Source organism: Krasilnikovia cinnamomea, from assembly GCF_004217545.1.
Taxonomy (GTDB): Bacteria; Actinomycetota; Actinomycetes; order Mycobacteriales; family Micromonosporaceae; genus Actinoplanes; species Actinoplanes cinnamomeus.
The window spans coordinates 1,839,328-1,895,403 of sequence record NZ_SHKY01000001.1 but is presented as its reverse complement, the minus strand read 5'-3'; the positions used below and the strand labels follow the sequence as shown (position 1 = coordinate 1,895,403).

The window sequence follows — 56,076 nt, the reverse complement described above, 5'->3', positions numbered from 1 at the left end:
GGCGGAGGTCCCGGGGCCCGCATGATCGTCGCACCGGACGACGCCGGGATCCGGCGCGCCGTGCAGTTGCTGCGCGCGGGTTCCGTGGTCGCCTTCCCCACCGAGACCGTGTACGGCCTGGGCGCGGACGCCACCTCGGCCGACGCGATCGCCGAGATCTACCGCCTCAAGCAGCGGCCCTCGTGGAACCCGCTGATCGTGCACGTCGCCGACGTGGCCCAGGCCCGGGCGCTGGCGCGGCGCTGGCCCGCGGTGGCGGACGAGCTGGCCGCCCGGTTCTGGCCGGGGCCGCTGACCGTGGTGGTCGAGCGGGCCGCCGGGCTGCCCGGTGACCTGGACACGGTCGCGGTGCGGATCCCCGCCCACCCGGTGGCGCTGCGCCTGCTGCGCGAGTCGGGGCTGGCCCTGGCCGCGCCCAGCGCGAACCGGTCGGAGAGCATCTCCCCGACCACCGCCCAGCACGTGCTCGGCAGCCTGCCGGAGGTGCCGCTGGTGCTGGACGGTGGCCCGTCCGCGTGCGGCATCGAGTCCACGGTCGTCGACCTGACCGTGTCCCCGGCCCGGCTGCTGCGCCCGGGTGCCCTGGGCCTGCGCTCCCTGCGCGAGGTGACCGGCGGACTCGCGCTGCCGGGCGGCGGGGTCGCGGACGGGGCCGCGCGGCCGTCGCCCGGGATGAGCCGGCGCCACTACGCGCCGCGCGCCCGGCTGATCCTGGCCGAGGACGTGGAAGCGGTGCCCCGCGCCGGGCTGGCCGGGCCGGTCGCGGTGCTCACGTACGAGGGGCGCGGTCCCGGCGACGAGGTGCTGTCGGCCGATCCCGGCGAGTACGCGGCGGACCTGTACGCCGCGCTGCACCGCCTCGACGACGCCCGGGCCGGGACGATCCTGGTGCAGGCCCCGCCGGACACCGAGGACTGGCTGGCGATCCGGGACCGGCTGGGGCGGGCCGCGGCCTGAGGGTGTTCGCCGGGCGGGTCAAAGCGTGCGGTGTCCGCTGGGCGGGCGGTGCCGTGAGGTGTCCGGTGTGGCGAGACGCCGCATGGCAGACTTCTCGGCGTGATGCACCCGTTCACCGTGCTGCATGTCTGCATGGGCAACATCTGCCGGTCGCCGATGGCGGAACGGCTGCTGGCGCGTAGCGTCCGCGACCGGGTGGCCGTACCCGCTGACGTCCCCGCCGTGGCGGGGGGCCGATCGATCGCCGACGATCCCGCCGCGCGGCTGGTGCGCAGCGTCAGCGCGGGCACGGGCGGCTGGCACGAGGGCGAGGGGATGAACCCGCCCGCCGCACGCCAGGTCCGCGCCCGGGGCGGCGTCGACACCGGATTCGCCGCCCGCAAGCTGCGCGGCGAGCACCTCGACGAGGCCGATCTGGTGCTGACCGCGACGGCCGACCAGGTGGACTACGTCGTGGCGCTGCGGCCCGATGTGGCCGATCGGACGTTCGTGCTGGGGGAGTTCGGCCGGTTGCTGGCCGGGCTGGACCCGGCCGCGCTGCCCCCGGCGGCGGCCGAGCCCGACGCGGTGTACGCCCGCGGCGTCGCCATCGTGGAGGCCGCGCACGCCCGGCGCGGGGGCCGTGCGCCGCTGCCCGGCGACGACCTGGACGACCCGTGGGGACGGGGTGACCAGACCTTCGCGCGCATCGGCGACGAGATCGAGGACGCCGTCGTGCCGTTCACCCGCCTGCTGTTGCCCTAGCCGCCCGCCCCTTCGCGGGCGTGCAGCTGCTCGGCGTCGCGCGCGATGTTGCGGGCCATGCCGCTGAACACGATGCCGTGGAACGGCAGCACCCCCGCCCAGTACGCGTGCCCGGCGAGCCCGCGCGGCAGGAACACCGCGCGCTGCCGGTAGACGCTGCGCCCCGGGTCCGCCGGGTCCGGTGCCGCGGTCATCTCCAGCCAGGCCCGGCCGGGCACCTTCAGTTCGGCGCGCAGCCGCAGCAGCCGTCCCGGTTCGATCTCCTCGACCCGCCACCAGTCCAGCGCCTCGCCGACGCGCAGCCGGTGCCGGTCGCGGCGACCCCGGTGCAGGCCGACACCGCCCGCCAGCCGGTCCAGCCAACCCCGCACCGACCAGGCCAGCGGGAACGAGTACCAGCCGTGTTCGCCGCCCACGCTCTCGATGACCCGCCACAGCGCGGCCACGGGCGCCCGCACCGAGCGGCGGCGCAGGTCGACGTAGTTGTCCCCGCCGGACCACTCGGGGTCGCTGGGTAGCGGCTCGGCGGCCGCGTCCCGGCCGGAGGCCCCGGACCACCGGGTCTCCACGTCCGCATCTTTGATCTTGGCGAGCGCCAGCCGGACGGCCTCGTCGAAGCCCAGCACCTCGCCGGGCACGTACCCGGTGATGTCGTGTTCGTGGCCGACCGCCTCGTGGATCAGGCTGGCCACCAGAGGCCGGGCGATGGCGTTGGGCACGGGCGTGACCAGCCCGACCCAGTACGCGGACAGCTTCGGCGTGAGCAACCTGACCGGGACGATGATTCGGCGGCGCAGCCCCGCCACCCGGGCGTAGCGCCGCATCATGTCGGCGTACGTGAGCACGTCCGCGCCACCGATGTCAAAGCCGCGGTTGACCTCGGCGGGCAGGTCCGCCGCCGCGACGAGGTAGCGAAGTACGTCGCGGACCGCGATGGGCTGCACCCGGTTGCCCACCCAGCGTGGGGTGATCATGGCCGGCAGCCGCTCCGTCAGGTAGCGCAGCATCTCGAACGACGCCGAGCCGGAGCCGATGATGACGGCCGCGCGCAGCACGACGGTCGGCACCTGGCTGGCCAGCAGGATGTCGGCCACCTCGGCGCGTGAGCGAAGGTGCGCGGAGGCGCCCTCGCGCCCGGCCGCCGACCGGTGCGTGGGGCGCCGATCGGCCGGACCGGGGAGGGCGTGCGGCTCGGGGCCGCCCAGGTAGACGATCCGCCGCACCCCCGCCGCGCGGGCCGCCGCCGCGAAGTTCGTGGCCGCCGCCCGGTCCCGGCGCTCGAAGTCACGGTGCCCCAGCGAATGCACCAGGAAGTACGCGACGTCGACGTCCGCGAATGCGGCGGCCAGCGTCCCGGGCTCACCCAGATCGCCCTGGACGATCTCCACCCGCCCTGCCCAGGGCGCGTCCCGCAGCCGTCGCGGATCCCGCGCGAGGCACCGTACGGTGTGCCCGGCCTCCACCAGCCGCGGCGCCAGGCGCCCCCCGATGTAACCCGTGGCTCCCGTGACCAGACAGCGCATGTCCCCACTGTGCCAACATGCGGGGTCAACAGGCCATATGCTCGGTTCGCGGGGGCAGCGTCGCCGACGTGAAGGAGCGCCATGACAGCGGTTCTTGGTCGGGGCCGGGTCACCTTCTGGGGCCCGGACTTCGACGCGCTCGAACGCGAGGACCCGGAGATCGCCGAGGTGGTGGTCGGGGAGCTGGAGCGGCTGCGGGGCGGCCTGCAGCTGATCGCCAGCGAGAATCTGACCTCGCCCGCGGTCCTCGCGGTGCTCGGCTCCACGCTGACCAACAAGTACGCCGAGGGCTATCCGGGGCGCCGCTACTACGGCGGGTGCGCCGAGGTGGACCGCGCCGAGCAGCTCGGCATCGAGCGCGCCCAGGACCTGTTCGGCGCCGCCCACGCGAACCTGCAGCCGCACTCCGGCGCGTCAGCCAACCTGGCGGCGTTCGCGGCGCTGGTGCAGCCCGGCGACACCGTGCTGGCGATGGGGCTGCCGCACGGCGGCCATCTGACGCACGGCAGCAAGGCGAACTTCAGCGGCAAGTGGTTCCACACGGTCGGCTACTCGGTACGGCGCGACACCGAGCTGATCGACTACGACGAGGTGCGCGACCTGGCCCGGGCCCACCAGCCCAAGATGATCATCTGCGGGGCGACGGCGTACCCACGGCTGATCGACTTCGCGGCGTTCCGGGAGATCGCCGACGAGGTGGGCGCGTACCTGCTGGTGGACGCCGCGCACTTCATCGGCCTGGTGGCCGGGCGGGCGGTGCCCTCGCCCGTGCCGTTCGCCGACGTGGTGACCTGCACGACCCACAAGGTGCTGCGCGGGCCCCGGGGCGGCATGATTCTCTGCCGTGAGGAACTCGCCCAGCGCATCGACAAGGCGGTCTTCCCGTTCACCCAGGGCGGGCCGATGATGCACGCCATCGCCGCGAAGGCGGTCGCCCTGCGGGAGGCGGCACTGCCGGAATTCCAGACGTACGCCCGGCAGGTGGTCACGAACAGCCAGGCGCTGGCGGCCGGGCTGACGGCCGAGGGCATGCGCGCGGTCTCCGGGGGCACCGACACCCACCTCGCCCTGGTCGACCTGCGCGACACCGGGGTGAGCGGGCGCGACGCCGAGGCGCGGTGCGAACTGGCCCGGATCACGCTGAACAAGAACGCCGTCCCGTACGATCCGGAGCCGCCGGCGGTGGCGTCCGGCATCCGGGTGGGCAGCCCGTGCGTGACCACCCAGGGCATGCGGGAGGGGCAGATGCGCCGGATCGCGGGCCTGATCGCCGCCGCGGTGACCACGGACCCGGCGACCGCCGGTGGCGCGGTGCGGCTGCGCGACCTGGGTGACGAGGTGGCGGATCTGGTGGGGGAGTTCCCGGCGTACCCGGAGACCGGCGGCGCCGCATGACCGAGCGCACCGCCGTGAAGCAGGGCCAGGAGGGCACCGGATGACAGAGGAACAGACGCGCGTGGCCGGGGTGCCCCGACAGGGTGCGGACCCGGACGACACGCCGTTGCCGGACCTGCCGCCGCTGCCCGCCGATCCGCGGTGGAAGGTGGAGCACCTCCCGCTGCTGACGGCGATCTCGGTGGCGCTGCTGCTGTGCGCGGCCTCGGTCGGCTTCGTGGTGGGCGGCCCCGTGGTGGCGTTGGGCGCGGCGGCCGGGGTGGCGATCGTGACGGTGAGCTACACGCTCACGACCCTGGCCCTGGCCTGGGCGGACACGGTGCGCCCCGCGCTGGTCATGCCGGTCGGCCTGGGCGCGTACGTGCTGAAGTACTCCCTGCTCGGCGTGATCCTGGCGGTTCTCGTCGGCTCGGGCTGGCGCGGCGGTGTCGCGCTGGGATGGGGGGTGGTGGCCGGGGTCGTGGTGTGGACGGCCGCGCAGGTGTGGTGGGTGCACAAGCTGGCCCGCCGGAAGTGATCTTCTCCACCGCACGGCGGCTTGACGGGTCGGCGATTCGGGGCGGTTTCCCCGATCCGGTGATCCGGGCCGCGCGGAGTTGTCCAGTTCTGGCGCGAGGGGAGTACCGTGTCCCTCCAGTTGCGAGACCCCTAACGCCTGGACAACCTCGGTTGTGCGGGGGGTCCCGCTTAGCCTGGCCTGAGCGGCTGATAAGGTTCGGCCGTCATGACCGGTCAAGGCCCTAAACACGATCCCCGCGGTGACGACGGTCCACCCCCACCCGACTCGGGTATGGGGATGACGGCGCTCAGTTATCTCCTTGCGGGCATGTTGGTGTGGGGCGGGATCGGTTGGCTGGTCGACCACTGGGTCGGGACCAGGGGCATATTCGCCGGCATCGGCTGTGTCGTTGGGATCGGCGGCGGTGTCTACCTCATCGTGCGCCGCCTGGGCGCCTGACAGGAAAGGGCTACGGTGATCGGTCAGTCGATCGTCCTCGCCGGGGAAGTTCCGTTCCCGCCGAGCGTGGAGGACTTCTATCCGCCGAGCATCCTGCCGTGGGGCGCGCACTCGGTCTGGTTTACGAAGATCACGTTCCTGGTGTGGCTCACCACCGCGGCGATCATCGTGTTCTTCCTGGCCTCCTACCGGAAGCCGAAGCTGGTTCCCACCAAGAAGCAGTGGCTCGCCGAGAGCGTTTACGGCTTCGTGCGGAACAACATCTCGGTGGAGATGATCGGCCCGGCGGGTGTGCGCTTCGCGCCGTACCTGACGACGCTTTTCTGCTTCATCCTGCTGAACAACTTCTGGGGCATCGTTCCCTTCGTCCAGATCTCCCCGAACTCGCACATCGCCTTCCCGGCTTTCCTCGCGGTGATCAGCTACGTGATGTTCATCGTGGTCGGCATCCGGCACCACGGCTTCGCGAAGTACTTCAAGACGGCTCTGATGCCGCCCGCGCCGTGGTTCATCCTGCCGTTGCTGATTCCGATCGAGTTCTTCTCGACGTTCCTGGTGCGCCCGTTCTCGCTGGCGGTCCGGCTCTTCGCGAACATGTTCGCGGGTCACATGCTGCTGCTGGTGTTCACGCTCGGCGGCTTCGCGATGATCAACGCGAACGCCTGGTTCGCGCCGTTCGCGGTCGTGTCCTGGACGATGACCATCGCCCTGACCTTCCTGGAATTCCTGGTCATCGTGCTCCAGGCCTATGTGTTCACGGTGCTGACCGCGAGCTATGTGCAGGGCGCACTCGCCGACGAGCACTGAGCTGTATCCCGCAACATCCCGTTGTCGTCCCGCGTGAGAGTCACGCGAGATCTCAGGAGGAACTGGAAAATGGTTCTCGCCGAAGTTGTTGGTAGCACCGCGGCCATCGGTTACGGCCTCGCGGCCATCGGCCCCGGCATCGGTGTCGGCCTGGTGTTCTCGGCCTACATCCAGTCGACCGCCCGCCAGCCGGAGTCGTCGCGTCTGACCCTGCCGTACGTCTGGATCGGCTTCGCCGTCGTCGAGGCGCTGGCGCTGCTGGGCATCGCGTTCGGCTTCATCTGGCAGGGCCAGCTCTGACCGCCGCCTCGACGGGAGGTGTCCTTTGATCACTTCGTTGAATCTGGCCGCTGCGGTCGAGCACAACCCGATCATCCCGTTCTGGCAGGAAGTCGTCATCGGGACGATCGCGTTCGGGCTGCTCTGCTTCGTGCTGATGAAGTTCGTCTTCCCGCAGATGGAGAAGACGTTCGCGGCGCGGGTGGACGCGATCGAGGGCGGGATCAAGCGCGCCGAATCCGCCCAGGCGGAGGCCAACGCGCTGCTCGAGCAGTACCGGGCGCAGCTCGGTGAGGCACGCACGGAGGCCGCTCGCATCCGCGACGAGGCACGGGCCGACGCCGAGGCGATCCGTCAGGACGTCCTGGCCAAGGCGCGGGAGGAGTCCGACCGGATCATCGCGACCGGCCACGAGCAGCTCGCGGCCCAGCGTGAGGCCATCGTGCGGGACCTGCGTTCCGAGGTCGGCACGCTGGCGGTCGATCTGGCCGGCCGGATTGTGGGCGAGTCCCTCGCCGACGAGGCCCGGGCGCGCGGCACGGTGGACCGGTTCATCGCCGAGCTCGACGCGGCCGGCTCCGCGGGCGGGCGCTGATGTCGAGCGTGACCCGCGAGTCGTACGCGGAGGCGACCGACAAGCTCGCCACCACCACGACCAAGGCCACGGCCGCGCAGCTCGCCACGGTCGCCGACGAGATCCTGTCGGTGGCCCGGCTGCTGCGGGCCGAGCCCCGGCTGCGGCGGGCCCTGACGGACCCGTCGCGCTCCGCGGGCGACCGGGCGGATCTGCTGGGCTCGCTGCTCGCGGGCAAGGTCGACGCCGTCACGGCGGACGTGCTCACCGCACTGGTCCGGGGCCGCTGGTCGGCGCCGAACGAGCTGTGGGACGCGACCGAGCGCCTCGGCGTGGACGCGCTGCTCAGCTCCGCGCAGCGCGCCGACGAGCTGGCCGAGGTGGAGGACGAGCTGTTCCGCTTCGGGCAGGTCGTGGCGGCCAACCCCGCCCTGGCGGTCACTCTCGGTGACCCCGGTGCCCCGCTCGAACGCCGGGTTAAGCTGGTCCAGGACCTGCTCAAGGGCAAGGTCCGGGTGGCCACGGGCAAGCTGGTCGAGGTGGCCCTCGAAGGATTCGGCGGCCGCAGCTTCGAAGCGTCACTGAGCCGGCTGGTCGAGCTGACCGCGGCGAAGCGGGACCACGAGGTCGCGTACGTGACGGTGGCGAAGGTCCTCAGCGACGCCGAGGAGCAGCGACTGGCCAGCACCCTGTCCGACAAGTACGGCCGGCAGGTCTCGCTGAAGGTCGAGGTGGATCCGTCCGTCATCGGCGGTGTCAGCGTGCGGGTCGGCTCCGACCTCTACGACGGCACGATCCTGCGGCGGCTCAACGCGGCGCGGCAGGCGTTCGCTAAATAGTTCTTCCCGCATCGCGCGCCGGGGACGGCCGCGAGCACAGGCCCCTCGGCGGCGGTGACGTCCCGAGCACGAACAGAGAAGGCAGAGGATGGCCGAGCTGACCATCTCCTCGGACGAGATCCGGGGGGCGCTTGAGCGCTACGTCTCGTCCTACACGCCCGAGGTCTCCCGTGAGGAGGTCGGCATCGTTTCGGATGCGGGCGACGGCATCGCGCACGTCGAGGGCCTGCCCTCGACCATGGCGAACGAACTGCTCGAATTCGAGGACGGCACGCTGGGTGTCGCCCTGAACCTCGATGTCCGCGAGATCGGCGCCGTGGTCCTGGGTGACTTCGCGGGCATCGAGGAGGGGCAGCAGGTCAAGCGGACCGGTCGCGTCCTCTCGGTCCCGGTCGGCGACGCGTTCCTGGGCCGCGTCGTCGACGCGCTGGGCAACCCGATCGACGACCGCGGCGAGATCGCCAACGAGAGCTTCCGCGAGCTGGAGCTGCAGGCACCGAACGTCATGGCCCGCCAGCCGGTGAAGGAGCCGATGCAGACCGGCATCAAGGCGATCGACGCCATGACGCCGATCGGCCGCGGCCAGCGCCAGCTGATCATCGGTGACCGTAAGACGGGCAAGACCACGGTCGCGCTCGACACGATCATCAACCAGCGCGCCAACTGGGAGTCCGGCGACCCGAAGAAGCAGGTCCGCTGCATCTACGTGGCGATCGGCCAGAAGGCCACCACCATCGCGTCCGTGAAGGGCACGCTGGAGGAGAACGGCGCGATGGAGTACACCACCATCGTCGCCGCCCCGGCCAGCGACCCGGCCGGCTTCAAGTACATCGCCCCGTACACCGGCTCGGCCATCGGCCAGCACTGGATGTACAACGGCAAGCACGTGCTGATCGTCTTCGACGACCTGACCAAGCAGGCCGAGGCGTACCGCGCGGTGTCGCTGCTGCTGCGCCGCCCGCCGGGCCGCGAGGCGTACCCGGGTGACGTCTTCTACCTGCACTCCCGGCTGCTGGAGCGCTGCGCGAAGCTCTCCGACGACCTGGGCGCGGGCTCGATGACCGGTCTGCCGATCATCGAGACGAAGGCCAACGACATCTCGGCCTACATCCCGACCAACGTCATCTCGATCACCGACGGCCAGATCTTCCTCGAGTCGGACCTGTTCGCCTCGGGTGTGCGCCCGGCCATCAACGTCGGCACCTCGGTCTCCCGGGTCGGCGGTTCCGCGCAGGTCAAGGGCATGAAGCGGGTCTCCGGCCGGCTCCGCCTCGACCTGGCCCAGTTCCGTGAGCTGGAGGCGTTCTCCGCCTTCGCGTCCGACCTGGACAAGGCGTCGCGGGCCCAGCTCGAAAAGGGCGTACGCCTGGTCGAGCTGCTCAAGCAGCCGCAGTACTCGCCGTACTCGGTCACCGACCAGACCATCGTCATCTGGGCCGGCACCACGGGCCAGCTCGACGACATCCCGGTCGGCGACGTGCGGCGCTTCGAGGGCGAGCTGCTGCAGTGGCTCAAGCGCCACCGCAAGGAGACGTACACGGCGATCGAGTCCTCGAACAACCTCACCGACGAGCAGGTCGAGAGCCTGCAGTCCGGGGTGGACGAGTTCAAGCCGCTGTTCAAGCAGGGTGACACGGGCCTGAAGCTGCACGAGGCTCCGGCCGAGGCGCTGGCCGAGGGTTCCGAGTCGCGCGAGACCGTGACCCGCGAGGTCCGCGGCAAGACGGACGCGAGCTAGTCATGGCCGGTCAGGTACAGGCCCTGCGGCGGCGCATCCGCACCGTCCGGTCGACCAAGAAGATCGCCAAGGCGCAGGAGCTGGTGGCGACCAGCCGCATCGCCCGGGCGCAGGAGCGGGTGGCCGCGGCCAAGCCGTACTCGGAGGCGATCACCCAGGTGCTGACGGCGCTGGCGTCCAACGCCAGCGTCGACAACCCGCTGCTCGTTCCGCGCGAGCGGGTGCGCCGGGCCGGTGTCCTGCTCATCACGAGCGACCGCGGCCTGGCCGGCGCGTACAACGCCAACGCGATCCGTACGTGTGAGCAGCTGATCTCGCGGCTGCGCGCGGACGGCAAGGACGTCGCGCTGTACGTGATCGGCCGCAAGGGTGTCGGCTACTACCGGTTCCGCAACCGGCCGATCGCCGCGAGCTGGACCGGCTTCTCGGAGCGGCCTAGCTTCGAGGACGCCCGGCGCGTCGGTGAGTCCCTGCTGGAGGCGTTCGTCGCCGGCGCGGACGACGGTGAGGGGCACCACGGGCCGGACGGCATCCAGGGCGTCGACGAGCTGCACATCGTCGGCACCCGGTTCCAGTCGCTCATGACCCAGGTCGCGGAGCCGCACTTCCTCGCGCCGATGCAGGTCGAGGACCGCGAGCGTGAGCCGGGCCTGCGGGCGGCGTACGAGTTCGAGCCCGAGGCCGAGGAACTGCTCGACGCGCTGCTGCCGAAGTACCTCAACACGCGGATCTACGCGGCGTTGCTGGACTCGGCGGCCAGCGAGTCGGCCTCGCGGCGGCGGGCGATGAAAAGCGCGTCCGACAACGCGGACGACCTGCTCAAGCGGTACACGCGCGAGATGAACTCCGCGCGGCAGGCTGCGATCACCCAGGAAATCAGTGAGATCGTCGGCGGCGCCAACGCGCTGGCCGCGGCGGGAAGTGATGTGTGATGACTGCTGTAGCTGAGCCCACTAAGGCGGAGACCGGCGTCGGCCGCGTCGTCCGGGTCATCGGCCCGGTCGTCGACGCCGAGTTCCCGCGCGACGCCATGCCGGAAATCTTCAACGCGCTGCACGTCGAGGTGACCCTCTCCGAGGGCACCAAGAAGCTGACCCTGGAGGTCGCCCAGCACCTGGGTGACAACGTGATCCGGGCGATCTCGATGCAGCCGACCGACGGCCTGATCCGTGGCGCCGAGGTGTCCGACACCGGTGCCCCGATCTCGGTGCCGGTCGGTGACGTGACCAAGGGCCACGTCTTCAACGCCCTCGGCGAGGTGCTCAACGCCGACCCGAAGACGCTGCAGGTCACCGAGCGCTGGCCGATCCACCGCAAGCCCCCGGCGTTCGCCGAGCTGGAGCCGAAGACCGAGATGCTGGAGACCGGCATCAAGGTGCTCGACCTGCTGGCGCCGTACGTGCGCGGTGGCAAGATCGGCCTGTTCGGCGGCGCGGGCGTGGGCAAGACGGTGCTCATCCAGGAGATGATCATCCGGGTCGCCCGGAACTTCGGCGGTACGTCGGTGTTCGCGGGCGTCGGTGAGCGCACCCGTGAGGGCAACGACCTCATCCTTGAGATGGGCGAGAGCAACGTTCTCGACAAGACCTCGCTGGTCTTCGGTCAGATGGACGAGCCGCCGGGCACCCGACTGCGCGTCGCCCTGTCCGCCCTGACCATGGCGGAGTACTTCCGGGACGTGCAGAACCAGGAGGTGCTGCTCTTCATCGACAACATCTTCCGGTTCACCCAGGCCGGTTCCGAGGTGTCCACGCTGCTCGGCCGTATGCCGTCCGCGGTGGGTTACCAGCCCACCCTGGCCGACGAGATGGGTGAGCTGCAGGAGCGCATCACCTCGGTCCGGGGCAAGGCGATCACCTCGCTGCAGGCGATCTACGTGCCCGCCGACGACTACACCGACCCGGCGCCGGCCACCACGTTCGCCCACCTGGACGCGACCACCAACCTGGAGCGGTCCATCTCCGACAAGGGCATCTACCCGGCCGTGGACCCGCTGGCCTCCAGCTCGCGGATCCTGGCCCCGGAGTACGTCGGTGCCGAGCACTACGCGGTCGCCCGTGAGGTGCAGCGGATCCTGCAGAAGTACAAGGACCTGCAGGACATCATCGCCATCCTCGGTATGGACGAGCTCAGCGAAGAGGACAAGGTCACGGTGCAGCGGGCCCGCCGCATCGAGCGCTTCCTGTCGCAGAACACGTACGCGGCCGAGCAGTTCACCGGCGTCGCGGGCTCGACGGTTCCGCTGAAGGAGACCATCGAGGCCTTCAAGAAGATCAGCGAGGGGGAGTACGACACCTTCCCCGAGCAGGCGTTCTTCATGTGCGGTGGCCTCGAGGACCTCGAGCGCAACGCGCACGAGCTGATGAAGGGCTGATCTTCCGGTATTCTCCGTGAGCCGCGCCGAAACTTCGGCGCGGCTCACGCGTTTCCCCGGCGGTACTGGCGCGTTTGACCAGGGGCTGGGCGGGAACCGGAGGCCAGCGAAGGCACCGGCGATCGGTACTCTGGATGTCAGCCTTGTGGCAGCCTGCGACCATGTCGGAGGTCGCGCGGATCGATCGGCACGGACGGGGATCGAGTGGCGAAGAGCGGCAACCTCGGCGCAACGCGCAAGCGTGGACGACGCGCTCCGTTGTGGGCGCGCCTGTGCGCGATCGTCGGGGCTGTTCTGATGGTGGTCAGCGGCGGTCTGCTGGTGAGCGGCCAGGTGCTCTACGCCCGGTACGCGGGGGCGGTGAACCAGCAGTCCCTCTTCGGCAACAAGCCGCCCGGCGCGGCGCCGAGGAAGGTCAACATCAAGGGCCCGCTGAACATCCTGCTCGTGGGCATCGACCCGCGCGACGCCAACACCGCCCCGCTCTCCGACTCGATCATCGTGGCGCACATCCCGGCGGGGCTGAAGGAGGCGTACCTCTTCTCCATCCCGCGCGACCTGCTGGTGGAGATCCCGCCGTTCGCCAAGACCGGCTTCAACGGCGGCACCGCCAAGATCAACTCCGCGATGTCGTACGGCAGCTCGGTGGGTAACGGCAAGCACGACGTGGCGCAGGGGTTCGAACTGCTGGCCAAGACGGTCGGCCGGCTCACCGGTATCCAGGAGTTCGACGCCGGGGCGATCATCAACTTCGGCGGCTTCAAGAAGATCGTCGAGGCCATGGGTGGCGTCACCATGACGATCGACCAGGACATCAAGTCCGAGCACCTGCAGCCCGACGGCAAGCCCCGCCCGCGCTACCCCAGCTGCGCCAACAACCAGTGCGCCCACCCGTACTACGGCCCACAGGCGCAGTACCCGAAGGGCACCCACCACCTGGAGGCCTGGCAGGCCCTCGACGTCGTCCGCCAGCGTTACGGCCTCAAGCGCGGCGACTACGACCGCCAGATAAACCAGCAGAAGTTCATCAAGGCGATGGCGAAGCAGGCGCTCAGCCAGAAGGTCGTGACGAACCCCGCCAAACTGGACGGCATCCTGCGCGCTGCCGGCGAGTCCCTGATCTTCGACGGCCAGGGCCACAACGTGGTCGACTGGGGGCTCGCGCTGCGCGGCGTCAACAGCGAGAACATGACGCTGGTCAGGCTGCCGGGGCACTCGGTCTTCAGTGGCACCGGCAAGAACCGGGACTACCAGGGTGAGGCGCTGGACCCGAGCGCGCAGGAGTTCTTCGCCGCGGTCCGGGACGACACGATCACGACGTTCATGGTCAACCATCCGGAATTCATCAACCGCAACTCCTGACCGCGAACGTGGCGGTCGCCACCCGGAGTTCTTCCGCGTCAACGCCGTGTTTAGAATTCACCCCATCGGTTCCAGTCGGCCCAACGAGGAGACAGCGTGGCCAACCAGCTGAACGTCCAGGTCGTCGCCGTCGAGGAGAAGATCTGGTCCGGCGAGGCGGAGATGCTTGTCGCCCGCACCACCGAGGGTGAGCTCGGTGTGCTGCCTGGCCACGCCCCGCTGCTGGGCCAGCTGAAGGAGCCCTCCCAGGTTCGCGTCAAGCTCGCGGGTGGTGAGCAGCTGACGTACGACGTGGCCGGCGGCTTCCTGTCGGTACGCGAGGACGGCGTGACCGTACTCGCCGAGAGCGCCACCGCCGCCCTCCCCGACGCGCGCTGAGCCCGGGATGCGGATTCTGGAATTCCTCGGAATCTGCGTCGTCACGCTGCTCGTCCTGCTGCTGGCCCTGTTCCTGCGCCGTCGCCTGCTGATGCGCGGCGGCGGCACCATCGCGCTTCAGGTCCGCGTCCACACGCTCGTCCCCGGACGGGGCTGGTCCGCCGGGATCGGCCAGTTCGTCGGTGACGAGCTGCGCTTCCACCGCATGTTCAGCTTCGCCATCCGCGCGAAGCGGGTCCTGAACCGCCGGGAGCTGATCGTGGACCGCCCGCGGCTGCCGGAAGGCCCGGAATGCCGCCCGATCCCCGGGCACTGGGTCGTGCTGAGCTGCGCGACACCGGAATCGCGGGTGGAGATCGCCATGGCGGAGTCCACGGTGACGGGCTTCCTGTCGTGGCTTGAGGCTGGCCCGCCCGGCAGCACCGCCCGGCGCCCGGTGGCCGCCCCGCGCCCGGCCGAGCACTGAGCCCGGGCCGAGCACTGAGCCCGCCGCGCATTGAGCCCGCCGAGCATCGAGCCGGCCGAGCACTGAGCAACGCCGAACGCTGAGCCCGCGCGGGTCAGGCCCGGGCGCCGCCGGGGACCCACCTCACGTCGCCGTCGGGGTTCGCGCTGCGCGCGAGGATGAACAGCAGGTCGGACAGGCGGTTCAGGTACTTGGCGGGCAGTTCGCCCGTCCGTTGCGCGTCCATGGCGATCAGGGCCCACGCCGAGCGCTCCGCGCGGCGGGCCACGGTACGGGCCACGTGCAGCAGGGCCGCCCCGGGGGTGCCGCCGGGCAGGATGAAGGAGTCGAGCGCGGGCAGCCGCTCGTTGTACTCGTCGCACCAGCCCTCGAGGCGGGTCACGTACGCCTCGGTGATCCGCAGCGGCGGGTACGGCGGGTCCTCGCTGAGCGGGTTGCACAGGTCCGCGCCGACGTCGAACAGGTCGTTCTGCACCGCGGTCAGCACCTCACGGATGTCCTCCGGGAGCCCACCGAGCGCGAGCGCGACGCCGAGGGCGGCGTTGCACTCGTCGGCGTCCGCGTACGCCGCGATCCGCGGATCGGTCTTGGCGGCGACCTCGTTGTTGCCCAGGCGGGTCTGCCCGGCGTCGCCGGTGCGGGTATAGATGCGGGTCAGGTGGACGGCCATGGGCCCACCCTACGGGCCGCCGTCCCAGGTCACGCCGAAGGCCCCGCTGTGGGGTCCGGCGGGCTCGCAAGCCCTACCATGGCCCGCGTGGATGTGATCAGGGTCAAGGGCGGGGCGCGCCTCGCCGGGGACGTCACGGTCGACGGCGCGAAGAACTCCGCGCTCAAGCTCATGGCGGTCACCCTGCTGGCCGAGGGGCGCAGCGTGGTGGAGAACGTGCCGCGCATCACCGACATCGCGATCATGGGCGAGGTGCTGCGCCGGCTGGGCTGCCAGGTGGAGCTCGCGGGCGGGATCGCCACGATCGACGTACCGGCCGTGCCGGGCGCCGAGGCGGACTACGACCTGGTGCGCCGGCTGCGCGCCTCGATCTGCGTACTCGGACCGCTGCTGGCCCGGCGCGGCGACGTCCGCGTCGCCCTGCCCGGCGGCGACATGATCGGCTCCCGCGGCCTGGACATGCACTTCTCGGGACTGGCCCGGATGGGTGCGGAGATCTCCGGCGAGCACGGCTTCGTCATCGCGTCGGCTCCCGGCGGGCTGCGCGGCGCGAAGATCTGGCTCGACTTCCCCAGCGTGGGCGCGACGGAGAACCTGCTCATGGCCGCGGTGCTGGCCCGCGGCGGCACGGAGATCGACAACGCGGCCCGGGAGCCGGAGATCGTCGACATCTGCGAGATGCTCAACGCGATGGGCGCGCGCATCTCGGGTGCGGGCACCTCCACCCTGCAGATCGAAGGCGTGCACGCGCTGAGCCCGGTGCGGCACACCACGATCGGCGACCGGATCGTCGGCGGCACCTGGGCGTTCGGGGCCGCGATGACGCGCGGCGACGTGACCGTGCACGGGGTGCGTCCGGAGTTCCTCGACATCGCGCTGGACAAGCTGGTCTCGGCGGGTGCGGTGGTGGATCCGGGGGAGAACAGCTTCCGGGTACGGATGGCCGACCGGCCCACGGCCGTTGACGTGGTGACGCTGCCGTTCCCCGGGTTCGCGACCGACCTGCTGCCCATGGCGCTCGGGCTGGGCGCGGTGAGCCAGGGCTCCTCGCTGATCACCGAGAACATCTTCGACGGCCGGTTCATGTTCGTGAACGAGATGGTGCGGCTCGGCGCCGACATCCGTACCGATGGCCATCACGCGGTCGTGCGGGGCCGGGAACGGCTGTCCGGGGCGCCGGTGCGGGCCACGGACATCCGCGCCGGTGCGGGGCTGGTCATCGCCGGACTGTGCGCCGAGGGCATGACCGAGGTGGGTGAGGTGCACCACATCGACCGGGGCTACCCCGACTTCGTGGCGGACCTCGCCAAGCTCGGGGTGGACGTGGAGCGGGCGCAGGTCGCCGAGCCTCGCTACGGGTTCTGAGGGCTCACAGGGCCGGGCTGCCGCCGACCAGGCGGCGGGCCTCCTCCAGCTCCTCGGCGAAGACCAGGATGAGGACCCGGCCGTCGCGGCGGTGCGCGTACGTGGCGCGGATGCCCGCGTCCGCCAGCAGTCCCCGGATGTCGTCGGCGAGCTCCGGGTCGTCCGCGATCGCGGCGGGGCCGAGCAGGCCGTAGTCGTCGCCTGTGTCGAGGATGGCGCGACCGCCCCGGCGGCCGCGCGGTCGTTCCGGGTCCTCGTCGCCGGTCCATTGCAGGCCCATCCGCCAGAAGACCGTGCCGAGGAAGCCGACCACGACGACGGCCACCAGCGGTCCGATGAGGTACCAGCCGTCGCTCGTGGCCATGAGCACAGTCTGGCACCGGCGATCGCCATTTTCCGGGGAAATGCCCCGATAGGGACAAAGACCCGGGCTGAGCCGCCGTTAAGGCGGGGCGGCTAGGGTGAGACTCGGAAACGCACTCACGAAGGAGGGTCACACATGGCGGGTCGACTCGCGGTCATCGGCTCCGGCCTGATGGGTTCGGGCATTGCCCAGGTGGCGGCGCAGGCCGGTTGGACGGTCACCATGCGGGACATCGACGACGCGTCGCTGACCCGCGGCGTGACAGCGATCCGGGAGTCGCTCGGGCGCTTCGCCGCCAAGGGCAAGATCTCCGAGGAGGACGCGGAGGCGACCGTCGGCCGGATCACCACCACGACCGACCTGGACGCGGCGGCCGAGGCCGATGTCGTGGTCGAGGCCATCTTCGAGCGCATCGAGGCCAAGCACGACGTCTTCCGTACCCTCGACAAGGTCTGCAAGCCGGGCGCCGTGCTGGGCACCAACACCTCGGCCATCCCGATCACCCAGATCGCGGCGGTCACGTCGCGTCCCGAGTCGGTGGTGGGCATCCACTTCTTCTCGCCCGTACCGATGATGAAGCTGGTCGAACTGGTGCGCGGCTACCAGACCTCCGACGAGACGCTGGCCAACGCCCGTAACTTCGCCGAGGAGGTCGGCAAGACCTGCGTCGAGGTCAAGCGGGACGTGGCTGGCTTCGTTTCCAACCGGCTCTTCTCGGCCCTGCTGGTCGAGGCGATCAAGCTGGTCGAGAGCGGCGTCGTCTCGGCCGCCGACCTGGACACCGTCATGAAGCTGGGCTTCGGGCACGCGATGGGCCCACTGGCCACCGTCGACCTGACCGGGCTCGACGTGATGCTGAACGCGGCCAGCAACATCTACCGCGACACCGCCGACGAGAAGTTCTTCCCGCCGGAGCTGCTGCAGCGAATGGTCACCGCGGGCGATCTGGGCCGCAAGACCGGCAAGGGCTTCTACTCGTACTGAGCGGCAACTGCACGCACGGCGCAAGCGCGGCGGGTCTCACCCGTCGCGCTTCGTCGTCCAGCGGAACGTCGTCAGGCACAGCACCAGCGCGACCACGCACCACGCCGCCAGCACCAGCGCCACCCGGCCCAGCTCGAACGAGCCCGCCGGCTCGGCGGCGCCGAACGAGGCCGGCAGGAACACCGCCCGCAGCCCCTGGCACATCCACTTGAGCGGGAACACCGCGGCCGTCTCCTGCATCCAGACCGGCAGTTGCGTGTAGACGAAGAACACTCCGGAGGTGAACTGCAGGATCAGCGCGACCGGGGTGACCACGGCGGGAGCGCTGCGCCCGGTCCTGGCCAGCGACGAGAACGCCACTCCGGACAGCGTGCAGGCGGTGATGCCGAGCACCGCCACCCAGCCGAACGTCAGCCACCGCCCGGCCGTGTCCGGCAGCCGCAGATCGAACAACAGGGTGGCCACGGCCAGCAGGATGACGGTCTCCAGCACCGCGACGAACGCCACCATCACCACCTTGCCCGCGAAGTAGACCCACTTCGGCATGGGCGTGCCGAGCAGTCGCTTGAGCACCCCACGGTCGCGCTCCTGCGGGATCTGGATGGCCAGCGCCTGGAAACCGACCGTCATCAGCCCGGAAGCGATCATCCCGGTCACGAAGTACTGGGTGAACTTCACCCCTTCGCTGATCGTGCCGCTGAAGACCGAGCCGAAGATGATGACGAGGATGGCCGGGAAGGCCAGCGTGAACATCACCTGCTCGCGGCTGCGCATGAACTGCCTGATCTCCAGGACCCCCTGGCTGAGGCCCAGCCGAACCGCGCCCATCACGCTCCGATCATCCGCAGATAGACATCTTCCAGGGTCGGCCGGGTGACCGTCAGCCCGGGCACCTCGCCGGAGAAACGCGCGGCCAGGTCGGCCACCACGGCCGTCGGCGTCGCGCTCTGCGTGCGTTCCCAGGACCCTTCCGGGGTACGCCAGGAGACGGTCGCCAGGGCCGAGTCCCGGTCGCCGAGCCGGTGTGGACTGTCCACCGCGATCAGCCGCCCGCGCGCGATCACCGCGACCCGGTCCGCAAGCGCCTCCGCCTCGTCCAGGTAATGCGTGGTCAGCACGATCGTCGTCCCGCCCGCCTGCAGGTCCCGGATCAGCGCCCAGAACTCGCGGCGCGCCTCCGGGTCGAAGCCGGTCGTCGGTTCGTCGAGGAAGAGCAGCTCGGGGCGGCCGATGATGCCCAGGGCCACGTCGAGGCGGCGCTTCTGCCCGCCGGACAGGGTGTGGGTGCGCGCCGCCACCTTCTCCGTCAGCCCGACCCGGGCGATGACCTGCGCCGGATCGTCCGGGTGCGGGTAGTAGCGGGCGAAGTGGCCGACGACCTCGCCGACCGTGAGGTCGTCGAACTCGCCCGTACCCTGCAGCACGATGCCGACCCGCTGCCGCCAGCGCCGCGCCTGCGCGCCCACGGCGGCGCCGCGGCCCCCGTTCGCCACGGCGGGGTCGACGCCGAGCACGGTGACCTCACCGGCGTCGCGCCGCCGGAAGCCCTCCAGGATCTCCACGATCGTCGTCTTGCCCGCGCCGTTCGGGCCGAGCAGCGCGAAGACCTCGCCGCGCGCCACGGTCAGGTCGATGCCGTCCACGGCGGGGGTACCCCCGTAGGCCTTGCGCAGGTCACGGACGCTGATCGCCGGTTCACCGTCTCCCATGGACGCCCACCATACGGGTGCTCAGGCCGCCACGATCGACCGCATCGCGGGAAGGCCGGGCCGCGGCGCGCTCAGTTCGCGGAGGCGACCTCAGTTCGCGGAGGCGAACGTCAGGGAGAGCAGCGCGGCGGCGACCATGCCGCCGAGCAGGGTGAGCCCGATGCCGCCGATCTCCAGCCGGTGGCCGTGCCGGTGCGCGTACGCCGCGGCCACGGGTACGCCCGCCGAAGGCGCCAGCAGGAACGCCAGCCAGCCCAGCGCGCGCACCACCACACCCCCGGGTACGGCCGTACCCCCGAAGGTCACCAGGCCCGCGGCCAGCAGCCCGGTGGCGCCCGCGACCAGCGCGCCCGCCACCGGCAGCAGCGCCAGCGCCCAGCGCGGCAGCGGGTCACGCACGGCCGGGCGTACGGTGTCGTCGATCCGCTCGGCGGCGCGAGCCAGCAGCGTGCGGGCGGACTGCCGGGGCGGCTGCGCCGCGGCGTCGCCGCCCGGCTCGGGGGCGCGCTGCAGCGCGACCCGGGGCAGCGCCTCGACCGCCGCCGGTTCGGGCAGCTCGCCCAGCGCCCGGACCCGCATCCCCCGCGCCCGGCGCAGCTGGTCCCAGAGCCGGGCGGCCTCCCGGTCCACGTCCAGCACCTGGGCGGCGGCGGCCCCGGCCCAGCGGTCGGCCGCCGCGGCCTCCCCTTCGGCGCGGGCCAGCTCGCCGGCGGCCTGCGCGGCACTGTCCTGGTACGCCTGTTCGGCGCCGTCCAGTTCGGTGTCGCGGCGCCGCGCCGCCTCGGCGAGGGCGCTCATCATGAGCTGGTAGTCGCGCTCACGTGGGGTCACTGTGCACCTCATAGGGGATGATCACTTCGGGGAACCGGTGTACCGAACGGTCGAAGAACAGCGCCCGCCGCGGCCGTGGACTCCAGGCCGGGCCGCCCGTGTGCGGAAACAGCGGGCTGAGTTCCGGGCCGGGGACGTCCAGGGCGACCCACGCGCCGACCCGGTCCAGCCCGGCCCCGCCCAGGGTCTCGCGCAGCCGCGCCACCGAACGCCACCAGGCCAGCACGTGCACCCGGCGCTCGGGGCCGTCGGCCAGCAGGGCGCGCAACCGGTCCCGGTACGCCGGGGCGGCGCCGAAGCCGTACCCGAGCACGTAGTGCGGGATGTCCGCCGCGACGAGGTTGTCGAAGAGCCCGGCCACGGTGTCGTGGTCGTACCAGTCGGCCTGCGGCAGTTCGCCGGCCAGCCGGGTGGCCGCGCGCTCGGCGGCCGGGTGGAGGCAGGCCACGCTGAACCGGGCCGGTCCCTGCGCGGCCAGCGAGAGGGCGGCCGCCGCCAGCACGTCGCAGGCCTCGGCGGTGCGGCTGCCGAGCACGGCCAGGTTGCGTCCCGGCATCCGGCCCAGCCGCAGCCGGGCCGGGCCGGGCGGCACGTCGACCCGCTCGCCCAGGACGGCACCGGGGGAGCAGCCCACCCGTGCGGTCGAATCCGGCGCCTGCCCGGCGGGCCGGTACGCCTCCGGCAGGCGCGGCACGGCGTGGCCGTCGAACCAGCGCGGCGGGACGGCGCCGTCCGGGCGTTCCCGCCACAGCCGGTGCTGCAGCGCCCGCCACGCGGACCGCGTCGACCCCGGCGCCGGGTAGCCGTGTACCGGGCCCGGTGTCTGGTAGCCGGGCAGCGGGCCCGGTGTCGGGTCGCCCGGCGGCAGGTGGCCGGGCGATTCCGGTAGGACCGGCTGCGGCCCTGGGTCGGCGCGGGGCGCGGCGAGCTGGGTGCCCGCGTCCGGGAGGCGGACGATCCGGTTGGCGCTGGCGCTGCCCGCGTCGGTGTTGACGACCGCGTGGAACCGGGGGATGACCGCGGCGGCGAGGTTGCCGTCGGCGAGGATGCCCTCCGCCTTGGGCAGGGCGAGGCGCAGTTGGAACCCGGGTAGTCCGGCGTCGCGCAGGAACTCGGCCCCCGCCGGATCCTGGGTCGTGAGGATCAGGTGGACACCCTGGGCGGGGCCACGCCGGGCGAGGTCGGCCAGCAGCGCGACGACCTCCGCCGCTTCCGGCGGGAACTCGTCGAGGACGGCCACGATCCGGGGCCACTGCCCGCCCGGATCCTCGGTGCGCAGCTCGGCGAGGGTGGCGACCCCGTACCGTTTCGCGGCCTGTGCCCGGTGCCGCAGCTCCTCGCCGAGGTGGCGCAGCACGGCCAGACCGAACTCCGGGTCGCCGGTGAGGTTGATTCCGGCCAGGTGGAGTTGCGGCAGCCAGTCCGGCTCCCCGGGGCCGGGGACACACTGGGCGAACGACCCGCTGTCCGTGCCGTCGAGCAGGTAGACGGCCAGCTCGTCGGGGCCGTACCGGGCGGCCAGCGAGGCGAGCCAGGCGTACACCAGATTGGTCCGGCCGGAGCCGGGCGGGCCGCCGATGAGCGCGTGCGGCCGGTGGTCGTCGAGCAGCACCTCGACCAGGGCGCCGTCCGGGCCCGCGCCGATCGGAGCCAGCAGCCCGTACGCGGACGACTCGGTCCACAGTTTCTCGGGTTCGAGGTCGCTGAGACGGGCGGTGGGCGGCCCGGCATGCAGGTGCTCGGTGGCGGCGCGGCAGAAACCGGCGATCCGCTCGGCGGGGGGTGGGGCGTCCAGCCGGATCGGCAGATCGCCGATGCTGCTGCTGACGGCCGTACCGTCGTCCCGAACTCCGACCCGGGCCACCGTCGGCTGTGTCCCCAGGTCCAGCCCGCGTACGACGAGGTGGACGCCGCAGCCGACGCCGGTGCGTACGATCCGGTCGAGCTGGGCCCGCTGGCTGGCGGGCAGCTCGGCGGCGGTGGCCGGGTCCACCAGCAGCACGATCAGCCGCCACGGCTCGGGCCGGGGGCCCGGGGTGGCGGCGGTGAGCGCGGCCAGGGAGCCGTACTCGCCGGCCAGCACCGTCTCGTTGACCCGGCAGATGTGCTCCACCAGGCCGTCGAGCAGCGCGCCGAGGCCGCCGGGGCCGACCAGGGAGAGCAGGCCGGCGTTGCCGAGCGGGCCGAACGCGGCGAGGGTGCCGCCGAGCTGTTCCGGGTCGAAGACGGTGACGTGCACCTCGCCGGGGCGGGTGGTGCCCAGCGCGCGCAGCAGCACGGTCGAGATGATCCCGTCCACGGCGCTCTGCTCGCCGCCGAGTTCCAGGTGGGCGCCGTCGAGCAGGGGCAGCAGGGCGGGCAGCGTGACCCGGGTACGGTCCGTGCCGTCCGGGTCGTACGCGATCGTGCCGATCCGCAGCAGTCCGGCCGAGGCCCCGCGGTCCGGGCCCCCGGTGTTCCAGGTCGGGGTCCAGGTGCGCCACGGCGCCCCGGCGGCGCCCGCGGCGCACAGCGTCGCGGCCAGCTCGACGATGCCGGTCAGCCGCCGCGCCTCGGACCGGAACCGGCCCAGGATGTCGCGCCGGGCGGCGTCGCGGGCCTCGGCCAGCTGGGTGAGGCACGTCGCGTACGCCTCGCGGACCAGCTGGCGGCGGCGCTGCGATTCGCCGCGCGCCGACTCCGCCGCGGCGAGCACGGCCCGGGCGGTCCCGCGCGCCTCGGCCAGCTCCTGCCGGACCGCGGCGACCAGCGCGTTGCGGTGGTTCCCCACAGCACCCCCCGGAATTCACGTTGGGGGATTTTAACCATTTAGTCCGATATCATGCTGCTATGAGCTGCGTGTCGCGTTCGCCGTCGCCCGGGTCAGCCACCTGGGGTCGGTGCTCACCAGCTCGCGCCACAGCTCGGCCGCCACGAGCTGCGCGGCCTCGGTCTGCCACTCGCGCAGCATGCGCCGCGGCACGTACCGGCGCATCCACTCCAGCACCTGCCGCGCGTCGCGATCCAACCCCTCGGTCCGCAGCCGCCGCTCGTACGGCCGCAGCCCCAGCACGCAGAGGTAGTACAGGGCGTTGTAGTGCCGCCACTGCTCGCCGGTGCCGGGCAGCCCGCTGGGCTTGAGCCGGGCCACGCCGCCGCGCAGTACCGCCTGCAACTCGACCGCCCGCGCCAGCGGCTGATCCACCACCCGGCCGGTCAGCCGCCGGTCCACCGCGGGCAGGTCGATGAGCGGGCTGCGCAACAGCCGGGCCAGGTCGCCGTAGTCGTCCAGGGCGCGCCGGGTGAGCCGGATGAACTCCTGCTCGCTCAGCGCGATCAGCGAGTGCCGCTCCCGCCGCCGGGGCAGCGCGTCCGCCAGCGTGAGCAGTGCGGCCCGGTCCGCCCGCAACCGCTCGTCGTGCAGGAACGCGACCCGGTCCAGGCCCCGGCGCACCGGCCCGGTCAGCGCGAACACCGTCATCACGACCGCCAGCAGCAGGTACTGCAGCACCACCACGATCGGCCGCGCCGGCGCCGCCAGCATGGTCAGCGCGACCGGGCCCGCCACGACCAGGGTGGCCGCCAGGGCGCCGACCACCGAGCGGCGCAGGTCCGGCAGCAGGCGCTCCCCGGTGTCCACGGCGTCCGCCACCGCCGCCAGGAAGCCGAGCAGCAGCAGGTCCAGGCCCACGGCCGCCAGCACCAGATCGGGGGAGCCCAGGTCGATGCCGAGGAGCAGGACCAGCAGGCCGAGGCCGTACAGAGCGGCGGCCGCGGTGACCGCGGCCGCCAGAGCCCGCGGACGTACGGTGTCCCGCGAGCGCCACACCAGCACCAGCCCCCCGACCAGCGGCGCGAGGGCCACCAGCCGCCCGGCTCCCGGCAACGCGGCGATCACCACCACGAACACCGCGGACACCGCCAGCCAGCCCCGGTCGACCTGGCGCCGTTCGGGCAGATCGTCCGGCAGCAGGCCGAGCGCCGCGCCCGCCCACGCCAGCGCGGGCAGGCACAGCAGGACCTTCGCCGCGGTACCGCCCGGCGTCACCGTCCACGCCGCCACGGCCGACGCGTACGTCAGCAGCGCGACCGCGGCCCGCCACAACACCGGCCGCCGCAGATCACGCCCCAGCAGATAGCACGCCAGCCACCAGGTCAGGGCGAAAGCGGGTACGGCGATCGCGGGCACGGGAGCAGTCAACCAAACAGGCGCACCGTCTCGACACCCTCCACGGCCCGCCGTTGGCGGCGACGTCGGCGGCGCCGCCGTACGATCCAGGTCCCGCCGGCCGCCAGCAGCACGAGCCCGAGCAGCACCAGGATCGGCATCAGGATCGCCAGCAGCGACATCACGACGCTGCCGAAGTCCTCGACGGTGCTCACCACGGGCGCCCCGAGCCCACCCGTGGTGGCGTTGACCACGGGCCGTGACGCGGCCTTCACCCCGTGTACGCACAGGGCGATGAGGACACCCGCCGCGATCGCCATCCACTGGCGCGAACCCAGCGCGCCCGGATCGGACACCGTCGCGGTCTGCGCTCCCGCGCCCGCCCCGAACGCCAGCCCGCCCGCGGCGGGCCGTACCACCGTCTGCACCACGTCGTTGACGTGATCCACGACGGGCACCTTGTCCGCCACGACCTCGATCGCCAGCAGCACCGCCAGGATGACCAGCGCCCAGCCGCCGGACAGCCAATGCCACCCGGCGGGCAGCTCCACCACGTCGGTGAACCGGGCCAGCAGACCCATCGTGAGCAGGGGAATGTAGGCATTCAGTCCGGCTGATGCGGCCAGGCCGGTGCCGGTCAACGCTTCGAGCACGGCCCCAAGGATGACACCACCGCGCACGCCGTCGGCGCGGTCGCGTCCGGGGCGGCTACCCTCGTCGGGTGCGCCTGGTCATCGCGAAGTGCTCTGTCGACTACGTTGGACGGCTGTCGGCCCACCTGCCCCCGGCGGTGCGGCTGCTCATGGTCAAGGCGGACGGCTCGGTGTCGATCCACGCCGACGACCGGGCGTACAAGCCGCTGAACTGGATGAGCCCGCCCTGCAAGCTGCAGGAGGCGCCCGGGGTGTGGAAGGTCGTCAACAAAGCGGGCGAGGAGCTGCGGATCACCCTGGAGGAGATCTTCCAGGACACATCGTACGAACTCGGCGTGGACCCCGGCCTGGTCAAGGACGGTGTCGAAGCGCACCTGCAGGAGCTGCTGGCCGCGCACCCCGAGACGTTCGGCGAGGGCTGGACACTGGTACGCCGCGAGTACATGACCGCGATCGGCCCGGTGGACCTGCTGTGCCGTGACGCGGACGGGGCGGCGGTGGCGGTCGAGGTCAAGCGCCGGGGCGAGATCGACGGGGTGGAGCAGCTCACCCGGTACCTGGAGCTGATGAACCGGGATCCGCTGCTGGCCCCGGTTCAAGGGGTGTTCGCGGCGCAGGAGATCAAGCCGCAGGCGCGGGTGCTGGCCACGGACCGTGGCATCCGGTGCGTGGTGGTCGACTACGACAAGCTGCGCGGCATGGAACGCAACGAACTAACCCTCTTCTGACTGTTCCGGCGCGGCGGACAGGCGGATGCCCGAGCGTCGGACCCGAACAGCACGGGCAAGCCGATGCCGATCGGCGTCGCATCGCGCAGATCTGGCTGGACCACGTCAATCCTCCGGGGCACACCGATGATCAGGGTCGAGGACATCCGCGCCACGGTGGACGCTTACCTGATCCGCCATCCGGACGAGGTCGGCAGGCTCGCCCCGCTAACTACAGCCCTCGACGCCGACCACGACTTGACCTCGCGGAAGACTCTCCCCGGCCACGTAACCTGCTCCGCGCTCGTCTGCGACCCGGCTGGCCGGGTGCTGCACATCCGCCACAACGTGCTGAACAGGTGGCTGTGCCCCGGCGGCCACCTGGAACCCCACGACACCACCCTGGCCGGTGGCGCGTTGCGAGAGATCACCGAAGAGACCGGTATCCCCGTCAGCGCCCTGCGCCTGATCGACGAGGTGCCCATCGACATCGACGTGCACCCCATCCCCGCCAACCCGGCCAAGAGCGAACCCGACCACCAGCACTTCGACCTCCGCTACGCCTTCACCACAACCGCCGCACCACAGGTCGTGCTGCAGACCGAGGAGGTCCACGACTTCGGCTGGCTGCCCACCGCCGAGATCGAACCAGCCTGGCTGGCCGGGCGGCTCACCGATCCCCAATGGGAAATCAGGGCAGGATGACCGGCTTGGCGAGGGCTCCGAACTCGTCCGGCAATTGGGCCATCACGTCGTCGAACTCGCCGAAGCTGACGGCCTCCTCCACTGTCTGGAACACCGCGCTCACGCCGCTGCGGGCGTCGTCCGGTGCAACCTGGGCGCGCTCGGCGACGCGGCGAATGAACTCGTCGAGGTCGAACTGCTCGGCTTCCTCCGGGGCCGACGCAAGGCTGTCCTGCAGCTCGTGGGGCAGCTGCGCGGCGAGGTCACGCGCCTCGCCGCCGGTGATCCGCTCACCGAGGGTCCGCAGCGTCGCCCGGGTGATGGCGTCGGCCTCGTCCCGGGGCAGCGCGGTGTGTTCGGCCACCTTCGAGATGAATTCCGGAAATTTCATGTTGATCGCCCCTTACGCGAGAGCTTCCGATACCGGATTCGGGGGGTACCCGCGGAATGGCCGCTCTAACGAGCCGGCCATGCCATATGCCAATTCGACGCGCCGGGGCGTGGTTGTTGGATGCCTGGTGTACTGCCCTCCTTCACGGCCCCTACGGCTGGCCGAGCCGATCCTTCAGCGCGTCACGCCGGGCCTTCAGGGTGGCTAGGATCGCCTCCTGCTCCTCCGCCTCGGTCAGGAGCAGCGACACCTCTGCCGGGTCCGTCGGGTATTCCGCCCGTTCGCCGATCCGGCGGCGCAGCTCTGCGGTGCCCCGTTCCAGCTCGGCGATCTCCTCCTCCAGGAGGTCCAGCTCCGCAGCAGGCGTCTTCGGCCCGTCAGCCACCATTGGTTCACGTCCTTCCTCGGTGGTTTACGGCATACCCGCTTCCACGTCTCCCTAACGGAGGGCCATCCGGCGGCCAGCGGGCGCGGGCGGCCGCGGCGTCCGAGACATTCGATCGCCTCCGCCGCGACCGCGGCGCCGAAACGATCATCGCGAAACGCCAGACCACCGGGGTGAAGGGCCTGGGCACGCTGCGCTACGTCGTGGCGCAGAGCTTCGCCCTGCTGTATCAGTTCCGCCGGTTGGCCGTGCGGCGGGAACGACTCCTGGACATCCACGACGGCCTCGTCAGCCTTGCCTGCGTCCTGATCTGCTGGCGCCGACTGATCAACTGGACCGCAAAGGAGACAGCGATCCGCGCGATGCGGGCTGGCTCGTAGGCGATGCCGGCGTACCGACGCTCAGGGCCGTTCTTGAGACGGCCACCACCAGCCCTGCGGCGGTGAACAGCGCCGCCACGATGCCGAACGCCCACCCGGCGCCGGCCTGCTGGACCACCGCCCCGGCGATCAGCGGCGCGAGCGGCTGCAGGGCACTGCCGGCGAACGAACTCGTGCCGGACACCCGCCCGTACACGTGTTGCGGGACCACCGCTATCCGGGCCGTCTCGGTCGCCGTGGCCGCGACCGGCTGCAGCAGCAGGATCGCGGCCAGGGCCGCGATCGCCGCCGCCGGCCCGCCGGCGAGCGCCGCGCCGGCCGTGGTGACCACCCGGACGCCGGTGATCAGCAGCAGCAGGCGGGGTAGCCCCAACCGGCGGTGCAGGCGGGGCGCCAGGAGTGTGCCGAGCATCGCGGCGACGGCGCCGACGCTCAGCGCGGTGCCGATCGCGGGGCCCCCCGATTCGGCGCCGGGCCCCAGGATGATGGTGAACATCAGGATCGAGACGGCGATGTTCGCCAGCGTCGCGTAGGTCGTCACCGAGCGCAGGAACGGCGTACGCCAGAGCAGCCGGAATCCCTCGCCCAGCTCGGGCAGGAAGCGGCGACGCCCGGCCGCCGGCTCCTGCGGCGAATCGGTCACCGGCCGCAGTCTGCCGACACAGAACAGGGAGAGGGCGAACGAGGCCGCATCCGTCACCAGCGGAATGCTGCGGCCCAGCTGGAACAGCACGCCGCCGAGCGCGGGACCGATCAGCGCGGCCGCCTGCCCGCGCAGCTGGTTGGCGGCCACGGCGGTGGCGATCTGGTCCTCCGGCACGATCGAACGCATCATCTTCGTCGCGGCCGGGCGGAAACCCAGCATCGCCAGGGTCGTCACGACCCCGGACACCAGGAGCAGCCACATCGACACGAATCCGGCCACCACGCCGACGGCGAGGACCGCCGACACGAGCAGCCGGACCGCGTCGCACCACAGCATCAGGCGGCGCGGTGCGATCCGGTCCGCCAGGTAACCCATCGGCACCGATCCCAGCCAGGACGCCAGAAACGCGGCCGAGCCGAGCAGTCCCGCCTGGAGGGTGGAGCCGGTCACCGCGATCGCGATCAGCGGAGTGGCGACGAACGCCACCGAGCTGCCCAGCTCGGAGGTGAACTGGCCGATCCACAGCAGGCGAAAGTCGCCGTTGCCCCGCAGCGCGGTGACGGACCGGAATTTCATGGGAGCAGTTCGTCGACCACGAAGTTGGTGTTCGTTCGGCTACCGGGCCGGGCGTGCCGCAGCCGGTGCAGGAACAGCGCGACACCGGTGGAGCCGGTCGCCAGGTCGACCGTTTCGCGCAGCGCCTGTTCGCCGGGGAAGACCAGACCCTCCGGGCGTTCCACGCGGGACAGCAGCACCCCGGCCGCGGTCCGGCGTGCCTCGTCGAACCACCGCTGCTCGCCGAGCAGCTCACCCGCGTCCAGCAGCACGTTGCCCAGGCCGGCCAGGCCGTGGAACAGCTGCGGGAACACCACGTACTTGCGGCAGGAGTCGGCGAGAAGCTCCGGCACCAGGGTGCGCAGCTCGGCGTCACCGGGCCGGGCCGTCAGGTATCGCAGTGCGGTGGTGGCCACGCCCGCCGTGCCCTCGTCCCAGTAGCTGCGCAGCACCGTGTCCTTGTCGGTGCCCCGGTCGGCGTAGCGGGGGAACACCCACAGCCGCTGGTCATGTCGCACCCGCTGGCCCAGGTCGTGTGCCAGCGCGGCCCGGCCGAGGTCGTACCACCGCTCCTCTCCGGTTGCCAGGTGCAGGTACAGCAGGAACAGGGCTACGCCCGCTGCCCCGTACGCGTAGCCGACCCGGACCCGCCGCTGGGGGTCCACGTCGGCCGGCATCGGCCAGCGGGCCCCGTCCGCGTCCCTGACGCAGGATGCCGCGAGGGCCGCACCGGCGGCGCGGGCGTCGTCCATCAGGCGGTCGTCGCCGAGCCGTTTCGCCAGGCGCAGGCAGGCCATCCCGTACCCGGCGGCGCCGTACAGGACGTCGTCGGCGGCGAAGCGGAGCGGGTGCGCGCGGGCCTGGGCCATCAGTGCCGCGGCGGCCTCCCCGCGGCCCACCTCCTCAAGCACCCATGCCATGCCGGCCTTGCCGACGTAGAGACCCGGCGGGCACGTCGCCGAACGGGTGTCGCGCTGCATCGCCCAGGCCAGCAGGCGCGGCGGCACCGATCCGGTGAGGTGCCACAGGCCGTGCAGGACCCCGTACGCGCCCCAGGCCACGCCGAGCGGATTCGTCTCGTACACCATCGGGTGTGCGGGGAACAGCCGGTCGGTCCGGTCCGGGCGCGCGGTGGTGGTCACGTAGCGCACCACCTGCTCGACCACCTCGGCCAGCTCGTCGTCTTCGGGACCGTCGGCCGGGACGGCCGGGCGCCCCGGCGCCAGGACCGAGCGCCACGGGGCGTGGTCGTCGACGGGCAGAGCGGCGATGCGCCGCCGTACGTCGTCGGGATGCGGGCGCGCGTCGGCGTCCATGAGGTCACCGATCAGCGAGACGAGTTCGGTGGGCAGGGCGAGGTCGTCGGCGAGCGCGCCGAGGTAACGCCGCAGGGCCGGGCGGTGGAAGCCGATGGTGCTCGTGGCCAGCTGGATCGCGCCGAGCATCAGCCCGCCGAGGGCGTGCCAGTCGTTCGCCCGGTCGTAACGCCGGGTGGCCACCACCCGCGGGGAGGCGAGGCCGGAGGTGTAGATGCCGAGGTGTACGTCGATGCCGTCGCGGACGGCCGCCTCGAGGTCGATGATCCGTACGCGGTCTCTGTTGGGGTCCACGAGCACGTTGGTGTGCGAGAGGTCGCCGAGCAGGATGCCGCGCTCGTGGGCGGCGGCGATCGCCTCGGCGATCTGTCGCCACAGGCCGCGCAGGCTGGTGAAGTACCGCGTCATCGCCGCGGAGGTCAGGTCCAGTTTGTAGAGCGGGTTGTGCGTGATGCAGTACTGGCCGTACGTCTGCGGATCCAGCTTCTCCTCGGCCAGGAAAGCGTGCCCCTCGTCGACGAAGAAGTCCACCGGACGTACGAAGTGCCCGGTGTCGGCGAGTGCCGACAGCAGCTCGTACTCCTTGCGCAGCACCTCGTCGGCCGGTCGGCCGGCGACCATGATCCCGGGCCGGGCCTCCTTGAGCACCACCTCGGCGCCGGTGTGGCGATCGGTGGCCAGATACACGCCGCCGCGGTTGTTGAACGTGATGGCGCTGCGGACCTCGAACCGTCCGCCCATCAGGCCGTCGTCGCGGTCGTCGTCCTCGACATCGGGGCGGCCGGCCGCCGGGAACGGGTCGGTCACCCATGCGGGCGCACTCCAGTGCGGCCGGCGTACGTCGGGCACCAGCTCCCCGTCGGGGCTGGTGAACATGAGCGAACGGGCGCCGTCCGCCCGTAGCTGGGACACACCGGTGAATCCGCCGTAGCGGTAGTAGACCGCCGTCGACCCGGGCCAGCGGCGGTCGGAGAGGATGTACGGACCGCCGTACCCTTCCAGCACGTCGGCGAGCGCCGCGCCGACGGTGCGGAACGTCTCGTCGGTGAGCGGGTACACGGTGATGAACTTCCCGCTCGCGGTACGGGAGAAGACCTTGCCGTTGGTGTAGTCGACCGAGTGCGGATCGAGCAGGAACTTGAACGGGGTGTCGGTCTCGCGCAGCACCGGCAGCGCGGCGCGCAACGCCGCGACACTGTGCTCTGCGGTGGTGGAGACGTGTAGCTTCCACCCTTGTTCGGGCAGGGTGGTGCCGGCCCGGTCGGCGATGAACCACAGCCCGCGGCGGCGCAGGGACCAGCCGGGCGTCATCTCGGCCCGGAACACCGCGAGGTGCTCATCGCTGGGCAGGTAGCTTCCGAGCGGTTCGAACCACCGCCGGTCGGCCATGGTGTACGGCTGTAGTGACTCCCACGTTTGCATGGTGCGCCCTCCTCGAAGCATGGTCTTCGACAACCGGACAGGCCCCGGCGGCTGCCGCCGGGGCCTGTCGCTGTCACCTCGGTGACCGGGCCCGCCAGCCGTTACGGCGGGCGGGACCGCGGTCCCACCGCGATGAGGTCAGTTGCAGCTCTGCGACTCGCAGGACGTGACGCTCAGCGCCTCGACCGGGCCGTGAGCGGTCTCGACCTCGAGCTCCTGCAGCTTCAGAACCTTGGCCACGATGGACCCTCCTTCAGTTGATCTTTCTCCTACGGGGTGCGAACGAGGCGGCAAGACAGCCGCTCGATCGCGGTGTGGATCGTAGGAACGCCCTCTTTCCGTCCTCTGTGGGTCCTCTGTGGGTCGGCTTCCGCGGCCGTCGGCGGCGTTTGCCAGGTACCGCCGCGCGGGCCATGATCGATAACTTGCTCCCGGCAGGGAGAGATCATGATCAGTGAGGAGAGGTCCATGAATTCACGGAAGACGTTGCTGGCCGGTGCTGCCGTGGCGGCCGGAACGGCGATCGCCGCGCTGCTCGGCGTGGCCGCGCCGATGACGGCGGTGGCCAGCGGTTCGAACACGGTGTTCGTCGCCGGTGGCTCCATCGGGGGCAGCACCGGGGGGAGCGCCGTGGGGACGATCTCCCTCGCCGGCGGCTCGATCGGTGGCTTCGGGACCGGACTGACCGCGGAGCTCCGCACCGGCGCAGCGACGCTCGACAGGGGCGGGGAGACCGGCACTCTCTGAGCTGACCCTCTGCCGATCTTGTGGAGTTCGGGTCGGCTGCTCACCCGAACTCTCCACGTTAGGCCGAGCTCGACGTGCCGTACGGTCCCGGTAGGCCAGCGTGGAGCGAAACCTCAGACGATTTCGGATCGGCCGAGGGCTCGCGTTCGCCTGCCGGGTGCCCGCCGACGTGAACCGAACAGGCCGCCAGCGCTCGCGCGGCGCTGCATGTCCACAATCTGAGACGCTGCGACGAAGGTCTCAGCGCCGCATCTCGGGCTGCCGACCAAGCGGACATGACAAATGGCCAGGACAACACCCAGGGGCGGCGTAGCCCGCTCGACGACCGGTCCATCTCCGGCAAGTTGCTGCCGCGGCTGTTCCTGCCGTCCGGTCTGGCCTCAGTGTTGATCGCGCTGTCCAATGTCGACGGTTACCGCGGATCCCTGCTGATCCGGGGGCTGCTGGCGATCGCGATCGCGGTCGCGACCTGGCGGGTGAACTGGGACCGGGTGCCACGGCAGGCGTTGCGGGTCCTGGCCTACCTCGCCGTAACCATGATCGGTGTCGGAGCCCTCACCACTCCCGGCGCCTACTACCTGATCATGCTCAACTCGGCCATCGCCATGGTCTGGGCCGGGTTCACCCTGGAGCGGCGAGACGTGGTGGCGCTGTCGGCCATCATGGCGGTGCTGACCCTGGTGACGCAGTGGCACCTGTTCTCGCCGTGGATTGCCATGTGGCATGCCGTTGCGATCTGGATCCTGCTGACCACACTGTGCGTCGCGATGCACTGGCTGCGCCGGCTGCTCGACGAAGGCGCCGCCCAGGTCGCCCAGGCCCAGGCGGAGATCAGCGAGCTGCAGGTCCGTACGCTGACCGAGCAGCAGCAGGCCGAGGCGCAGCGGGCCGAGCAGGCCGCCGCGCAGATGGCCGAACAGGCCCACCTGCAGCAGCAGGTCGCGGCGCAGGCGGCCGTGCTGGCCCAGTCGGCCGGTGAGGTCAGCCAGAACACCACCGTCGCGGCGACCGCGGCCGAGCAGATGGCCTTGGCGCTGCAGGACCTGTCGCGCACGGCGCAGTCCACCGAGGAGGTCACGGTCACGGTGGTGCGGCAGGCCGACGACGCCGCCACGGTGATCAAGGCCCTGGCCGCGTCGAGCGCGCAGATCATGGCGGCCAGCGACATCATCCAGTCCATCGCCGAGCAGACGAACCTGCTGGCGCTCAACGCCACCATCGAGTCGGCCCGCGCCGGGGAGAGCGGCAAGGGGTTCGCGGTCGTGGCCAACGAGGTCAAGGAACTGGCCCGCCAGTCCGGCGAGAACGCGGACTCCATCAACCGGACCCTGACCGACGTACGCGCCCAGGTCGACGCCGCCGTCACCCAGGTCACCGAGATCGCCGGAAGCATGAGCACCCTGTCGGCGCACCACAGCACGCTCGCCGCCGCGATCGAGGAGCAGACCGCGGCCGTCGCCGAGGTGACCCGTACGGTCACCCAGACCGCCGGTGAGACGCAGACGATGGCCAGCGGCATCCAGGCGCTGGAACAGATCTCCCGGGCCGGCGCGCGTTGACCCGTCGGACGCCGGCGGGTGAGCACCCGCTGGCGTCCGTCACCGGGCGGTGAGCTCGACCCGGTCGGGCGCGGTCGTGCCGGACAGGTACGCGCGCGCCCCGATCACCGCGACCACCGCCTGAACGAGCACGGTAGACCAGGTCAGCGGCTCGCCCTGCACGATCTGCACGAGCGTCGGCAGCCCGAGCAGCAGGGCGTCCGGACCGACCACGGAGTTCACCAGCGGGCCGGGGGAGACCGTACCCATCGGGGTGTCCAGCGGCAGCAGTTCGTTGCGGACCAGGCCCACCCGCGCGTGCCGCACCGCCGCCACCGCGCCGACGGGAGCGAGCGCGAGACCCAGCGCCCACCAGGGTCCGGACGGCAGCTCACCCAGGCCGTCCAGCAGCGCCAGGGAGGCCGCCGACCACGCCCCGGCCAGGACCCCGGGCACGATCATCCGCTGGCCGACGGCCTGCCGGGAGCTCAGGCCGAGCAGCCGCAGCAGCACCGGGTTGGCGGCGTCGGTGCGCAGCGTGGCGGTGCTGACCCCGCCCGCGAGCATGCCGCCGACCAGGACCCCGGCGGCCAGCAGCCACCGGGGGCCCGCCGCGAGCAGGGCGGGCAGCGCCGTCGCGCCCGCCAGCCACGCCAGGCGCGCGGGACGGCGCCGGGCCAGCAGCAGGTCCTGGGCCACGAGTACGGGCACCCGCGCCCACAACCGCACCGACCGCAGCCGCTGCCGCGCCCAGTACCGCCGTTCCACCATGTCGGCGACGAACGACGGCTCCACCCCGAACGCCGAGTCGAGCAGCGTCCCGGTGGTCTTCGCGGCGGCGAGGATCCGCTCGTTCGGGGTGGCGGCGAGGCGCCCCACGGCGACCGCCAGCAGCACGGCGTCGAGCGCGGCCAGCCCGGCGACGAGCGCCGCGACCAGCGGGGCCGGTGCCGCCGCGGCGGCGTGGGGTGCGTCGAGTACGGAATCGGCCACGAGACCGGCCAGCCCGGCGGCCAGCAGCAGCCCGGCGAGCCCGTCGGCGTACCCGCCCCAGTCGCCGCCCTGCGCGGCCAGCGCGAGGAGCAGCAACAGCACCCCGGCCAGCGCGCCCACGGTCGCCAGCAGCGCGGCGACCGCCCCGGGCATGGGCCGCCACGCCACGTGCCCGAGCACGGCGACGCCGTACAGTCCGCCCGAGACGGCGGCCAGCGCGACGGCCTGGCGCAGCGAGGGCGCCAGCAGGCGTCGGCGGCTGACCGGCGCGGTCAGCAGCCACGACGCGGCGGGGCGGGTCAGCCCGAGCGGGCCGAGGCGGCGCATCGCCAGGAACAGTACGGCCGCTCCGACCGTGACGAGGCCGGCGCCCGCCAGCAGGGAGAGGTTCGGGTGCTGCGGCCAAAACACCAGCGCGAGCTGGCGGTGCAGCATGCCGCCGACGACCGCGATGAACAGCACCGCGAAGTAGACGTTCCCGGCGGTGGCGCCACGCTCGCGGTGCGCGGACTGGCGCCGCCGCACCCACCGCCGCAGCGCCGCGACGTCGGTGACCTCGACGGTCACGGCGTGGCCGTCCCGGTTTCGCCGAGCGCGGCCATCGTGGTCGGCTCCGCGCCCGCGGCGGCGGCGAACGTCTCGTCGTGGCTGGCCATCAGCAGGGTGCCGCCGTCGGCCAGGTAATCGGCCAGCAGCCCGGCCACCATCACCTTCGCGTCCGGGTCGAGGCGCTGCTCCGGCTCGTCCAGGATCAGCAGCGAACTGGGCCGCAGCAGGGCCAGCGCCAGGGTCAGCCGCTGCTTCTGCCCGGACGACATCGACGGCGGGATCGCGTCGGCGTGCCCGGCCAGCCCGAACCGCTCCAGAGCCTCCGCCACCCCGGCGTCCTCCGGGTCCCGGCCGTGGGCGCGGCACACCAGCTCGCCGTGTTCGCGGACGGTCAGGCCCGGATACCAGGTGGGCGGTTCCACCGTGGTCACCACGGCGCGCCAGAACTCCGGTGTGGACCCCGGCGCGGAGCCCAGCACGCGGATCGTGCCCGCGTCGGGGCGTTGCAGGCTGGAGACGCAGCGCAGCAGCGTGGACTTGCCGACGCCGTTCTCGCCGGTGACGCAGACCGCGCCGCCGACCGGCACGGTCAGCGCCACATCGACGAGTACGGGGGTGGAGCCGTAGCTCACGTGCAGGCCGCTGACCTCCACCGCGGGATGATCCACCCCGCTGACGGTAGCAGCCGGGTTCAGCTGTCGCGGCCGTAGAGCAGCCGGAGCACCTTGACCAGCCGGGAGATCTGCGCGGGGCTGCGCTCGAAGGTCATGACGGGCACGGGCGAAGGCCCCCGCCGTACGCTGATCGCCCTGGGCCGGGCGAACTCGCGCAGCCCGTCGTCGCCGTGGATGCGGCCGAAGCCGGAGTCGCCGACCCCACCGAACGGCAGGCTGCCCATCCCCACGAACGACAGCGTCGAGTTCACGGCGACCATGCCGGCGTGCAGCCGCCGGGCGATGCGCACCGCGTTGGCCTTGCCGAACACGGCCCCGCCCAGCCCGTACGGGACCGCGTTGGCCTTGGCGACGGCCTCGTCCGCGTCGGCCACCTTGGTGATCGTCAGGGTGGGGCCGAACGTCTCCTCGCGCACGGCCGCGGAGTCCTCCGGCACGTCGACCAGCACGGTCGGCGCGACGCCGGGCGGCTGCACCGCGTTCGCGCCGCCGACCAGCGCCTTGCCGCCGTGGGCCAGCGCGTCGTCGATGTGGCGCCGGATGATGTCGAGCTGGCCGGGCATGGTGATCGGGCCGAGGTCCTCGCCGAGCTTGAGCTTGCCGGCCTTCTCCACCACGGCGGCGACGAACCGGTCGTAGACCGGCTCCACGGCGTACACCCGCTCGATGCCGATGCAGGTCTGCCCGGAGTTCGTCATGGAGCCCCACACGGCGGCCTCGGCGGCCGCGTTCACGTCGGCGTCCGCGTCCACGATGAGGGCGTCCTTGCCGCCCGCCTCCAGCACCACGGGGGTCAGGGACTCGGCGCAGGCGCCCATGACCTTCTTGGCGGTGGCGGTCGAGCCGGTGAAGGCGACCTTGTCCACTCCGGAACGGCACAGCGCGGCGCCGACGTCGCCGAGGCCGTGCACCGCCTGCAGCACCGGATGCTCCGGCACGATCTCGGCGAACGTGTCGACCAGCCACTGCCCCACGGCCGGGGTGTACTCGCTCGGCTTGAACACCACCGTGTTGCCCGCCATCAGCGCGCCCGAGGTGGGGCCGAGCGGCGTGAGGATCGGATAGTTCCACGGGCCGATCACCCCGACCACCCCGTACGGCAGGTACTCCACGTGGCCCGCGTGCTCGGCCAGCAGCAGGCGGGTGCGGGTGCGCCGGTGCCCGAGCACGCGCTTGGCGTTGCGGGCCGCCCAGTCGGTGTGTTCGATCGCGGCGCTGGCCTCCACGATCGCGTCGGCGACCGGCTTGCCGGTCTCCAGGTGGGTGAGCTCGGCCAGCTCCTCGATGCGCTGGACGAGCAGCGCCCGCCAGCGCAGCAGGCGGGCCTTGCGGCCGTCGAAGCCGAGGGACTGCCACCAGGCAGAGGCGTCGCGGGCGTGCCGCACGGCGGCGGCCACAGCGGCCGCGTCGGCCACGGGCAGGCGGCCGGCCTCGGCGCCGGTGGCGGGGCTGGTCGACACGAGGACACCGTCCTCGACGAAGGGCATTCCGGGGGTACGGGTCGCCGTCATGAACGCGAGTTTAGGTCGCGTTCATGACGGCGCGCCTCCGCCTGGTGGTGGAAATAATCCATGGGCTTCTCTCGATGTGGCCGGGCCGGCCGTACCCGTCGGCGCCGGCCGCCGGACGGCCACGGTCCCGGGCCCCCGTACGCTGGACTGTTGTGAGTCCTCGACGCAACCGCCCGCGCCGCCCCGCGGGTGAGCCGCGCCCGGAACTCACCGACGAGCGGACCCGGCGCGGCGTCGAGGGCGTGCAGCAGTGGCAGGACGGGGAGTGGATGGTGCGGTCGATCTTCGGCGGCGCGGCCACCAAGACGTACCGTTGCCCGGGCTGCGTGCAGGAGATCCGGCCCGGGGTGGCGCACGTGGTGGCCTGGCCGTCGGACGGCCGCGGCGACGAGACGGACCGGCGGCACTGGCACACCGGCTGCTGGCGGGCCCGCGACCGGCGCGGCCCGGCCACCGAACGTTCCCGGAACGCACCCCGGTACGGCTGATCAGGCGAAGGATGACCCAAGTGAGCAACCAGATCCGCGCGAACTCCGTGCTGCCCGCCCGGCGTACGGACATCGAGCTGCACACCGCCGACGGCCTGACGCTGGTCGGCGAGCTGGCGCTGCCACCGCAGGATGCTCCGGTGGCGACCCTGGTCTGCCTGCACCCGCTGCCCACGCACGGCGGGATGATGGACAGCCACGTCTTCCGCAAGGCGGCCTGGCGGCTGCCCGCGCTGGCGGGACTCGCCGTGCTGCGCTTCAACTCCCGGGGCACGAGCAGCGTGCGGGGTCGCAGCGAGGGGGAGTTCTCGGCGGGCGAGGGCGAGCGGTTCGACGTGGCCGCCGCCATCGAGTACGCGGAATTCGCCGACCTGCCGAACATCTGGCTGCTGGGCTGGTCGTTCGGCACCGACCTGACGCTGATGCACGGGCTGGACCCGGCCGTCGTGGGTGCGATCCTGCTCTCGCCGCCGCTGCGGTTCGCGGAGCCCGCCCACCTGGCCGCCTGGGCGGAGTCCGGCAAGCCGGTCACGGCGCTGATCCCCGAGTTCGACGACTACCTGCGGCCCGCGGAGGCGCAGCGGCGGTTCGCGGCGGTGCCCCAGGCCGAGGTGGTGCCGGTGGCGGGCGCCAAGCACCTGTGGGTGGGCGACGCCGAGACGGTGCTGGATGAGATCGTGCGCCGGGTCGCGCCCGGCGTGGCCGTGCCGCTGCCGCGCACCTGGGACGGCCCGATGTCCGACGGCGACATGAGCGCGTACGCGGACCGTACCGTCGCCGCGTTCGCGGACGTGCCGGTCGCGGGCCCGGAGCAGCGCCGCGCGCAGTGACTCAGCGCTGTTCCATGCTCGGGTTCACGACCTCGCGGATGATCAGCTGGACCGCCGCGACGAGCGGGATGGCGATGAGCGCCCCGATGACCCCGAACAGCGCCACCCCGAGCAGGGCCGCGGTGACCGCCGCGACGTCGCTGACCTCCACCGAGCGCCGCATCACGTTCGGGTAGATCAGGTAGTTCTCCACCTGCTGGTAGACGACGAAGAACACGATGCAGACGATCCCGCTGGTCAGCGAGTGGGCGAAGCCGACCAGGCTGACGATGATGGCGCCGAGGGTGGCCCCGATCTGCGGGATCAGGTCGAGGACCGCGACCGCCACGGCCAGCGCGAACGGGTACGCGAGCCCGATCACCAGCGCGAGTGCGAACGTGCTCATGCCCGCGAGCACCGCGATGGCCAGCGCGCCGACCATGTAGGCACCCACCTTGGTGAGGATCTCGTCGGTGAGCAGCCGGACCCGGTCCCGCCGCGACGCGGGGACCAGCCCGAACGCGGCCTCCTTGATCCGGTCGAACGCGGCCATGAAGTAGATGGTCAGCACGAGCACGGTCAGCGTGCTGAAGATCGTGCCGAACAGCAGCTTGGCGCCGCCGACCACACCGCCCACGGCGCTGCCCACCGTGCCCGCGTTCAGCGAGGTGCGCAGCTTGTTGACGATGTCGTAGCGCTCGACCAGGTCGTTGATGGTCCGGTTGCGCTGCAGGTTCTCGATGTAGTCGGGCAGGTTGTGGACCAGCTCGCCGGTCTGGGTCACCAGCGGCGGGATGAGTGCCAGCACGCCCCCGCAGAGCAGCAGCACCACGGTGAGCGCCAGCACCGCGACCGCCAGCCCGCGGGGCAGCCCCCAGCTACGCAGCCGCATGATGGCCGGGTTGAGCCCGATCGCCAGGAACAGCGCGATGAAGATGAGCACCAGGATCGAGCTGGCGTTGCGCAGACCCACGAAGCAGGCGTACGCCAGCACCAGACCGAGACCGCCGAGGAAGCCCGTGAGGAACGGGTTGCGCCAGTTCAGCGCGGGTCCCGGCGCGCCGTACCGGCCCCAGCCCTTCGCGCCGCCGCCCTCGAGCACGAGGCCGGGGGCCGGGGGCGCGGGGGCGGCGGCCGGGGGCGTCGCGTCGGCGGGGGGCTCAGCCGGGGGCGGGGGCGGTGCACCCTCGGGCTTCGCGTCGCCGGGGCCGGGGTGCTCGTCGGCCGTCACCGCACACCTCCACGTCGGAGTCCGGGACGTCCGGGCAGCGGTCGGTGACCGGTGCGGCGACCGGAGGTCCCGGCGGGGACGTTATCGGGTGCGGACGCGCGAAGGCCACCCGACAAGCCGATCATCGACCGACGGGTGGCCGCGCGCGGGGAGTTCCGCCCGACGAGCGCGGGTCAAGGCGGTCAGTCCGCGTCGACGCCGACGCGGCTGGCGGGGGGCACGGCCACCTTCGCGGAGGCGGTCACCTTGCCTGTGCCGGCCGCGTGCGGGCTCGGCTTGTCGGCGGCGCGCTGGCCCGCCTGACCGTCGGCGGCCGCGGCCTTGCCGTCGCGCGCCTTGCCATCGGGGGACTTTGCGTCCGCGGTCTTGCCGTCCGGGGTCTTGCCGTCCGGGGTCTTGCCGTCGGACGGCTGGTCCGCGTGCCCGTCATCCTCGGCGTCGTCGAAGTCGTCGCCGCCGGGAGCGGCCGCGGCCGCCAGCACCGCCGCGGCGGCGAGCTCCGCGACCCGCTTGGCCTCCCGCTGCACCTGGCGGCGGACCTCCGCGGCGTGCCGTTCGGCGGCCTCGCCCGCCTTCTTCGCCTCGGCCACCCGGGCCCGCTCGGCCTCGAGCTCCCGCTGCGCCTCGGTCAGGCGCTGCTGCACCTGCTGGGTCTCCTGCTCGGCGGCCTGTGCCCGCTCGGTCGCCTCGGCCAGCTTCCGCTCGGCGGCGGTGACCGCGGCCTGCGCGGTCTCCAACTGCCCGGCCGCCGCGGCGATCCGCTCCTGCTGGGACTCGACCTCCTTGCGGGTGGCGGTCGCCTGCTCGTCGGAGCGGCGCAACACCTCCTCGGCGTACTTGTCCGCCTCGCTGCGCAGGTCCGCGCACTGCTTCTCGACGCTCGCCCGCAGCTGCTCCAGCTCCTGCGTCACCGTCGTACGGCGCTGCTGCAGCTCCTGCTCGGTGCCGGCGGTGAGCTCGCCGCGCTGGCGTTCGGCGTCGGCGCGCTGCCGGGCGATCTCCTGCTGCGCCGCCTCCCGCAACACCTTGGTCTCGTGTTCCGCCTTGGCCCGGGTGGCCTTCGCGTACCCGTCGGCCTCGGCACGGGTCTGCTGCGCCTCCCTGGTGGACGCCTCGGTGAGCCGCTGCGCGTCGGCCTTGGCCTTGGCCAGTGTCGCCTCGGCCTCGGCACGCGTCTTCTCCGCGGCCTCCTTGGTGGCCTGCGCTTCCTGCTCGGCGGCCTTGCGGCGGGCGGCGTCGGCCTTCTCCTCGTCGGCGCGGCGGGCGGCGAGCGCGATCTCGAAGTCGCGGATGACGTCGTGGGCGTGGGTCTCGGCCTCGGCGCGGACCCGTTCCGCCTCGGCCAGCCGGCTGGCGATGTCGTCCGTGGCGGAGGCCTTGATCGCCTCGGCCTGTTCCTCGGCGAGCGCGAGGATCTGCTCCACCCGGGGGCCGAGGTGGCGGAAGGAGACCTCGGCGCCCAGTCCGGGCTGGCGCCGGGCCTGGGCCAGCTCCTGCTGGAGCCGTTCGACCTGCTGCGCCATCGACTGGATCTGCGTGTACGCCTGCTCCCGTTCGGCGGCCAGGGCGGCGATCTCGTTCTCGGCCCGAGCGACGTACCGCTCGACCTGCTTTTTCTCGTAGCCGCGCAGGGCCGTTTCGAAGTTGGGCTCGGCGGCCGCGCCCCCGCCGAGGCCGAAGATTTCCGCGCCGTGCGACATGCTGTCCATCCTCACACACGCCTCGTCCCGTCACATGCCGGTACACACCCGCATGGGGGACTTACGCGTCTGGTAGCAATTTGACTCTGCTTGGGCCGTCGTGCGGCCTGGGGTGGTGGCGCCCGAAAATGCACGCGGGCCGCACCGGAGTTCCGGATGCGGCCCGCATCGTCGGCGTGCCGTCCAGTCGAATCAACCGCCGCGCGCCCCGAAGGGCCACGCAACTTCACGACCGGGTGGCGTACGACTCAGGTGGTCGTCTTGGCCGTGACCTTGTCGTCGGTCGGCGGAGTGCCGTTCTCGGCCGAGCGCTGCGCCGGGGTGTCCACCTTGGCGGCGGCCGACGCCTCGGCGGCCTGAGCGCCGCCCGGCGTGGGCACCAGGCCCGACAGGCCGGAGAGCATCTGGCCGAGCTGGCTGGTGACCGCGTTCTTCTGCCGGGTCAGGTCCTCGACCTCACGCTTGGCGGCCTGGGTGGTCAGTTCGGCCTCGGTACGCGCCTCGCTGAGCAGCCGCTGCGCCTCCGCACGTGCCTCGGTGACGGTCTTGTCCGCGAGGGCGCGGGCCTTCTCGACCGCCTCGACGGCGCCGCGCTCGCTCTCGATGCGGCGGCTCTCGGCGCGCTGCTCGATCTCCTTGGCGCGGTCCTCGGCGGCGCGGGCGCGCTCCTCGGCCTCGGCCACCATCTTCTGGGTGGCGCTGACCTGGGCGCCGTGGCGCTCAGCCTCCTCGCGCTCGGACTTCTCCCGCCGCTCGGCGACCTCCAGCGCGAGGGCCTGCAGGTCCTTGTCGCGCTTGTCGCGGGCGTCGGTGAGCATCTTGGTGGCCTCGGCCCGCTTCTCCTCGGCCTCGCGGGCGGCCTTGGCGCGCAGCTGGGTGATCTCCCGTTCGGCGGTGGCGCGCAGCGACGCGACCTCCCGCTCCACGGTGGACTTCAGCTCGGCGACCTCGTGCGCGGTGACCGTACGCAGCTGCTTGGTCTCGCGGTCCGCGTCGCTGCGCAGCGTGTCGGCCTCGCGGCGGGCCTGCACCCGGGTCTCGGCGGCCTCCCGCTCGGCGTGCGTGCGCAGCTGCCCCGACTCGCGCTCCGCCGTCGCCTTCATGGCGGCGGCCTCGGCGCGCGCCTTGTCCGTGATCTCGCGTGCCTCGAGGCGCGCCGCGGAGAGGATGCCCTCGGACTCCCGCTTCGCCTCGTTGCGATGGTCGTTGGCCTGTTCCTCGGCCAGCCGCAGGATCTGCTCGACCCGGGTGCCCAGCCCGGAGAGCGTCGGCCGGTTGTTCTCCTCCAGCAGCTTGTTGCTGTCGGCCAGTTTCTGCTCGACCGTATTGAGCCGCTGCTCGGCCTGGCGCAGCCGGCGTTGCGCATCGTTCATGCGCTGCTCGGCCTCGCCGCGCGCCTGTTCCGACTGGTTCAGGGCGGCGACCAGCCGGCCGAGGTGTGCGTCCACCTGTCCGCGGTCGTAGCCGCGCAGGACGACGGTGAAGTCGTGCTGTGAGTTTGCGCTCTCGAAGAACGCGAGATTGGCATCCTGCTGCTGGGGCATTGGGACATACTGGCAGACCCCCCAGGGGGCCACGCAAGACCGTACGGCCCGGGTTCTGCGCCTAGATTTGCCGGTTCGCGGCTCGTCGGGGGGCCGGGTCGAACCATTCGGAGGGGGTCGCCGGGGGGTCGTCTCTGCCCGGTGCCGACGTCGCTACCTGCTGTCCTGCGGTTTCGCGAGTGATCGTCGCGGATGGGCACACGTCGGCGCCCGACGATGCACTACATCCTGCCAGGCGGGGCTGGTACTTGCCAGGATCTTTCACTCGCAAGGCGTACGAATCAGGCCTCCCCGGCGGCTGGTTCGACGAGCTCCACCAGCACCCCGCCGGCGTCCTTGGGGTGCACGAAGTTGATCCGGGACCCGCCGGTCCCCCGGCGCGGGATGTCGTAGAGCAGCCGCAGCCCCCGGGCGCGCAGTGCCGCGCTGGCGGCCTCGACATCGGCCACGGTGTAGGCGAGCTGTTGCAGTCCGGGCCCGCTGCGGTCCAGGAACTTCGCGATGGCCGACTGCGGGCTGGTCGGGGCCAGCAGTTGCAGCCGTGGCCCGGAGCCGTCCGGCCCGACGGCCAGCATCGCCTCCCGGACCCCCTGTTCGTCGTTGGTCTCCTCGTGCACGCAGTGCAGGCCGAAGTTCTCGGCGTAGAAGGCGAGGGCGGCGTCCAGGTCTGCGACGGCGATACCGACGTGGTCGATCCGGAGCAGTCCGACGGCGGGCAGCGTTGGCATGAACGGAAGTGTGACATCTTCGCGGTGCGAAGGGACTGGGTCTCCCCTCGGGCGTACGGCTACGCTGACCCTAACCATCGTTCAGTTGGCGTGGCGCCCAGTGCGGGGCGTCCCGCCGGCGACAACTCGTGAAGGCGAAGACCCGTGACCAGCTCGGTGATCGTCAGCGGCGCCCGGACCCCGATGGGCCGGCTGCTCGGCAACCTCAAGGACCTTCCGGCCACCGCGCTGGGTGGCCATGCCATCGCCGCCGCCCTGGAACGCGGCGGGGTGCGCCCCGACCAGGTCGAGTACGTGATCATGGGCCAGGTGCTGCAGGCGGGCGCCGGCCAGATCCCCGCCCGGCAGGCCGCGGTCGCCGCCGGAATCCCGATGAACGTGCCCGCGGTGACCATCAACAAGGTCTGCCTCTCCGGCCTCGACGCGATCGCCCTGGCCGACCAGCTGATCCGCGCCGGTGAGTTCGACATCGTGGTCGCGGGCGGCATGGAGTCCATGACCAACGCCCCGCACCTGCTCATAGGCCAGCGCCAGGGCAAGAAGTACGGCGACATCCTCGTCCGCGACCACACCGCGTACGACGGGCTGACCGACCCGTGGGACCGCACCGCGATGGGCGAGTCGACCGAGCGCAGCGGGGTCCACCTCGGGATCAGCCGCGCCGAGCAGGACGCGTTCAGCGCGCTCAGCCACCAGCGCGCGGCGGCCGCCCAGGCCGGGGGCCGCTTCGCGGAGGAGATCGTGCCGATCCGCGGCGGTCTGCGCGAGGTCGACCCGATGATCGACACGGACGAGGGCGTACGCCCCGAGTCGACCGCCGAGACGCTGGGCAGGCTGCGTCCCGCGTTCCTGCCCGACGGCACGATCACCGCGGGCAGCTCGTCGCCGATCTCCGACGGCGCGGCCGCGGTCGTGGTGATGAGCCGGGCCAAGGCCGAGGAACTGGGGCTGACCTGGCTGGCCGAGATCGTCGCGCACGGCAACGTGGCGGGCCCGGACAACTCCCTGCAGGCCCAGCCCGCCAACGCCATCAAGCACGCGCTCGGCAAGGCCGGCCTCACGGTCGCCGACCTGGACCTGATCGAGATGAACGAGGCGTTCGCCCAGGTCGTCATCCACTCCATGCGCGAGCTCAAGGTGGACGAGGACATCGTCAACGTCAACGGCGGCGCCATCGCGCTGGGCCACCCGATCGGCATGTCCGGCGCCCGGCTCGTGCTGACACTCGCGATGGAGCTGCGCCGCCGCGGCGGCGGTACCGGCGCGGCGGGTCTGTGCGGCGGCGGCGGTCAGGGCGACGCGCTGGTCATCCGCGTTCCCGCTGCCTGACCCGGGGATCGCGCGATGGTGCAGGATGCTCCCGTGACCTTCACCCCGCGCCGTTCCCGTGACGTGCCCACGCTGGTGGCCCGCGCCCGCGACGGCGACCCGCGCGCCGTCGCGCGGCTCATCAGCCTCGTCGAGAACGGCGACCCGGCGCTGCCCGCCGTGGCCGCCGCGCTCGCCCCGTACGCGGGGCAGGCGCAGGTCGTCGGGCTGACCGGCTCGCCCGGGGTGGGCAAGTCGACCACCACGAACGAGCTGGTTCGGGCGCTGCGCAAGCAGGGGCGCCGGGTGGGGGTGCTGGCGGTCGACCCGTCCAGCCCGTTCACCGGCGGGGCGATCCTCGGCGACCGGGTGCGGATGCAGGAGCACAGCACGGACCCGGGCGTCTACATCCGATCCATGTCCAGCCGGGGCCATCTCGGCGGCCTGTCCGCGACGACGCCGCAGGCGGTGCGGGTGCTGGAGGGCGCGGGCTGCGACGTGGTGCTGGTCGAGACGGTCGGGGTGGGCCAGGCCGAGGTGGAGATCGCCTCGCTGGCCGACACCACGCTGGTGCTGCTGGCGCCGGGGATGGGCGACGCGATCCAGGCGGTCAAGGCCGGCATCCTGGAGATCGCGGACGTCTTCGTGGTGAACAAGGCGGACCGGCCCGGCGCCGACGCCACGTACCGCGACATCCAGGGCATGCTCGCCCTCGGCGAGCGGGCCCCCGGCGAGTGGCGGCCGCAGGTCGTGCGGGCCACCGCGGTGCGCGGCGAGGGGGTCGACGACGTGGTGGCCGCGATCGCCAAGCACCGGGACTGGCTGGAGAGCAGCGGCGAGCTGGGCCGCCGGCAGCAGGAGCGGGCCGCCGCCGAGGTCGAGGCGATCGCGCTGGGCACGCTGCGCGCCCGGCTGGGCTCCCTTCGGGAGGGTACGGCGCTGAGCGCGCTGGCCACCCGCGTGGCGGACGGCGAGATCGATCCGTACGCGGCGGCCGAGGAGCTGCTCAAGCGGCTCTGACCAGCCCGGAATCCGGTGGTTCCCGACAGGGTGCCTGATCGGGCAGAGTCGATGATGTGCGCCGCAAAGGGGCGAAAACCGGGCGTCTCAGCGAGAAATGAGCACCGCTCGTGTTCGCCCTGTTTCGCTCGGTGGCTGCCGGCCCGGAATTGCCTGCGGACAGTGACAAAGTTCGTACAGATGCGGGGGTTTACCTGGGCTCCAGCGCTGGTAGCCTTTGCCGCCTCTGGCCGGGAGGAACGCGGGATGCGTAGGAAGTTGTTCGCCTTTGCCATGGTCGGCGTATTGACCATGGGGGGCGTGGTGGGCTGCACCGACAACGGTGGTGACAACACCGCCGGCGGCGGCGACGCCGGGAACGGGCCCAAGATCTATGGGAACGGTAAGGGCAAGATCGGCGTGATCCTGCCGGACACCGAGAGTTCGCAGCGGTGGGGCACGGACGACCCCAAGTTCCTCAAGGCCGCGTTCGACGCGGCCGGCGTCAAGGCCGACATCCAGAACGCCCAGGGCGACAAGGCGAAGTTCGCGTCGATCGCGGACAGCATGATCGCCGGTGGCGCCACGGTCCTCATGATCGTCAACCTGGACTCGGGCACCGGCAAGACCGTGCTCGGCAAGGCCAGGAAGGCGGGCCTCGCCACGATCGACTACGACCGCCTCACCCTCAACGGCGGCGCCGACTACTACGTGAGCTTCAACAACGTCACGGTCGGCCAGATGCAGGGCCAGGGCCTGGTCCGGTGCCTCAAGGAGAAGGGGACCAAGGCTCCCCTCGTGGCCGACCTCAACGGCTCGCCGACGGACAACAACGCCACCCAGTTCAAGCAGGGCTACGAGCAGGTGCTCCAGCCCATGTACGACTCGCAGGCGTACGTGAAGGGTCCGGACCAGTCGGTGCCGGAATGGAGCAACGACGAGGCCGGGGTCATCTTCGAGCAGATGATGGCCCAGACCCAGGGCAAGATCCGTGGCGTGGTGGCGGCCAACGACGGCCTGGCGAACGCGGCCATCGGGGTGCTGAAGAAGAGCAAGCTCAACGGCGTGGTGCCGGTCACCGGCCAGGACGCCACCGTGCAGGGCCTGCAGAACATCCTCGCCGGCGACCAGTGCATGACCGTGTACAAGCCGATCAAGCAGGAGGCCGAGGCCGCGGCCAACCTCGCGATCAAGCTCTTCAAGGGCGAGAAGATCGAGGTCGGCGGCAAGGTGAAGGACGTCGAGTCCGGCGCGTACGTCCCGGCCGTGCTGCTGAAGCCGCAGCTGATCTTCAAGGAGAACGTCAAGGACGTGGTGCAGGACAAGTTCGTCGACCGCGCGGACGTCTGCAAGGACGCGTTCGAGAAGCTCTGCACCGAGAACGGCGTCTGAGCTCCGGCTACGCGGACGGCCCCCGGGAGGATTCCCGGGGGCCGTCCGCCGTTCACGCCTCGATCTGTTCCGGTGCCCGTCGGCGCCGCAGTGCCGCGGGCACCCGGTCGATCACGACGAACAGCAGGGCCAGCAGGTAGAAGAACAGCGCGAAGAAGACGGCGGCCTGCGCGACGCCGCCGTAGCCCAGGTCGTTCACGTCCAGGAACGGGTACGGGTACTTGTCCACGATCAGCCCGCGGACCAGCGCGAAGCCGAGGTACCACAGCGGGAACGCGAGCCAGTACAGCGCGTACCGCCACTTGAAGCGGCCCCGCTGGTCGAAGACCAGCCAGTCCAGCACCGCCAGCAGCGGCACGACCGTGTGCAGCAGCTGGTTGGCGACCGCCTCGGCCGGGGTGCGGTGGACCCCGACCTGCGCGAAGCCGCTCGCCGGGTTGTCCAGCACGAAGTGGAACACCAGGCCGGTGATCGTCACGTACAGGGTGACCGCGCCCTTGAGCGGCGCCGGGGTGCTCAGGTCGCCGCGCCACGACCGGGTGGCCGCCCAGGCCGCGAAGGCGCCGTAGGCGATGCTGCTCTGGATGGTGAAGTACGGCAGCAGCGACAGCACGGTCGAGTCGCCGGAGGCATCGAGGATCACGCCGACCAGCACGGCGGTGGCCGTGAGCAGGCGGATGGCGGTGGCAAGCCGCGGGTCGCGCAGATTCATGGCCGGAAAACTAGCCTCCTCAGCGCCGTGCCGCAGCCCCGTGTGTCCAGGGCAACCGTGGCCGACCGGCCCGGATCCAGTGCGATCGGCGACAGGCACGACTCAACTTAGCCATCGTTCAGTCGAGTCGCATACCATGTGCCGCATGGACGCAGCCGACATCGCCGCCGGACGTGAGCGCTGGCAGCAGCGCTACGACTCCGCCCGCACCAGGGACGCCGACTTCACGACTCTCTCCGGGCTGGAGGTCGCCCCGGCCTACGGCCCACCGGACGGCACCACGTACCCGGGCTTCGAGCGGATCGGCTGGCCGGGCGAGTACCCGTACACCAGGGGTCTGTATCCCACCGGCTACCGCGGACGGACCTGGACCATCCGGCAGTTCGCGGGGTTCGGCAACGCCCGGCAGACCAACGAGCGGTACAAGATGATCCTCGCCGCCGGTGGCGGCGGGCTGTCCGTGGCCTTCGACATGCCGACGCTGATGGGCCGCGACTCCGACGACCCGCAGTCGCTCGGCGAGGTCGGCCACTGCGGTGTCGCGATCGACTCGGCCGCCGACATGGACGTGCTGTTCGACGGCATCAAGCTGCAGGACGTCACGACCAGCATGACCATCTCCGGCCCGGCCGTGCCGGTCTTCTGCATGTACCTGGTGGCCGCCGAGCGCCAGGGCGCCGACCTGAGCAAGCTCGACGGGACCCTGCAGACCGACATCTTCAAGGAGTACATCGCGCAGAAGGAGTGGCTGTTCGCCCCCGAGCCGCACCTGCGCCTCATCGGCGACCTGATGGAGTACTGCCACGCCGAGATCCCCAAGTACAAGCCGCTCTCGGTCTCGGGCTACCACATCCGCGAGGCGGGTTCGACCGCCGCGCAGGAGCTGGCCTACACCCTGGCGGACGGCTTCGGGTACGTCGAGCTGGGACTCTCCCGGGGCCTGGACGTCAACACGTTCGCGCCGGGGCTGAGCTTCTTCTTCGATGCGCACATCGACTTCTTCGAGGAGATCGCCAAGTTCCGGGCCGCGCGCCGGATCTGGGCCCGCCGCCTGCGCGACGTGTACGGCGCCACCAGCGAGAAGGCGCTGTGGCTGAAGTTCCACACGCAGACCGCCGGGGTGTCGCTGACCGCGCAGCAGCCGGTCAACAACGTCGTACGCACCGCCGTGGAGGCCCTCGCAGCCGTGCTCGGCGGGACGAACTCGTTGCACACCAACGCCCTCGACGAGACGCTCGCGCTGCCCACCGACGAGTCCGCCGAGATCGCGCTGCGCACCCAGCAGGTGCTCATGGAGGAGACCGGGGTCACCAACGTCGCCGACCCGCTCGGCGGCTCGTGGTACCTGGAGGCACTGACGGACCGGATCGAGGCCGAGGCCGAGGAGATCTTCGAGCGGATCCTCGCGCTGGACCCGGCGCCGCACCCGATCGGCCCGATGACCGCGGGCATCCTGCGCGGCATCGAGGACGGCTGGTTCACCGCGAACATCGCCGAGGCGGCGTTCGTCTACCAGCAGGCCCTGGAGAAGGGCGACAAGAAGATCGTCGGCGTCAACTGCCACACCGGTACGGTCGCCAAGGACCTGGAGATCCTGCGGGTTTCGCACGAGGTCGAGCTCGCCCAGAAACGCGACCTGTCCGCGCGTCGGGACGACCGGGACGACGTACGGGTCAAGGAGGCTCTGGCCCGGATGGTCGCGGTCGCCCGGACCGAGGAGAACATGATCCCCGCGATGCTGGACGCGGTCCGTGCGGAGGCGACGCTGGGCGAGATCTGCGACGCGCTGCGCTCGGAGTGGGGCGTCTACCGGGAACCGGCGCGCTTCTAGCTAGCGGTCGGCGGTGTTCAGTCCGGGCGGGGAGCGGCGAGGTCGCGACCCGTCCGGCACCGGCGTGCCGACCGGCCAGGCGACCGAGTCGGGGCAGGGCCACCGCAGCCCGCAGGTACATCGGGGGGCGATGAAGGGCAGGAGCCGCCAGCGGCGCGTGTGTGCCATCACGGAGCCTTCCATGGGCAGGTGAGCGCAAGATTTGCACGGCCGGATTGCATGTGCAATACGGGTCACCGGATCGGGGGCGCGGGATACCGCCTTCGGGGCACAAACGGGAGACTGGCCGCTATGTCAACCCAGGTGAGCCCGACCGTCCGGCGCCGCCGCCTCGGTCTGGAACTCAAACGCCTCCGCGAGGAACAGCGGCTCAGCCGCGAGGAGGTGGCCGCCCACCTCGAAGTCTCCGTCTCGACCGTCAGCCGGATCGAGACCGGGCGCGGCGGCCTGCGCCCCAAGGACCTGCGCCAGCTCCTCGACCTGTACGGCGTGGCCGACGAGGAGACCCGCGCGGATCTGGAGGCGCTGGCCCGGGCCGGCAAGGTGCAGGGGTGGTGGACCCGGCACGCCGGGGAGTTGCGTTCGGCGTACTCCACCTTCATCGGCCTGGAGGCCGAGGCGAGCTGGCTGCTCGACTTCGAGGCCATCACCGTGCCCGGTCTGCTGCAGACCGAGAGCTACGCGCGGGCGCTGCTGGCCTCGGCCCTGCCCGCGATGACCGACGACGCCATCGAGGCCCGGGTACGGGTCCGGATCCAGCGGCAGTTGGCGCGACTCGACGGGCCCACCCCGGTCGACCTGTGGGCGATCATCGACGAGTCCGTGATCCGGCGCCGCGTCGGCGGGCCACTGGTCATGCGCGAGCAGCTCAAGCACCTGATCGACATGGCCGGACGGCCCAACGTCACCCTCCAGGTCCTGCCGTACGCGGCCGGAGCACACCCCGGAGTCATCGGCTCCTTCGTGGTGCTTCGCTTCGCCCAGGACCCGGACGTCGCGTACATCGAGGGGGTGGCGGGCGACGTTTATGCCGAAGGCACCGATGTGCAACGGTTTACGCTAGCGTTCGACGGGCTACGTGCGTCGGCGGCCTCACCCAGCGCCTCTCGGGACATGCTCGAGGCGGCGCTGGACGACCTCCGTTGACCCGAGGGAAAGGAAGGGTGGCCCATGCGGCGCCTTGACCAGAACTGGCGGACCTCGACCCGCAGCGGGACCGAGGGCAACTGTGTGGAGGTGCGCCTCGACGGCGAAACCATCGTCGTGCGCGACTCCAAGAATCGAAGCGGGCCGGTGCTCCGCTTCACGGACGCCGAGTGGCGCGCCTTCCTCGCGGGCGCCCAGGACGGAGAATTCGACCTCCCGGCCTGATTCCTGTACGTGGACCTGAGACAGCCCCCGGCCGACTCCGCCGGGGGCTGTCCGCTGTCCAGGGAGAGGCTGATGCGCGTCGCCACGCCGCAATGAAGATCTTCTATCGCCCGCCTGGCGGCGCGGCGAAGCCGCTCGCCAGCGTGCGAGACTAGGTAACCATGAGCGACCCACGCACCACCCCGTCGATCTTCACCCGCGGCGCGGTCGACCTCAGCGCGCTGCGCGCGCCGAGCCAGGCCCCGGCGCGCCCGGCCGGCCCGGCGCCCGCCGACCCGCACACACCCGCGGGCGTGCCCGGCGGTGGGCCGCAGGCCGGACGCGACACGGTCATCGACGTCACCGAGGCGAACTTCCAGACCGTGCTCGAACGGTCGATGACCACCCCGGTCGTCCTCGACTTCTGGGCCGAGTGGTGCGAGCCCTGCAAGCAGCTCTCGCCCGTACTGGAGAAGCTCGCGGCGGAGGGCGCCGGCACCTGGCTGCTGGGCAAGGTGGACGTCGACGCGAATCCGCGGCTCGCCCAGGCGCTGCGGGTGCAGGGCATCCCCATGGTCGTCGCGGTCGTCGGCGGCCAGCTCGTCGAGGGCTTCACCGGGGTGCTGCCCGAGGCGCAGATCCGGCAGTACCTGGACGCCGTACTCAAGGCCGCCGGGATCTCCGTCGAACCGGCCGAGGATCCGCGCCTGGCCGCTGGCGACGACGCGCTCATGATGGGCGACCTGGACGCGGCCGAGGCGGCGTACCGGAAGATCCTCGCCGAGTCCCCACAGGACCGGGCCGCCGAGTCCGGCCTCGCCCAGGTGGATCTCTACCGGCGGGTGTCCGGGGTGGACGCGGCCGGGGCGCTGGCCAAGGCCGCCGCCGATCCCGACGACATCGCGGCGCAGCGGCTGGCCGCCGACATCGAGGTGCTCAGCGGCCAGGCCGCCGAGGCGTACACGCGGCTGGTGAACCTGATCCGGCGCACCAGCGGCGACGAGCGCGACGAGGTACGCCGGCACCTGCTGTCGCTGTTCGCCGTGGCTGGTCCCGAGGACCCCGCCGTGGCGACCGCGCGGCGCGCCCTCGCCAGCGCCCTGTTCTGACCGACACTGCACGATCGACACTTGCCTGACCGGCGATTGCCTGATCGACTCTGGCTGACCCGCACTGCCTGACCCACCCGGGGGCCCCATGCGCCGCATCGCCGTCCTCGACGCACCGTCCAATCTCGGTCTGCGCCCACCGACCGAGACATCGGTGCCGGGGTGCGCCAAGGCTCCCGGTGCCCTGCGCGACAAGGGCCTGATCCCCCGGCTCGGCGCCCGCGACGCCGGCTGCCTCACCGCGCCCCGGTACGACCCGGGCGACTGGCGGCCCGGCGACGGCGTCTGCCACGCGGACGCGATCGCGGCGTACTCGCGGGCGCTGGCCGACCGGATCGGGGCGGTCATCGACGCGGGTGAGTTCCCCGTCGTGCTCGGCGGCGACTGCTCCATCGTGCTCGGTTCCGGGCTGGCCATGCACCGGCTCGGCGAGGCGGTCGGGGGCCGGATCGGGCTCGTCTTCGTCGACGGGCACTCCGACTTCCGGCACCCCGGCAACGCCTCGTACGTGGGCGCCGCCGCCGGGGAGGACCTCGCCCTGGTCACCGGGCGGGGGCAGACCGACCTCGCGGCCATCGAGGGGCGGCGGCCGTACTTCCGGGACATCGACGTGGTGGTGCTGGGGATCCGGGCCCAGGACGAGTACCGGCTCGACCTGCAGGCGGCCGGGATCGTCACCCGGCCCGTCCCGACGTTGCGGGTCGAGGGGGCCGCGCGGACCGCCCAGTGGGCCCGGGATCAGCTCGTCGACTGCGCCGGGTTCTGGGTGCACGTGGACGTGGACGTCCTCGACCCGGCCGTCATGCCGGCGGTGGACGCGCCGTCGCCGGGGGGCATCGCGTTCCCCGAGCTGGAGCTGCTGCTGGCCGGGCTGGTGGACACCCCGCACTGCCTCGGCGTGGAGATCACGGTCTTCGACCCGGACTACGACCCCGACGGGTCCTACGCGGAGGAGATCACGTCGGCGCTGGTCGCCGGCCTGGCACCGGTACGGTCCGTCGCGCCTCGGCCGGACCTGATCGCGGCCCGCCGTGACCTCCTGGCCCCGGCCCGGCCGGCGGCGCACCCCACACCCCGCGAGCCCGGGGCAGCGGACGCGGCTCACGAGCTCGGGGTTGCGGACGCGGCTCACGAGCTCGGGGTTGCGGACGCGGCTCACGAGCTCGGGGTTGCCGACGCGGCCCACGAGCTCGGGGTTGCGGACTCGGCTCACGAGCCCGGCCACGAGGACCGGGTCGACCCGGTCGAGGACCCGCGCCCGTCGCTTGTCGAGGCCGCGCCCGCCGACGACACCGACGCCATCCCCGCCGAGCCAACCGTGCCCGTGGAGTCGGGCATGCGATCCGCGTCGGGCGTGCCCGTGGAGTCGGGTGTCGTCGCGGGTTCGGCCGTGCTGGCGGATCCGGCCGAGCTTTCCGAGGGAAATGCTGACGCGGCGCTCGCCGGGGCGGGGGTGGTGTCTGCCGCGGCGAAGGCTGACGCCGAGTTCGCCGGGGCGGGGGCGGTGTCTGCCGCGGCGAACGTCGAGACCGACGAGGACGAGCCGCTGCGGGAGGGCGAGGAGACAATCCGGCCGGCGAGCCGCCCGCTGGGGGCGGCACCACTGCTCGACTCCGAGCCGCTGCCGGCCACCCGCCCCGGCATGCTGCGGCCCCGGCAGGTCGACGGGTTCACCCTCCCGGCACAGCGCCCCGCATTCGACATCGGTCCAGGAGAACCGGCCGACATCGCCTGACCGATCTTGAAGACATCTGGTGAGGAGCCAGCCAGATGTCTTCAAGATCTGCGGCGAACGTGCCGCACGCAGCGGCTGGTGCGCTAGCGGTTGAGGGTGGTGAGGAAGCGGTTGACGATCGGGACCGCCGCCTCGGCGCCCGCGCCGCCCTTCTCCACCATCACCGCGAACGCGACATCGCCCTGCCAGCCCACGAACCACGCGTGCGTGTCCTTCTGGCCGTCGGCGAACTCGGCGGTGCCGGTCTTGCCGGACACCGGCTTGCCGGGCACGTTGCGCAGGCCCGTCCCGGTGCCGCTGGTGACCACCTCACGCATCATGTCGCGGACGGCGCCGACCGCCGTGGCGTCCAGGGCCGGGCCGTCGGCGGCCGGGCGCGCGGGCGCGGGTTCGGTGATCAGGCGCGGCTGGCGGAACTGCCCCCGGGCCACGGCGGCGGTCGCCCCGGCCATGGCGAGCGGGCTGACCACGGTCGTGCCCTGACCGAAGGCCGCGGCGGCCAGCTCGGTGGGGGTGGCGCCGGTGGAGACCTTGCCGCTGAACGCCTCGATCCCCATGTCCCACTGGGCGCCGACGCCGAGCAGCGCGGCGCTCTGCGCCAGGCCGTCCGCGCCCAGTTTCGGGGCGAGCCCCACGAAAGCGGTGTTGCACGACTTGGCGAAATCGGTGTGGAACGGGACCTTTCCGAGGACCTCACCGGCCGCGTTGCGGAACTCGCGGCCGTCCACGGTCGCGGTCTTGGGGCAGTCGACCGGCTCGTCGGCGGTGACCGCCTTCTTGGTGAGCAGGCCGAGCGCGGAGGCCATCTTCCAGGTGGAGCCGGGCGGGACCTGGGCGGTGAACGCGGTGTTGACCCCGCCGCCGTCGGGGCCGTTGGCCACCGCCAGCACGTTGCCGTCGCTGATCCGTACGGCGACCAGCGCGCTGGGCTTCGGCTCGGCGCCCACGGCGGCGTCGGCGGCCCGCTGGGTGGCGGCGTTCAGGGTGGTCTTCACCGGGGTGCCGGCCTGGGGCGGGGTGCTGAACAGCTGGGCGTCCTCGACCGTGTTGTCGTCCGGCGACTTGCGGGAGATCACCACGGAGGTGCCGGCGATGCCGCGCAGCACGTTGTCGTAGCGCTGCTGCAGGCCGCCGTGGCCGACCAGCTCGCCAGCCGCCACGGTGTCGGGGTTGGCGACCAGGTCGTCCTTGGTCGCCGGGTCGACCGTGCCGAGCAGCGCGCGGGCGAACTCGCGGGTGGGCGCGAGCAGGCGTTCCTCCTCGCGGAACACGGTGCCGTTCAGCGGCCGTACGTCGTCGCGGATCTTGTTGTAGTCGGGGCGGCGGAGGGTGACCAGGTCGAGGAAGGCCCCGGGGTCCGCCTTGGCGACCCGGCCCTTCAGAGCCTTGAGGTCGACGTCCACGTCGATGGAGTCGAACGCCTTGCGCAGGTCCGCGGTGAGCTGCGCCAGGTCCTTGATCTTCTCGGGGCTGACCCCGATCGTGACCACCTGCTGCGGGGTGACGATCGGCTGTCCCGCGCCGT

56 protein-coding genes (2 of these 56 cut by a window edge) are annotated in these 56,076 nt (G+C 72.0%); 33 read left to right on the top strand and 23 right to left on the bottom strand.

The window, feature by feature from the left end:
- The 3 genes from EV385_RS08355 to EV385_RS08345 all read left to right on the top strand — a co-directional run.
- On the top strand, positions 1–25 hold the final stretch of the coding sequence (locus EV385_RS08355) for an L-threonylcarbamoyladenylate synthase (RefSeq protein WP_130513165.1). 632 nt of this gene lie to the left of the window's left edge; 25 of the gene's 657 nt are visible here — the last part of the coding sequence; the start codon falls outside the window, past its left edge; it ends in the stop codon at positions 23–25.
- Positions 22–957, top strand: coding sequence for an L-threonylcarbamoyladenylate synthase (locus EV385_RS08350; protein WP_130508940.1), 936 nt, complete (start codon positions 22–24; stop codon positions 955–957). The genes EV385_RS08355 and EV385_RS08350 overlap by 4 nt, the downstream gene beginning before the upstream one ends.
- A gap of 102 nt (positions 958–1,059) precedes the next feature.
- Entirely contained in the window at positions 1,060–1,701 is a 642-nt protein-coding gene (locus EV385_RS08345) for an arsenate reductase/protein-tyrosine-phosphatase family protein (protein WP_130513164.1), read from the top strand.
- Here EV385_RS08345 and EV385_RS08340 read toward each other — a convergent pair.
- Complete coding sequence (locus tag EV385_RS08340) at positions 1,698–3,224, bottom strand: SDR family oxidoreductase (protein ID WP_130508939.1); 1,527 nt, start codon at positions 3,222–3,224, stop codon at positions 1,698–1,700. The genes EV385_RS08345 and EV385_RS08340 overlap by 4 nt on opposite strands.
- 81 nt (positions 3,225–3,305) lie before the next feature.
- Here EV385_RS08340 and EV385_RS08335 point away from each other — a divergent pair, with 81 nt between their 5' ends.
- The 13 genes from EV385_RS08335 (at position 3,306) to EV385_RS08275 (ending at position 14,394) form a co-directional block, all read left to right on the top strand.
- Positions 3,306–4,619: a serine hydroxymethyltransferase gene (locus tag EV385_RS08335; protein ID WP_130508938.1), complete on the top strand. Its 1,314-nt coding sequence runs from the start codon at positions 3,306–3,308 to the stop codon at positions 4,617–4,619.
- Between the two features lie 40 nt (positions 4,620–4,659).
- Positions 4,660–5,136: a hypothetical protein gene (locus EV385_RS08330; protein WP_242624775.1), complete on the top strand. Its 477-nt coding sequence runs from the start codon at positions 4,660–4,662 to the stop codon at positions 5,134–5,136.
- A 279-nt stretch (positions 5,137–5,415) separates the two neighbouring features.
- Entirely contained in the window at positions 5,416–5,577 is a 162-nt protein-coding gene (locus tag EV385_RS08325) for an AtpZ/AtpI family protein (protein WP_242624774.1), read from the top strand.
- A 15-nt stretch (positions 5,578–5,592) separates the two neighbouring features.
- Complete coding sequence (gene atpB / locus EV385_RS08320) at positions 5,593–6,384, top strand: F0F1 ATP synthase subunit A (RefSeq protein WP_130508937.1); 792 nt, start codon at positions 5,593–5,595, stop codon at positions 6,382–6,384.
- A 69-nt stretch (positions 6,385–6,453) separates the two neighbouring features.
- Complete coding sequence (locus tag EV385_RS08315; protein WP_130508936.1) at positions 6,454–6,684, top strand: ATP synthase F0 subunit C; 231 nt, start codon at positions 6,454–6,456, stop codon at positions 6,682–6,684.
- Between the two features lie 37 nt (positions 6,685–6,721).
- Positions 6,722–7,258 carry a F0F1 ATP synthase subunit B gene (locus EV385_RS08310; RefSeq protein ID WP_130508935.1) on the top strand — a complete coding sequence of 179 codons (537 nt, stop codon included), beginning with the start codon at positions 6,722–6,724 and terminating at the stop codon, positions 7,256–7,258.
- Positions 7,255–8,076 carry a F0F1 ATP synthase subunit delta gene (locus EV385_RS08305; RefSeq protein WP_130508934.1) on the top strand — a complete coding sequence of 274 codons (822 nt, stop codon included), beginning with the start codon at positions 7,255–7,257 and terminating at the stop codon, positions 8,074–8,076. Before EV385_RS08310 ends, EV385_RS08305 begins: the two co-directional genes overlap by 4 nt.
- An 88-nt stretch (positions 8,077–8,164) precedes the next feature.
- The gene (gene atpA, locus EV385_RS08300) at positions 8,165–9,814 is read left to right on the top strand and encodes a F0F1 ATP synthase subunit alpha (RefSeq protein ID WP_130508933.1); all 1,650 of its coding nucleotides are present in this window, start codon (positions 8,165–8,167) and stop codon (positions 9,812–9,814) included.
- Positions 9,815–9,816: 2 nt separating this feature from the next.
- A complete protein-coding gene (locus EV385_RS08295) occupies positions 9,817–10,746 on the top strand; it encodes a F0F1 ATP synthase subunit gamma (RefSeq protein ID WP_130508932.1) in 930 nt (309 codons plus the stop codon).
- On the top strand, positions 10,746–12,188 hold the full coding sequence (atpD, locus tag EV385_RS08290) for a F0F1 ATP synthase subunit beta (RefSeq protein ID WP_130508931.1): 1,443 nt from the start codon (positions 10,746–10,748) through the stop codon (positions 12,186–12,188). The genes EV385_RS08295 and atpD overlap by 1 nt, the downstream gene beginning before the upstream one ends.
- Positions 12,189–12,485: 297 nt before the next feature.
- A complete protein-coding gene (locus EV385_RS08285; protein ID WP_130508930.1) occupies positions 12,486–13,550 on the top strand; it encodes an LCP family protein in 1,065 nt (354 codons plus the stop codon).
- Between the two features lie 96 nt (positions 13,551–13,646).
- Positions 13,647–13,928: a F0F1 ATP synthase subunit epsilon gene (locus EV385_RS08280; RefSeq protein ID WP_130508929.1), complete on the top strand. Its 282-nt coding sequence runs from the start codon at positions 13,647–13,649 to the stop codon at positions 13,926–13,928.
- A 7-nt stretch (positions 13,929–13,935) separates the two neighbouring features.
- The gene (locus EV385_RS08275; RefSeq protein WP_130508928.1) at positions 13,936–14,394 is read left to right on the top strand and encodes a DUF2550 domain-containing protein; all 459 of its coding nucleotides are present in this window, start codon (positions 13,936–13,938) and stop codon (positions 14,392–14,394) included.
- Between the two features lie 94 nt (positions 14,395–14,488).
- Here the strand turns inward: EV385_RS08275 and EV385_RS08270 are convergent, their stop codons facing one another.
- A complete protein-coding gene (locus EV385_RS08270; protein ID WP_130508927.1) occupies positions 14,489–15,064 on the bottom strand; it encodes a cob(I)yrinic acid a,c-diamide adenosyltransferase in 576 nt (191 codons plus the stop codon).
- Positions 15,065–15,142: 78 nt separating this feature from the next.
- Between EV385_RS08270 and murA the strand changes: the two genes are divergently transcribed.
- Complete coding sequence (gene murA, locus EV385_RS08265; protein ID WP_130508926.1) at positions 15,143–16,429, top strand: UDP-N-acetylglucosamine 1-carboxyvinyltransferase; 1,287 nt, start codon at positions 15,143–15,145, stop codon at positions 16,427–16,429.
- Positions 16,430–16,433: 4 nt separating this feature from the next.
- On the opposite strand, the gene EV385_RS08260 is transcribed toward murA, so the two are convergent.
- The gene (locus tag EV385_RS08260) at positions 16,434–16,793 is read right to left on the bottom strand and encodes a hypothetical protein (RefSeq protein ID WP_130508925.1); all 360 of its coding nucleotides are present in this window, start codon (positions 16,791–16,793) and stop codon (positions 16,434–16,436) included.
- Between the two features lie 135 nt (positions 16,794–16,928).
- Between EV385_RS08260 and EV385_RS08255 the strand changes: the two genes are divergently transcribed.
- On the top strand, positions 16,929–17,777 hold the full coding sequence (locus EV385_RS08255) for a 3-hydroxyacyl-CoA dehydrogenase family protein (protein ID WP_130508924.1): 849 nt from the start codon (positions 16,929–16,931) through the stop codon (positions 17,775–17,777).
- Between the two features lie 36 nt (positions 17,778–17,813).
- On the opposite strand, the gene EV385_RS08250 is transcribed toward EV385_RS08255, so the two are convergent.
- From EV385_RS08250 to EV385_RS08225, 6 genes are all read right to left on the bottom strand, one after another.
- Positions 17,814–18,605 carry an ABC transporter permease gene (locus EV385_RS08250; protein WP_130513161.1) on the bottom strand — a complete coding sequence of 264 codons (792 nt, stop codon included), beginning with the start codon at positions 18,603–18,605 and terminating at the stop codon, positions 17,814–17,816.
- Positions 18,605–19,486 carry an ABC transporter ATP-binding protein gene (locus EV385_RS08245; protein WP_130508923.1) on the bottom strand — a complete coding sequence of 294 codons (882 nt, stop codon included), beginning with the start codon at positions 19,484–19,486 and terminating at the stop codon, positions 18,605–18,607. Before EV385_RS08245 ends, EV385_RS08250 begins: the two co-directional genes overlap by 1 nt.
- Positions 19,487–19,576: 90 nt before the next feature.
- Entirely contained in the window at positions 19,577–20,317 is a 741-nt protein-coding gene (locus EV385_RS08240) for a hypothetical protein (RefSeq protein WP_242624773.1), read from the bottom strand.
- Entirely contained in the window at positions 20,304–23,087 is a 2,784-nt protein-coding gene (locus tag EV385_RS08235) for an FtsK/SpoIIIE domain-containing protein (protein WP_130508921.1), read from the bottom strand. The genes EV385_RS08240 and EV385_RS08235 overlap by 14 nt, the downstream gene beginning before the upstream one ends.
- 57 nt (positions 23,088–23,144) lie before the next feature.
- Complete coding sequence (locus EV385_RS08230; protein ID WP_130508920.1) at positions 23,145–24,485, bottom strand: hypothetical protein; 1,341 nt, start codon at positions 24,483–24,485, stop codon at positions 23,145–23,147.
- 8 nt (positions 24,486–24,493) lie between these two features.
- Entirely contained in the window at positions 24,494–25,117 is a 624-nt protein-coding gene (locus EV385_RS08225; RefSeq protein WP_130508919.1) for a DUF4126 domain-containing protein, read from the bottom strand.
- A 68-nt stretch (positions 25,118–25,185) separates the two neighbouring features.
- On the opposite strand from EV385_RS08225, the gene nucS reads away from it, so the two are divergent.
- Together nucS and EV385_RS08215 are read left to right on the top strand one after the other, a co-directional pair.
- A complete protein-coding gene (gene nucS, locus EV385_RS08220) occupies positions 25,186–25,845 on the top strand; it encodes an endonuclease NucS (protein WP_130508918.1) in 660 nt (219 codons plus the stop codon).
- A gap of 126 nt (positions 25,846–25,971) precedes the next feature.
- A complete protein-coding gene (locus tag EV385_RS08215; RefSeq protein WP_130508917.1) occupies positions 25,972–26,529 on the top strand; it encodes an NUDIX hydrolase in 558 nt (185 codons plus the stop codon).
- Here the strand turns inward: EV385_RS08215 and EV385_RS08210 are convergent.
- Both EV385_RS08210 and EV385_RS08205 read right to left on the bottom strand, forming a co-directional pair.
- The gene (locus EV385_RS08210) at positions 26,516–26,899 is read right to left on the bottom strand and encodes a DUF2267 domain-containing protein (protein ID WP_130508916.1); all 384 of its coding nucleotides are present in this window, start codon (positions 26,897–26,899) and stop codon (positions 26,516–26,518) included. The two genes, EV385_RS08215 and EV385_RS08210, sit on opposite strands and share 14 nt — an antisense overlap.
- 151 nt (positions 26,900–27,050) lie before the next feature.
- Positions 27,051–27,287: a hypothetical protein gene (locus EV385_RS08205; RefSeq protein ID WP_130508915.1), complete on the bottom strand. Its 237-nt coding sequence runs from the start codon at positions 27,285–27,287 to the stop codon at positions 27,051–27,053.
- Between the two features lie 170 nt (positions 27,288–27,457).
- On the opposite strand from EV385_RS08205, the gene EV385_RS08200 reads away from it, so the two are divergent.
- On the top strand, positions 27,458–27,664 hold the full coding sequence (locus tag EV385_RS08200; protein WP_130508914.1) for a hypothetical protein: 207 nt from the start codon (positions 27,458–27,460) through the stop codon (positions 27,662–27,664).
- Here the strand turns inward: EV385_RS08200 and EV385_RS08195 are convergent.
- The 3 genes from EV385_RS08195 to EV385_RS34265 all read right to left on the bottom strand — a co-directional run bounded on the left by EV385_RS08195 (position 27,612) and on the right by EV385_RS34265 (position 31,843).
- Entirely contained in the window at positions 27,612–28,886 is a 1,275-nt protein-coding gene (locus tag EV385_RS08195) for an MFS transporter (protein WP_130508913.1), read from the bottom strand. The genes EV385_RS08200 and EV385_RS08195 overlap by 53 nt on opposite strands.
- A complete protein-coding gene (lanKC, locus tag EV385_RS08190; protein WP_165449416.1) occupies positions 28,883–31,603 on the bottom strand; it encodes a class III lanthionine synthetase LanKC in 2,721 nt (906 codons plus the stop codon). The genes EV385_RS08195 and lanKC overlap by 4 nt, the downstream gene beginning before the upstream one ends.
- Positions 31,604–31,741: 138 nt before the next feature.
- The gene (locus EV385_RS34265) at positions 31,742–31,843 is read right to left on the bottom strand and encodes a class III lanthipeptide (RefSeq protein ID WP_207229780.1); all 102 of its coding nucleotides are present in this window, start codon (positions 31,841–31,843) and stop codon (positions 31,742–31,744) included.
- Positions 31,844–32,071: 228 nt separating this feature from the next.
- Here EV385_RS34265 and EV385_RS08185 point away from each other — a divergent pair, with 228 nt between their 5' ends.
- Positions 32,072–32,350, top strand: a complete 279-nt coding sequence (locus EV385_RS08185; protein ID WP_130508911.1) for a hypothetical protein — start codon at positions 32,072–32,074, stop codon at positions 32,348–32,350.
- Between the two features lie 275 nt (positions 32,351–32,625).
- The gene (locus tag EV385_RS08180) at positions 32,626–33,909 is read left to right on the top strand and encodes a methyl-accepting chemotaxis protein (protein ID WP_130508910.1); all 1,284 of its coding nucleotides are present in this window, start codon (positions 32,626–32,628) and stop codon (positions 33,907–33,909) included.
- A 39-nt stretch (positions 33,910–33,948) separates the two neighbouring features.
- Here EV385_RS08180 and EV385_RS08175 read toward each other — a convergent pair whose 3' ends face one another.
- Genes EV385_RS08175 through EV385_RS08165 form a run of 3 tightly spaced genes read right to left on the bottom strand, consistent with a single transcriptional unit; the run spans position 33,949 to position 37,615 of the window.
- Complete coding sequence (locus tag EV385_RS08175) at positions 33,949–35,448, bottom strand: DUF6297 family protein (RefSeq protein ID WP_130508909.1); 1,500 nt, start codon at positions 35,446–35,448, stop codon at positions 33,949–33,951.
- Positions 35,445–36,098: an ABC transporter ATP-binding protein gene (locus EV385_RS08170; RefSeq protein WP_130508908.1), complete on the bottom strand. Its 654-nt coding sequence runs from the start codon at positions 36,096–36,098 to the stop codon at positions 35,445–35,447. Before EV385_RS08170 ends, EV385_RS08175 begins: the two co-directional genes overlap by 4 nt.
- Positions 36,099–36,121: 23 nt before the next feature.
- On the bottom strand, positions 36,122–37,615 hold the full coding sequence (locus EV385_RS08165; RefSeq protein WP_130508907.1) for an aldehyde dehydrogenase family protein: 1,494 nt from the start codon (positions 37,613–37,615) through the stop codon (positions 36,122–36,124).
- A 152-nt stretch (positions 37,616–37,767) separates the two neighbouring features.
- On the opposite strand from EV385_RS08165, the gene EV385_RS08160 reads away from it, so the two are divergent.
- Both EV385_RS08160 and EV385_RS08155 read left to right on the top strand, forming a co-directional pair.
- Positions 37,768–38,103, top strand: a complete 336-nt coding sequence (locus EV385_RS08160) for a hypothetical protein (RefSeq protein WP_130508906.1) — start codon at positions 37,768–37,770, stop codon at positions 38,101–38,103.
- Between the two features lie 11 nt (positions 38,104–38,114).
- Positions 38,115–38,933, top strand: a complete 819-nt coding sequence (locus tag EV385_RS08155) for an alpha/beta hydrolase (protein WP_207229779.1) — start codon at positions 38,115–38,117, stop codon at positions 38,931–38,933.
- Between the two features lies 1 nt (position 38,934).
- On the opposite strand, the gene EV385_RS08150 is transcribed toward EV385_RS08155, so the two are convergent.
- The 4 genes from EV385_RS08150 to mce all read right to left on the bottom strand — a co-directional run bounded on the left by EV385_RS08150 (position 38,935) and on the right by mce (position 44,115).
- Positions 38,935–40,143, bottom strand: coding sequence for an AI-2E family transporter (locus tag EV385_RS08150; protein ID WP_130508904.1), 1,209 nt, complete (start codon positions 40,141–40,143; stop codon positions 38,935–38,937).
- A 182-nt stretch (positions 40,144–40,325) separates the two neighbouring features.
- Positions 40,326–41,843, bottom strand: a complete 1,518-nt coding sequence (locus EV385_RS08145; protein WP_130508903.1) for a Laminin subunit beta-1 — start codon at positions 41,841–41,843, stop codon at positions 40,326–40,328.
- Positions 41,844–42,091: 248 nt separating this feature from the next.
- Positions 42,092–43,387 (bottom strand): DivIVA domain-containing protein, encoded by a 1,296-nt coding sequence (locus EV385_RS08140; protein ID WP_130508902.1) that lies wholly within the window; start codon positions 43,385–43,387, stop codon positions 42,092–42,094.
- Between the two features lie 281 nt (positions 43,388–43,668).
- Positions 43,669–44,115, bottom strand: a complete 447-nt coding sequence (gene mce / locus EV385_RS08135; protein WP_130508901.1) for a methylmalonyl-CoA epimerase — start codon at positions 44,113–44,115, stop codon at positions 43,669–43,671.
- A 144-nt stretch (positions 44,116–44,259) separates the two neighbouring features.
- Between mce and EV385_RS08130 the strand changes: the two genes are divergently transcribed.
- The 3 genes from EV385_RS08130 (at position 44,260) to EV385_RS08120 (ending at position 47,814) form a co-directional block, all read left to right on the top strand.
- The gene (locus EV385_RS08130; RefSeq protein ID WP_130508900.1) at positions 44,260–45,444 is read left to right on the top strand and encodes an acetyl-CoA C-acetyltransferase; all 1,185 of its coding nucleotides are present in this window, start codon (positions 44,260–44,262) and stop codon (positions 45,442–45,444) included.
- 33 nt (positions 45,445–45,477) lie between these two features.
- Entirely contained in the window at positions 45,478–46,443 is a 966-nt protein-coding gene (meaB, locus tag EV385_RS08125) for a methylmalonyl Co-A mutase-associated GTPase MeaB (protein WP_242624772.1), read from the top strand.
- Positions 46,444–46,689: 246 nt separating this feature from the next.
- On the top strand, positions 46,690–47,814 hold the full coding sequence (locus tag EV385_RS08120) for a sugar ABC transporter substrate-binding protein (RefSeq protein WP_130508898.1): 1,125 nt from the start codon (positions 46,690–46,692) through the stop codon (positions 47,812–47,814).
- A gap of 52 nt (positions 47,815–47,866) precedes the next feature.
- Here the strand turns inward: EV385_RS08120 and EV385_RS08115 are convergent, their stop codons facing one another.
- A complete protein-coding gene (locus tag EV385_RS08115) occupies positions 47,867–48,526 on the bottom strand; it encodes a Pr6Pr family membrane protein (protein WP_130508897.1) in 660 nt (219 codons plus the stop codon).
- Positions 48,527–48,671: 145 nt separating this feature from the next.
- On the opposite strand from EV385_RS08115, the gene icmA reads away from it, so the two are divergent.
- The 5 genes from icmA to EV385_RS36070 all read left to right on the top strand — a co-directional run bounded on the left by icmA (position 48,672) and on the right by EV385_RS36070 (position 54,551).
- Entirely contained in the window at positions 48,672–50,357 is a 1,686-nt protein-coding gene (gene icmA / locus EV385_RS08110) for a coenzyme B12-dependent isobutyryl-CoA mutase large subunit (protein ID WP_130508896.1), read from the top strand.
- 291 nt (positions 50,358–50,648) lie between these two features.
- Positions 50,649–51,503 (top strand): helix-turn-helix domain-containing protein, encoded by an 855-nt coding sequence (locus EV385_RS08105; protein WP_165449415.1) that lies wholly within the window; start codon positions 50,649–50,651, stop codon positions 51,501–51,503.
- Positions 51,504–51,527: 24 nt separating this feature from the next.
- Positions 51,528–51,728: a DUF397 domain-containing protein gene (locus EV385_RS08100; RefSeq protein WP_130508894.1), complete on the top strand. Its 201-nt coding sequence runs from the start codon at positions 51,528–51,530 to the stop codon at positions 51,726–51,728.
- 161 nt (positions 51,729–51,889) lie between these two features.
- Entirely contained in the window at positions 51,890–52,816 is a 927-nt protein-coding gene (locus EV385_RS08095) for a tetratricopeptide repeat protein (RefSeq protein WP_130508893.1), read from the top strand.
- Between the two features lie 88 nt (positions 52,817–52,904).
- Entirely contained in the window at positions 52,905–54,551 is a 1,647-nt protein-coding gene (locus EV385_RS36070; RefSeq protein ID WP_130508892.1) for an arginase family protein, read from the top strand.
- Between the two features lie 83 nt (positions 54,552–54,634).
- Here EV385_RS36070 and EV385_RS08085 read toward each other — a convergent pair whose 3' ends face one another.
- Positions 54,635–56,076 carry the 3' portion of a penicillin-binding transpeptidase domain-containing protein gene (locus EV385_RS08085; protein ID WP_130508891.1) on the bottom strand. It continues 511 nt past the right edge of the window, so the window shows 1,442 of its 1,953 coding nt (coding positions 512–1,953); its start codon lies beyond the right edge, outside the window — the gene reads right to left on this strand; the stop codon is at positions 54,635–54,637.

Excerpts from the sequence above, each read along its gene's own strand:
- EV385_RS08275 (WP_130508928.1), top strand. The coding sequence starts at position 13,936 with ATGCGGATTCTGGAATTCCTCGGAATCTGCGTCGTCACGCTGCTCGTC.
- EV385_RS08270 (WP_130508927.1), bottom strand. The coding sequence starts at position 15,064 with ATGGCCGTCCACCTGACCCGCATCTATACCCGCACCGGCGACGCCGGG.
- EV385_RS08245 (WP_130508923.1), bottom strand. The coding sequence starts at position 19,486 with ATGGGAGACGGTGAACCGGCGATCAGCGTCCGTGACCTGCGCAAGGCC.
- EV385_RS08315 (WP_130508936.1), top strand. The coding sequence starts at position 6,454 with ATGGTTCTCGCCGAAGTTGTTGGTAGCACCGCGGCCATCGGTTACGGC.
- lanKC (WP_165449416.1), bottom strand. The coding sequence starts at position 31,603 with ATGCAAACGTGGGAGTCACTACAGCCGTACACCATGGCCGACCGGCGG.
- EV385_RS08145 (WP_130508903.1), bottom strand. The coding sequence starts at position 41,843 with ATGTCGCACGGCGCGGAAATCTTCGGCCTCGGCGGGGGCGCGGCCGCC.
- EV385_RS08215 (WP_130508917.1), top strand. The coding sequence starts at position 25,972 with ATGATCAGGGTCGAGGACATCCGCGCCACGGTGGACGCTTACCTGATC.
- EV385_RS08295 (WP_130508932.1), top strand. The coding sequence starts at position 9,817 with ATGGCCGGTCAGGTACAGGCCCTGCGGCGGCGCATCCGCACCGTCCGG.
- EV385_RS08140 (WP_130508902.1), bottom strand. The coding sequence starts at position 43,387 with ATGCCCCAGCAGCAGGATGCCAATCTCGCGTTCTTCGAGAGCGCAAAC.
- EV385_RS08340 (WP_130508939.1), bottom strand. The coding sequence starts at position 3,224 with ATGCGCTGTCTGGTCACGGGAGCCACGGGTTACATCGGGGGGCGCCTG.
- EV385_RS08195 (WP_130508913.1), bottom strand. The coding sequence starts at position 28,886 with ATGAAATTCCGGTCCGTCACCGCGCTGCGGGGCAACGGCGACTTTCGC.
- EV385_RS08255 (WP_130508924.1), top strand. The coding sequence starts at position 16,929 with ATGGCGGGTCGACTCGCGGTCATCGGCTCCGGCCTGATGGGTTCGGGC.
- EV385_RS36070 (WP_130508892.1), top strand. The coding sequence starts at position 52,905 with ATGCGCCGCATCGCCGTCCTCGACGCACCGTCCAATCTCGGTCTGCGC.
- EV385_RS08115 (WP_130508897.1), bottom strand. The coding sequence starts at position 48,526 with ATGAATCTGCGCGACCCGCGGCTTGCCACCGCCATCCGCCTGCTCACG.
- EV385_RS08095 (WP_130508893.1), top strand. The coding sequence starts at position 51,890 with ATGAGCGACCCACGCACCACCCCGTCGATCTTCACCCGCGGCGCGGTC.
- mce (WP_130508901.1), bottom strand. The coding sequence starts at position 44,115 with ATGCCAACGCTGCCCGCCGTCGGACTGCTCCGGATCGACCACGTCGGT.
- EV385_RS08205 (WP_130508915.1), bottom strand. The coding sequence starts at position 27,287 with ATGGTGGCTGACGGGCCGAAGACGCCTGCTGCGGAGCTGGACCTCCTG.
- EV385_RS08250 (WP_130513161.1), bottom strand. The coding sequence starts at position 18,605 with ATGGGCGCGGTTCGGCTGGGCCTCAGCCAGGGGGTCCTGGAGATCAGG.
- EV385_RS08165 (WP_130508907.1), bottom strand. The coding sequence starts at position 37,615 with ATGACGGCGACCCGTACCCCCGGAATGCCCTTCGTCGAGGACGGTGTC.
- EV385_RS08285 (WP_130508930.1), top strand. The coding sequence starts at position 12,486 with ATGGTGGTCAGCGGCGGTCTGCTGGTGAGCGGCCAGGTGCTCTACGCC.
- EV385_RS08325 (WP_242624774.1), top strand. The coding sequence starts at position 5,416 with ATGACGGCGCTCAGTTATCTCCTTGCGGGCATGTTGGTGTGGGGCGGG.
- icmA (WP_130508896.1), top strand. The coding sequence starts at position 48,672 with ATGGACGCAGCCGACATCGCCGCCGGACGTGAGCGCTGGCAGCAGCGC.
- EV385_RS08330 (WP_242624775.1), top strand. The coding sequence starts at position 4,660 with ATGACAGAGGAACAGACGCGCGTGGCCGGGGTGCCCCGACAGGGTGCG.
- EV385_RS08260 (WP_130508925.1), bottom strand. The coding sequence starts at position 16,793 with ATGGCCACGAGCGACGGCTGGTACCTCATCGGACCGCTGGTGGCCGTC.
- EV385_RS08210 (WP_130508916.1), bottom strand. The coding sequence starts at position 26,899 with ATGAAATTTCCGGAATTCATCTCGAAGGTGGCCGAACACACCGCGCTG.
- EV385_RS08105 (WP_165449415.1), top strand. The coding sequence starts at position 50,649 with ATGTCAACCCAGGTGAGCCCGACCGTCCGGCGCCGCCGCCTCGGTCTG.
- EV385_RS08180 (WP_130508910.1), top strand. The coding sequence starts at position 32,626 with ATGACAAATGGCCAGGACAACACCCAGGGGCGGCGTAGCCCGCTCGAC.
- EV385_RS08345 (WP_130513164.1), top strand. The coding sequence starts at position 1,060 with ATGCACCCGTTCACCGTGCTGCATGTCTGCATGGGCAACATCTGCCGG.
- EV385_RS08350 (WP_130508940.1), top strand. The coding sequence starts at position 22 with ATGATCGTCGCACCGGACGACGCCGGGATCCGGCGCGCCGTGCAGTTG.
- atpA (WP_130508933.1), top strand. The coding sequence starts at position 8,165 with ATGGCCGAGCTGACCATCTCCTCGGACGAGATCCGGGGGGCGCTTGAG.
- EV385_RS08335 (WP_130508938.1), top strand. The coding sequence starts at position 3,306 with ATGACAGCGGTTCTTGGTCGGGGCCGGGTCACCTTCTGGGGCCCGGAC.
- atpD (WP_130508931.1), top strand. The coding sequence starts at position 10,746 with ATGACTGCTGTAGCTGAGCCCACTAAGGCGGAGACCGGCGTCGGCCGC.
- EV385_RS08185 (WP_130508911.1), top strand. The coding sequence starts at position 32,072 with ATGAATTCACGGAAGACGTTGCTGGCCGGTGCTGCCGTGGCGGCCGGA.
- EV385_RS08100 (WP_130508894.1), top strand. The coding sequence starts at position 51,528 with ATGCGGCGCCTTGACCAGAACTGGCGGACCTCGACCCGCAGCGGGACC.
- EV385_RS08155 (WP_207229779.1), top strand. The coding sequence starts at position 38,115 with ATGACCCAAGTGAGCAACCAGATCCGCGCGAACTCCGTGCTGCCCGCC.
- murA (WP_130508926.1), top strand. The coding sequence starts at position 15,143 with ATGGCCCGCGTGGATGTGATCAGGGTCAAGGGCGGGGCGCGCCTCGCC.
- EV385_RS08120 (WP_130508898.1), top strand. The coding sequence starts at position 46,690 with ATGCGTAGGAAGTTGTTCGCCTTTGCCATGGTCGGCGTATTGACCATG.